50 protein-coding genes, 1 tRNA gene and 1 pseudogene (1 of these 52 cut by a window edge) are annotated in these 56,629 nt (G+C 68.6%); 24 read left to right on the top strand and 28 right to left on the bottom strand.

The window, feature by feature from the left end:
* Positions 1-219 carry the 5' end (the start) of a cytochrome c oxidase assembly protein gene (locus ABD022_RS09460; protein ID WP_414647396.1) on the bottom strand. It extends 639 nt beyond the left edge of the window, so 219 of the gene's 858 nt are visible here — the first part of the coding sequence; it begins with the start codon at positions 217-219; its stop codon lies beyond the left edge, outside the window.
* Positions 220-301: 82 nt separating this feature from the next.
* On the opposite strand from ABD022_RS09460, the gene ABD022_RS09455 reads away from it, so the two are divergent.
* From ABD022_RS09455 to ABD022_RS09420, 8 genes are all read left to right on the top strand, one after another.
* Positions 302-1,453 (top strand): Rossmann-fold NAD(P)-binding domain-containing protein, encoded by a 1,152-nt coding sequence (locus ABD022_RS09455; protein ID WP_325124075.1) that lies wholly within the window; start codon positions 302-304, stop codon positions 1,451-1,453.
* A 36-nt stretch (positions 1,454-1,489) separates the two neighbouring features.
* The gene (gene dusB, locus ABD022_RS09450) at positions 1,490-2,500 is read left to right on the top strand and encodes a tRNA dihydrouridine synthase DusB (RefSeq protein ID WP_325124076.1); all 1,011 of its coding nucleotides are present in this window, start codon (positions 1,490-1,492) and stop codon (positions 2,498-2,500) included.
* A gap of 18 nt (positions 2,501-2,518) precedes the next feature.
* Positions 2,519-2,758 carry a helix-turn-helix domain-containing protein gene (locus ABD022_RS09445; RefSeq protein ID WP_325124077.1) on the top strand — a complete coding sequence of 80 codons (240 nt, stop codon included), beginning with the start codon at positions 2,519-2,521 and terminating at the stop codon, positions 2,756-2,758.
* A 41-nt stretch (positions 2,759-2,799) separates the two neighbouring features.
* Positions 2,800-4,395 (top strand): bifunctional phosphoribosylaminoimidazolecarboxamide formyltransferase/IMP cyclohydrolase, encoded by a 1,596-nt coding sequence (purH, locus tag ABD022_RS09440; RefSeq protein WP_325124078.1) that lies wholly within the window; start codon positions 2,800-2,802, stop codon positions 4,393-4,395.
* Complete coding sequence (gene ruvC / locus ABD022_RS09435) at positions 4,395-4,943, top strand: crossover junction endodeoxyribonuclease RuvC (RefSeq protein WP_325124079.1); 549 nt, start codon at positions 4,395-4,397, stop codon at positions 4,941-4,943. The genes purH and ruvC overlap by 1 nt, the downstream gene beginning before the upstream one ends.
* 61 nt (positions 4,944-5,004) lie before the next feature.
* Positions 5,005-5,589 (top strand): Holliday junction branch migration protein RuvA, encoded by a 585-nt coding sequence (ruvA, locus tag ABD022_RS09430; RefSeq protein ID WP_343821093.1) that lies wholly within the window; start codon positions 5,005-5,007, stop codon positions 5,587-5,589.
* A gap of 13 nt (positions 5,590-5,602) precedes the next feature.
* Positions 5,603-7,522, top strand: coding sequence for a DNA helicase RecQ (recQ, locus tag ABD022_RS09425; RefSeq protein WP_343821092.1), 1,920 nt, complete (start codon positions 5,603-5,605; stop codon positions 7,520-7,522).
* 59 nt (positions 7,523-7,581) lie between these two features.
* Positions 7,582-8,760 carry an MFS transporter gene (locus ABD022_RS09420; RefSeq protein WP_325124082.1) on the top strand — a complete coding sequence of 393 codons (1,179 nt, stop codon included), beginning with the start codon at positions 7,582-7,584 and terminating at the stop codon, positions 8,758-8,760.
* A gap of 31 nt (positions 8,761-8,791) precedes the next feature.
* Here ABD022_RS09420 and ruvB read toward each other — a convergent pair whose 3' ends face one another.
* The 4 genes from ruvB to ABD022_RS09400 all read right to left on the bottom strand — a co-directional run bounded on the left by ruvB (position 8,792) and on the right by ABD022_RS09400 (position 14,083).
* Positions 8,792-9,853 carry a Holliday junction branch migration DNA helicase RuvB gene (ruvB, locus tag ABD022_RS09415; protein WP_325124083.1) on the bottom strand — a complete coding sequence of 354 codons (1,062 nt, stop codon included), beginning with the start codon at positions 9,851-9,853 and terminating at the stop codon, positions 8,792-8,794.
* 81 nt (positions 9,854-9,934) lie between these two features.
* Complete coding sequence (locus ABD022_RS09410) at positions 9,935-11,692, bottom strand: ClcB-like voltage-gated chloride channel protein (protein WP_343821091.1); 1,758 nt, start codon at positions 11,690-11,692, stop codon at positions 9,935-9,937.
* A 13-nt stretch (positions 11,693-11,705) separates the two neighbouring features.
* Complete coding sequence (locus tag ABD022_RS09405; protein ID WP_325124085.1) at positions 11,706-12,755, bottom strand: cytochrome d ubiquinol oxidase subunit II; 1,050 nt, start codon at positions 12,753-12,755, stop codon at positions 11,706-11,708.
* Positions 12,752-14,083, bottom strand: coding sequence for a cytochrome ubiquinol oxidase subunit I (locus tag ABD022_RS09400; protein ID WP_325124086.1), 1,332 nt, complete (start codon positions 14,081-14,083; stop codon positions 12,752-12,754). Before ABD022_RS09400 ends, ABD022_RS09405 begins: the two co-directional genes overlap by 4 nt.
* A 141-nt stretch (positions 14,084-14,224) precedes the next feature.
* On the opposite strand from ABD022_RS09400, the gene ABD022_RS09395 reads away from it, so the two are divergent.
* From ABD022_RS09395 to minE, 4 genes are all read left to right on the top strand, one after another.
* The gene (locus ABD022_RS09395; protein ID WP_325124087.1) at positions 14,225-15,976 is read left to right on the top strand and encodes a glutamine--tRNA ligase/YqeY domain fusion protein; all 1,752 of its coding nucleotides are present in this window, start codon (positions 14,225-14,227) and stop codon (positions 15,974-15,976) included.
* 33 nt (positions 15,977-16,009) lie between these two features.
* Positions 16,010-16,825, top strand: a complete 816-nt coding sequence (gene minC / locus ABD022_RS09390; RefSeq protein WP_325124088.1) for a septum site-determining protein MinC — start codon at positions 16,010-16,012, stop codon at positions 16,823-16,825.
* Between the two features lie 171 nt (positions 16,826-16,996).
* Positions 16,997-17,812, top strand: coding sequence for a septum site-determining protein MinD (gene minD / locus ABD022_RS09385; protein WP_325124089.1), 816 nt, complete (start codon positions 16,997-16,999; stop codon positions 17,810-17,812).
* Between the two features lie 2 nt (positions 17,813-17,814).
* Positions 17,815-18,081: a cell division topological specificity factor MinE gene (gene minE / locus ABD022_RS09380; RefSeq protein WP_269359288.1), complete on the top strand. Its 267-nt coding sequence runs from the start codon at positions 17,815-17,817 to the stop codon at positions 18,079-18,081.
* 87 nt (positions 18,082-18,168) lie between these two features.
* On the opposite strand, the gene ABD022_RS09375 is transcribed toward minE, so the two are convergent.
* From ABD022_RS09375 to ettA, 5 genes are all read right to left on the bottom strand, one after another.
* Positions 18,169-19,053, bottom strand: a complete 885-nt coding sequence (locus ABD022_RS09375; protein WP_325124090.1) for an AEC family transporter — start codon at positions 19,051-19,053, stop codon at positions 18,169-18,171.
* Between the two features lie 165 nt (positions 19,054-19,218).
* Positions 19,219-21,024 (bottom strand): acyl-CoA dehydrogenase C-terminal domain-containing protein, encoded by a 1,806-nt coding sequence (locus tag ABD022_RS09370; protein WP_343821086.1) that lies wholly within the window; start codon positions 21,022-21,024, stop codon positions 19,219-19,221.
* 242 nt (positions 21,025-21,266) lie between these two features.
* The gene (locus ABD022_RS09365) at positions 21,267-21,494 is read right to left on the bottom strand and encodes a glycine zipper 2TM domain-containing protein (protein WP_325124092.1); all 228 of its coding nucleotides are present in this window, start codon (positions 21,492-21,494) and stop codon (positions 21,267-21,269) included.
* A gap of 155 nt (positions 21,495-21,649) precedes the next feature.
* A complete protein-coding gene (locus tag ABD022_RS09360; protein WP_325124093.1) occupies positions 21,650-22,207 on the bottom strand; it encodes an isochorismatase family protein in 558 nt (185 codons plus the stop codon).
* Between the two features lie 22 nt (positions 22,208-22,229).
* Positions 22,230-23,903 carry an energy-dependent translational throttle protein EttA gene (gene ettA / locus ABD022_RS09355; protein ID WP_325124094.1) on the bottom strand — a complete coding sequence of 558 codons (1,674 nt, stop codon included), beginning with the start codon at positions 23,901-23,903 and terminating at the stop codon, positions 22,230-22,232.
* Positions 23,904-24,091: 188 nt separating this feature from the next.
* Here ettA and ABD022_RS09350 point away from each other — a divergent pair, with 188 nt between their 5' ends.
* The gene (locus ABD022_RS09350) at positions 24,092-24,571 is read left to right on the top strand and encodes a hypothetical protein (protein WP_325124095.1); all 480 of its coding nucleotides are present in this window, start codon (positions 24,092-24,094) and stop codon (positions 24,569-24,571) included.
* A gap of 49 nt (positions 24,572-24,620) precedes the next feature.
* Here ABD022_RS09350 and ABD022_RS09345 read toward each other — a convergent pair whose 3' ends face one another.
* From ABD022_RS09345 to ABD022_RS09335, 3 genes are all read right to left on the bottom strand, one after another.
* Positions 24,621-25,586 carry a glycosyltransferase family 2 protein gene (locus tag ABD022_RS09345; protein ID WP_325124096.1) on the bottom strand — a complete coding sequence of 322 codons (966 nt, stop codon included), beginning with the start codon at positions 25,584-25,586 and terminating at the stop codon, positions 24,621-24,623.
* Positions 25,587-25,712: 126 nt separating this feature from the next.
* Entirely contained in the window at positions 25,713-25,841 is a 129-nt protein-coding gene (locus tag ABD022_RS09340; protein WP_264129781.1) for a hypothetical protein, read from the bottom strand.
* Between the two features lie 104 nt (positions 25,842-25,945).
* Complete coding sequence (locus ABD022_RS09335; protein WP_325124097.1) at positions 25,946-26,506, bottom strand: YceI family protein; 561 nt, start codon at positions 26,504-26,506, stop codon at positions 25,946-25,948.
* 212 nt (positions 26,507-26,718) lie between these two features.
* Here ABD022_RS09335 and uvrA point away from each other — a divergent pair.
* The 3 genes and pseudogenes from uvrA to ABD022_RS09320 all read left to right on the top strand — a co-directional run.
* A pseudogene (uvrA, locus tag ABD022_RS09330) lies at positions 26,719-30,451 on the top strand (excinuclease ABC subunit UvrA); the annotation flags it as partial.
* Between the two features lie 1,987 nt (positions 30,452-32,438).
* Positions 32,439-33,587, top strand: coding sequence for an aminodeoxychorismate synthase component I (locus tag ABD022_RS09325; protein WP_343821083.1), 1,149 nt, complete (start codon positions 32,439-32,441; stop codon positions 33,585-33,587).
* Positions 33,551-34,285 (top strand): aminotransferase class IV, encoded by a 735-nt coding sequence (locus ABD022_RS09320; protein WP_343821081.1) that lies wholly within the window; start codon positions 33,551-33,553, stop codon positions 34,283-34,285. The genes ABD022_RS09325 and ABD022_RS09320 overlap by 37 nt, the downstream gene beginning before the upstream one ends.
* Here the strand turns inward: ABD022_RS09320 and ABD022_RS09315 are convergent.
* The gene (locus tag ABD022_RS09315; protein ID WP_325124101.1) at positions 34,282-35,142 is read right to left on the bottom strand and encodes a tRNA threonylcarbamoyladenosine dehydratase; all 861 of its coding nucleotides are present in this window, start codon (positions 35,140-35,142) and stop codon (positions 34,282-34,284) included. The genes ABD022_RS09320 and ABD022_RS09315 overlap by 4 nt on opposite strands.
* Positions 35,143-35,255: 113 nt before the next feature.
* Between ABD022_RS09315 and ABD022_RS09310 the strand changes: the two genes are divergently transcribed.
* The 4 genes from ABD022_RS09310 to purU all read left to right on the top strand — a co-directional run bounded on the left by ABD022_RS09310 (position 35,256) and on the right by purU (position 37,996).
* Complete coding sequence (locus ABD022_RS09310; RefSeq protein WP_343821080.1) at positions 35,256-35,894, top strand: gamma-glutamylcyclotransferase; 639 nt, start codon at positions 35,256-35,258, stop codon at positions 35,892-35,894.
* Between the two features lie 20 nt (positions 35,895-35,914).
* Positions 35,915-36,547 (top strand): pyridoxamine 5'-phosphate oxidase, encoded by a 633-nt coding sequence (gene pdxH, locus ABD022_RS09305; RefSeq protein ID WP_343821078.1) that lies wholly within the window; start codon positions 35,915-35,917, stop codon positions 36,545-36,547.
* A gap of 7 nt (positions 36,548-36,554) precedes the next feature.
* Positions 36,555-37,085: a flavin reductase family protein gene (locus ABD022_RS09300; protein WP_325124104.1), complete on the top strand. Its 531-nt coding sequence runs from the start codon at positions 36,555-36,557 to the stop codon at positions 37,083-37,085.
* A gap of 62 nt (positions 37,086-37,147) precedes the next feature.
* Positions 37,148-37,996 (top strand): formyltetrahydrofolate deformylase, encoded by an 849-nt coding sequence (gene purU / locus ABD022_RS09295; protein WP_325124105.1) that lies wholly within the window; start codon positions 37,148-37,150, stop codon positions 37,994-37,996.
* Between the two features lie 28 nt (positions 37,997-38,024).
* Here the strand turns inward: purU and ABD022_RS09290 are convergent, their stop codons facing one another.
* From ABD022_RS09290 to mog, 7 genes are all read right to left on the bottom strand, one after another.
* On the bottom strand, positions 38,025-38,474 hold the full coding sequence (locus ABD022_RS09290; RefSeq protein WP_325124106.1) for a MaoC family dehydratase: 450 nt from the start codon (positions 38,472-38,474) through the stop codon (positions 38,025-38,027).
* A 165-nt stretch (positions 38,475-38,639) separates the two neighbouring features.
* Positions 38,640-39,713, bottom strand: a complete 1,074-nt coding sequence (locus ABD022_RS09285; protein WP_325124107.1) for an L-threonylcarbamoyladenylate synthase — start codon at positions 39,711-39,713, stop codon at positions 38,640-38,642.
* A complete protein-coding gene (locus tag ABD022_RS09280) occupies positions 39,706-40,854 on the bottom strand; it encodes a 5-(carboxyamino)imidazole ribonucleotide synthase (protein WP_343821143.1) in 1,149 nt (382 codons plus the stop codon). The genes ABD022_RS09285 and ABD022_RS09280 overlap by 8 nt, the downstream gene beginning before the upstream one ends.
* Before the next feature lie 5 nt (positions 40,855-40,859).
* Positions 40,860-41,363 (bottom strand): 5-(carboxyamino)imidazole ribonucleotide mutase, encoded by a 504-nt coding sequence (purE, locus tag ABD022_RS09275; protein ID WP_325124109.1) that lies wholly within the window; start codon positions 41,361-41,363, stop codon positions 40,860-40,862.
* Entirely contained in the window at positions 41,360-42,247 is an 888-nt protein-coding gene (locus tag ABD022_RS09270) for a phosphoribosylaminoimidazolesuccinocarboxamide synthase (RefSeq protein ID WP_325124110.1), read from the bottom strand. Before ABD022_RS09270 ends, purE begins: the two co-directional genes overlap by 4 nt.
* 6 nt (positions 42,248-42,253) lie before the next feature.
* Entirely contained in the window at positions 42,254-43,318 is a 1,065-nt protein-coding gene (gene fba, locus ABD022_RS09265) for a class II fructose-bisphosphate aldolase (protein ID WP_325124111.1), read from the bottom strand.
* Between the two features lie 129 nt (positions 43,319-43,447).
* Entirely contained in the window at positions 43,448-44,077 is a 630-nt protein-coding gene (gene mog / locus ABD022_RS09260; protein ID WP_343821075.1) for a molybdopterin adenylyltransferase, read from the bottom strand.
* Between the two features lie 60 nt (positions 44,078-44,137).
* Between mog and ABD022_RS09255 the strand changes: the two genes are divergently transcribed.
* Positions 44,138-44,995 (top strand): NAD-dependent epimerase/dehydratase family protein, encoded by an 858-nt coding sequence (locus tag ABD022_RS09255; RefSeq protein ID WP_325124113.1) that lies wholly within the window; start codon positions 44,138-44,140, stop codon positions 44,993-44,995.
* Positions 44,992-45,921 (top strand): TOBE domain-containing protein, encoded by a 930-nt coding sequence (locus tag ABD022_RS09250; RefSeq protein ID WP_325124114.1) that lies wholly within the window; start codon positions 44,992-44,994, stop codon positions 45,919-45,921. Before ABD022_RS09255 ends, ABD022_RS09250 begins: the two co-directional genes overlap by 4 nt.
* A gap of 31 nt (positions 45,922-45,952) precedes the next feature.
* Here the strand turns inward: ABD022_RS09250 and ABD022_RS09245 are convergent, their stop codons facing one another.
* From ABD022_RS09245 to modA, 3 genes are read right to left on the bottom strand one after another with little or no spacing between them, the layout of a single operon-like run.
* Positions 45,953-46,642: an ABC transporter ATP-binding protein gene (locus ABD022_RS09245; RefSeq protein ID WP_325124115.1), complete on the bottom strand. Its 690-nt coding sequence runs from the start codon at positions 46,640-46,642 to the stop codon at positions 45,953-45,955.
* Positions 46,639-47,328: a molybdate ABC transporter permease subunit gene (gene modB / locus ABD022_RS09240; RefSeq protein WP_325124116.1), complete on the bottom strand. Its 690-nt coding sequence runs from the start codon at positions 47,326-47,328 to the stop codon at positions 46,639-46,641. Before modB ends, ABD022_RS09245 begins: the two co-directional genes overlap by 4 nt.
* 4 nt (positions 47,329-47,332) lie before the next feature.
* Positions 47,333-48,082: a molybdate ABC transporter substrate-binding protein gene (modA, locus tag ABD022_RS09235; protein WP_343821072.1), complete on the bottom strand. Its 750-nt coding sequence runs from the start codon at positions 48,080-48,082 to the stop codon at positions 47,333-47,335.
* A gap of 226 nt (positions 48,083-48,308) precedes the next feature.
* Between modA and xerD the strand changes: the two genes are divergently transcribed.
* Positions 48,309-49,238 (top strand): site-specific tyrosine recombinase XerD, encoded by a 930-nt coding sequence (gene xerD, locus ABD022_RS09230; protein WP_414647395.1) that lies wholly within the window; start codon positions 48,309-48,311, stop codon positions 49,236-49,238.
* Positions 49,239-49,264: 26 nt separating this feature from the next.
* Positions 49,265-49,756 (top strand): aminoacyl-tRNA deacylase, encoded by a 492-nt coding sequence (locus ABD022_RS09225; RefSeq protein WP_343821070.1) that lies wholly within the window; start codon positions 49,265-49,267, stop codon positions 49,754-49,756.
* Positions 49,757-49,781: 25 nt separating this feature from the next.
* Here ABD022_RS09225 and ABD022_RS09220 read toward each other — a convergent pair.
* The 4 genes from ABD022_RS09220 to ABD022_RS09205 all read right to left on the bottom strand — a co-directional run bounded on the left by ABD022_RS09220 (position 49,782) and on the right by ABD022_RS09205 (position 56,586).
* Positions 49,782-49,856, bottom strand: a tRNA-Arg gene (locus tag ABD022_RS09220).
* A 77-nt stretch (positions 49,857-49,933) separates the two neighbouring features.
* Positions 49,934-51,832 carry a LapD/MoxY N-terminal periplasmic domain-containing protein gene (locus ABD022_RS09215; RefSeq protein WP_325124118.1) on the bottom strand — a complete coding sequence of 633 codons (1,899 nt, stop codon included), beginning with the start codon at positions 51,830-51,832 and terminating at the stop codon, positions 49,934-49,936.
* Positions 51,833-51,850: 18 nt separating this feature from the next.
* Positions 51,851-52,534, bottom strand: coding sequence for a transglutaminase-like cysteine peptidase (locus ABD022_RS09210; RefSeq protein ID WP_343821068.1), 684 nt, complete (start codon positions 52,532-52,534; stop codon positions 51,851-51,853).
* 194 nt (positions 52,535-52,728) lie between these two features.
* Entirely contained in the window at positions 52,729-56,586 is a 3,858-nt protein-coding gene (locus ABD022_RS09205; protein ID WP_343821067.1) for a choice-of-anchor K domain-containing protein, read from the bottom strand.
* Positions 56,587-56,629: the final 43 nt, after the last annotated feature.

The raw sequence follows: 56,629 nt of genomic DNA, 5'->3' as shown, positions 1-56,629 counted from the left end.
CTGGAGACGGTGGATGAAGAACATCCGCTCGGCGTAGTAGTCCAGCTGCGTATGCATGGACAGGTACAGCATGACCCAGCCGATCCAGAACAGGGACTGGCGCAGGACGCCGACGCGATGCACCCGGCAGCCGCGCACGAACAGCCATGCCGACGCCACGAAAGCCAGCACCAGGGCAGGCGAGAATTCCCAAGGCTGCAGCCAGGCAAGCACGTCCATGACGGGCCGATTCATCCAGAATAACGCGATCCGGCTAGTTTAAAGCATTCTAAAATGGTCGTTTTTCGCCGCCCGAACAACCATGGCCATTCCGACCTACGACATCGCCATCCTGGGATCCGGCCCGGTCGGCTGCGCCCTGGCCCTGAGCCTGGCGGACGCGGCCCCGGATCCCGCGCGCATCGCCCTGATGGGCCCCGCGCCCGCGCCGCGCCCGGCGGGCCAGTCCATCGATCCGCGCGCCCTGGCCCTGAACCACGGCAGCCGCCGTTTCCTGGAAACGCTGGGCGCCTGGCCCGGGCACGCCGCCGACATCCTGACCGTGCATGTCTCCCAGGCCGGGCACCTGGGCCGCACCCTGATCGACCATGCCGAACTGGACGTCCCGCGGCTGGGCTGCGTGGTGGCCTACGACGAACTGCTCGAGACGCTGTACGCCGGCGTGCGCCGCGCCGGCGTGACCCTGCTGCCGGAACGGCCGCCGCGGCCACTGGCAGGCTCGCCCGTGCGCCTGATGCTGGCGGACGGGCCGCGCACCGCGCGACTGGCGCTGCTGTCCGACGGGGCCCGCCCGCAGGGCCTGCATCGGGAATACGGCCAGCATGCCGTGCTGGCAACCGTGCGGGCCGCCGCCCCGCTGCCGGGCCGCGCTTTCGAACGCTTCACCCGCACCGGTCCGCTGGCCCTGCTGCCGCACCCGGCCGGCGACGCGCTCTACAGCCTGGTCTGGTGCGTGCCGCCGGAACGCGCCCGGATCCTGACGGGCCTGCCGGACGCCGCGTTCGACGCGGCGCTGCAGGCCGCCTTCGGCCAGCGCCTCGGCCGCCTGCGGCGGATGGGCGAGGCCCACGCATTCCCCCTGTCGCTGCACGCGGGGCCCGGCCTGCTGGGGCGCGGCCTGGTGGCCGTGGGCAACGCCGCCCAGACCCTGCATCCGGTCGCCGGCCAGGGGCTGAACCTGGGCCTGCGGGACGTGGCCCAGCTGGCCCAGGTCCTGCGGCCCTGGCTGGCGGCGCCCGATGCGCCGCTCCAGCCCCTGCTCGAACGCCACGTCCGGCGCCGCCGCCCGGATCGCGCGCTGACCCTGGGCATCACCGATGCCCTGCCGCGCCTGTTCGCCACGGGCAATCCGCTGGTCCGCCACGCCTGCGGCCTGGGTCTGGCCGCCCTGGACCTGCTGCCGGCGCTGCGCAAGCCCCTGGCCCGCCACCTGCTGCAGGGCCAGCGGCTGTAGGGGCCGCCCGACCCCGAACGGCCTACAATGCCCGCCATGCGCATCGGATCCTGGACCCTGTCCCACCCCGTCTGTGTGGCCCCCATGGCGGGGGTCACCGACCGCCCCTACCGTCGCCTGTGCAAGGCCCTGGGGGCGGCCTACGCGGTCTCGGAAATGGCAGCCAGCAACCCGCGCCTCTGGGACAGCGTGAAGACATCGCGCCGCCTGAACCACGACGGCGAGCCCGACCCGGTGGCGGTGCAGATCGCCGGGGCCGATCCCGACATGCTGGCCGAGGCCGCCGTGTTCAACATCCGCAAGGGCGCTCGCATCATCGACATCAACATGGGCTGCCCGGCGAAAAAGGTCTGCAACGTCGCCTCCGGCTCGGCGCTGCTGCGCGACGAGGCCCTGGTGGCCCGCATCCTGGACCGCGTCGTGTCCGCCTGCGCCCCGCTGGGCGTGCCCGTCACCCTGAAGACCCGCACCGGCTGGGACCGCGACAGCCGCAACGCCGTGCGCATCGCCCGCCTGGCTGAAGACTGCGGCATTGCCGCCCTGACGCTGCACGGCCGCACCCGCTGCGACCTGTACGCAGGGCAAGCCGAATACGACACGCTCCGGGAAGTCCGCCGGGAAATCCGCATCCCGCTGATCGCCAACGGCGACATCGACTCGCCGGAGAAGGCCCGCCGCGTCCTGGATTACACTGGAGCCGACGCCATCATGGTCGGCCGCGCCGCCCAGGGACGGCCCTGGATCTTCCGCGAAATAGCCCACTACCTGGCGCACGGCACCCATCTGCCCCCGCCCACCTACGGCGAACTGCGCGAGCATCTGCTGGGCCACCTGGAAGATCACTACACTTTCTACGGTGAGCGCACCGGCGTGCGCAGCGCCCGCAAGCACATCGGCTGGTATCTGGCCGGACTGCCGGGCGCCGACACGCTGCTGCCGCGCATCATGGCGCTGGACAGCACCGCGCAGCAGTCCGACGCCCTGCGGCAGTGGTTCGACGAACAGCCTGCCGATGCCGTCCTGGAAACCGCGCCTTCCCTTCACTGATTCTCAGATCGATCCAACATGAGCACCACCACCCCCCTGGCACAAGCCGTCCGCGAACAGCTCGAGCGCTATTTCGAAGACCTGGGCGAGTCCACCCCGCACGACATGCTTTCCATGGTCGGCCTGTGCGTGGAACGCACCGTCCTGGAAGTCGCGATGGAACGCACCGGGGGCAACCAGACGCGCGCGGCCGACATGCTCGGGATCACGCGCGGCACCCTGCGCAAGAAGCTCCAGGCGCACCAGATCCAGGCCTAGGGCCGCTCATTCCGTTTTTCCCATCCTCCCCAGTTGCCGACATGACCATCCAGACCGCACTGATCTCCGTGTCCGATAAATCGGGCATCGTCGAATTCGCCCAGGCCCTCGCTCAACGCGGGGTCGCCATCCTGTCGACCGGCGGCACCGCCCGCCTGCTGTCCGAGGCCGGCCTGAAGGTCACCGAGGTCGCCGCCCACACCGGTTCGCCCGAAATCCTCGACGGCCGCGTCAAGACCCTGCATCCGCGCATCCACGGCGGCCTGCTGGCACGGCGCGACGACCCCGCGCACCTGCAGACGCTTAAAGAGCAGGACATCCCTCCCATCGACCTGCTGGTGGTCAACCTGTACCCGTTCCAGCAGACGGTCGCCAGGCCGGACTGCATCCTGGCCGACGCCATCGAGAACATCGACATCGGCGGGCCCGCCATGCTGCGCTCGGCGGCCAAGAATCACGGTTCGCCCAATGGCGGCGGCGTCACCGTGGTGATCGACCCCGCCGACTACCCGCGCGTGCTGGCCGACATGGACGGCCCGGCCCGCCAGCCGTCCTACGGCCTGCGGCTGGAGCTGGCCGCCAAGGTCTACGCCCATACCGCCGCCTACGACGGCGCCATCGCCGCCTACCTGAGCAGCCTGGCGGCGCGCGAGCCCGCCCCTTCCGAAGTCCCCGAACGCGAGACCTGGCCGCGCGTGCTGACCGTGCAGATGCGCCGCGAGCAATCCCTGCGCTACGGTGAAAACCCGCACCAGGGCGCTGCCTTCTATCGCGACGCCCAGGTGGGCGCGGGCCTGCTGGCCGGCTACCGCCAGATCCAGGGCAAGGAGCTGTCCTACAACAACATCGCCGACGCCGATGCCGCCTGGGAATGCGTGCGCAGCTTCCAGGCCGGCGCCTGCGTCATCGTCAAGCACGCCAACCCCTGCGGCGTGGCCCTGGGCGCGGACGCCCTGTCGGCCTACCGCCAGGCCTTCAAGACCGACCCGACCTCGGCCTTCGGCGGCATCATCGCCTTCAACACCCCGGTGGACGAAGAGACCGCGCGGGCGGTGAGCGAGCAGTTCCTGGAAGTCCTGATCGCCCCCGCCTACACCGGCGCCGCCCTGAGCCTGCTGGCCGCGAAGAAGAACGTGCGCGTCCTGGAAGTGCCCCTGGGTTCGGCCCACAACCCCTTCGACCTGAAGCGCGTCGGCGGCGGCTGGCTGGCCCAGGATCCCGACAACCTGCAGGCCACCGAGGCCGACGTGCGCGTGGTCACCCGCCTGGCGCCCACCGCCGAACAGATGCGAGACCTGCTGTTCGCCTGGAACGTGGCCCGCTTCGTCAAGTCCAACGCCATCGTATTCTGCGGCCAGGGCATGACGCTGGGCGTGGGCGCAGGCCAGATGAGCCGCGTCGACTCGGCCCGCATCGCCTCGATCAAGGCCGAGAAGGCGGGCCTGACGCTGCAAGGCTCGGCGGTCGCCTCGGATGCCTTCTTCCCGTTCCGCGACGGCCTGGACGTGGTGGCCGACGCCGGCGCGGCCTGCGTCATCCAGCCGGGCGGCAGCATCCGCGACGACGAGGTCATCGCGGCGGCCGACGAACGCGGCGTCGCCATGGTCTTCACCGGCGCCCGCCATTTCCGGCACTGATGATCATCCTCGGGGTCGATCCGGGCTTGCGGCGCACGGGCTTCGGCGTGATCGAGGCCCGGGGCGCGCGGCTGCGCTACGTGGCCAGCGGCACCATCGTGGTGCCGCCCGCCCTGCCCCTGCACGGACGCCTCAAGGTGATCCTGGACAACCTGCGCGAGGTCGCCCGCGATGTGCGGCCGGACCAGGCGGCGCTGGAAAAAGTCTTTCTCAATGCCAACCCGGCCTCGACGCTCCTGCTGGGCCAGGCGCGCGGCGCCGCATTGTGCGCCCTGGCAGACTGCGGCCTGGACGTCCAGGAATACACCGCCCTGCAGATCAAGAAGGCCGTGGTCGGCACCGGCCGGGCTTCCAAGGAACAGATCCAGGCCATGGTGCGTCATCTGCTGTCGCTGGATGGCGAGCCGGCGCCCGACGCCGCCGATGCGCTGGCCTGCGCCATCTGCCATGCCCACTGCGCGCCGCTGGCCGGACGGTTGCAGGCGCTGGCGCCCGAAACCCTGTCCACGGGCCGGCGGCGCCTGCGCACCGGACGCCTGGTGTCCTGATGGACACCGGATCCCCCATGCGGGCCGCGCCCCGCACCCACCCCGAACGACGGAGTCCGCCATGATCGGCCGCATCACCGGCACCCTGATCGAGCTGTCCCCCCCCACGATCTGCGTCCAGGCCGGGGGCCTGGGCTACGAGATCGACGTGCCCATGAGCACCCTCTACAAGCTGCCCCCCGTCGGCCAGTCCGTGACCCTGCTCACCCACCTGGCGATCCGCGAAGACGCCCATGTCCTGTACGGTTTCGCCACGCCGGCCGAACGCAGCGCCTTCCGGGCCCTGATCAAGGTCAGCGGGATCGGCGCGCGCACGGCCCTGGCCGTGCTCTCGGGTCTGAGCGTGGAAGACCTGGCCGACGCGGTCGAGCATCAGGAATCCGGCCGCCTGGTGAAGGTGCCCGGCATCGGCAAGAAGACCGCCGAGCGCCTGCTGCTGGAATTGCGCGACAAGCTCGGCGCCATCCCGGGGCAGGTCCGCCCGGACGGCGCGCCCGCCGCCACGGGCGGCAGCGACGTGCTCAATGCCCTGCAGGCCCTGGGCTATTCCGCCGCCGAGGCCCGCCGCGCCATGAGCACCCTGCCCGAAGGCCTGAGCGTGTCCGACAGCATCCGCCAGGCCCTGAAGGCCCTGGCGCGCGGCTGAGGCCGGAGCCGGCATGCACGAAGAAGCCCTGATGCCGTTCTGGGACGAGGACGGCCAGCCCCTGGACTTTCCGGACGGCGGCCGCCACGCGCCGCCGCCCGCGGCGCCGCGCTACGAAAGCGCGCTGGATGCCCTGCGCGAAGTCTTCGGCTACGAGGCCTTCCGGGGCGAGCAGCAGTCCGTCATCGACCACATCATCGGCGGCGGCGATGCCCTGGTGCTGATGCCCACGGGCGGGGGCAAGTCCCTGTGCTACCAGATCCCCGCCCTGGTGCGCCCGGGTACGGGCATCGTCATCTCGCCGCTGATCGCCCTGATGCAGGACCAGGTCGACGCCCTGCTGGAACTGGGCGTGCGGGCGGCCTTCCTGAATTCGTCGCAGACGCCCGGCCAGGCCCGGGAGGTCGAGCGCGCCTACCTGCGCGGCGAACTGGACCTGCTGTACGTGGCGCCCGAGCGCCTGCTGACCCCGCGCTGCCTGGAACTGCTCGACGGCGGCCGGATCGCCCTGTTCGCCATCGACGAGGCCCACTGCGTATCGCAGTGGGGCCACGATTTCCGGCCCGAATACCAGGAGCTCAAGCTGCTGGCCGAGCGCTGGCCCGGCGTGCCGCGCATCGCCCTGACCGCCACCGCCACCGCCGCCACGCGCGCCGATATCGTCGCCTGCCTGTCGCTGGACGACGCGCCGCAGTTCGTCGCCAGCTTCGACCGGCCCAACATCCGCTACAGCATCGTCGAGAAGCACGAGGTGCGGCGCCAGCTGCTGGATTTCATCCGCGCCGAACATGCCGGGGAATGCGGCATCGTCTACGCCCTGTCGCGCTCGCGTGTCGAGCAGACGGCGGAATTCCTGTCGCGCAACGGCATCGCCGCCCTGCCCTACCACGCCGGCCTGGACGCCCGGACCCGCGCCGAACACCAGGCCCGCTTCCTGCGCGAGGACGGCATCGTCATGGTCGCCACCATCGCCTTCGGCATGGGGGTCAACAAACCCGACGTGCGCTTCGTCGCCCACATCGACCTGCCCAAATCGATCGAAGGCTACTACCAGGAAACGGGGCGCGCCGGACGCGACGGGCTGCCCGCCGACGCCTGGCTGGCCTACGGCCTGCAGGATGTGGTGCAGCAGCGGCGCATGATCGACGATTCCGAGGGCGACGCCCTGCACCAGCGCCGCCAGATGCGCCAGCTGGATGCCATGCTGGCCCTGTGCGAGACCGTCACCTGCCGCCGCCAGGATCTCCTGGCCTATTTCGGCCAGGAGATCGAGCCCTGCGGCAACTGCGACACCTGCCTGGAGCCGCCCGCTGCCTGGGACGGCACGGTGGCGATGCAGAAACTGCTTTCGGCGGTCTACCGCCTGTGGCGCGAACGCGGCCAGCGCTTCGGCGGCGGCCACCTGATCGACATCCTGCGCGGCCAGGAGACCGACCGGGTGAAGCAGCACGGACACGACACGCTCAGCGTCTTCGGCGTGGGCGCCGACCTGTCGGCGGACGCCTGGCGCGGCATCCTGCGCCAGGCCCTGGCGCTGGGCCTGCTGACGGTGGACCTGGAAGGCTACGGCACCCTCGCGCTCACCGAGGCAAGCCGTGTCGTGCTGAAGGGCGAGCGTACCCTGATGCTGCGGCCCGTGGCCACGAAACGCGCCAGGCCCAGCCGGCAGCGCACCACCACGGCGGCGCAGCTGGATGCGTTGCCCCCCGATGCCCTGGCCCGTTTCGAGCACCTGCGCGCCTGGCGCGCGCGCACGGCCCGCGAACACAATGTGCCGGCCTACGTGATCTTCCACGACGCCACGCTGCGCGAGATCGCCCTGCGCAATCCCGACAGCCTGGATGCACTGGCCGGCGTCAGCGGCGTGGGAGCACGCAAGCTGGAAATCTACGGTCCCGACGTGGTCGCCTGCGTCGGGCAGATCCGCGACTAGCGGCCCGGACCGGCACGGCGCGCCATCGATCCCCGGTTCCCGACACCCCAGGACGCCCCATGACCTTCAGGACTCAGGCCTCCATCACCTGGCTGCTGTGCGCCTGCTGCTTCGCCAGCATCGCGTCGATGCGGGCCTGCGACACGCTGCTGCCCGCGATCGGCGCGGAATTCGCCGCCAGCACCGGCGAAGCCGCCCGGACCGTGTACACATTCGCCATCGCCTACGGCGTGTTCCAGCTGTGCTTCGGCCCCCTGGGCGACCGCTACGGCAAGCTGCGGATCATCGCGCTGTGCGCCCTGGCCTGTGTCATCGGCAACGGCCTCGCCTTCCTGGCCGCCGGCCTGGACCAGCTGGTGCTGGCCCGCATCCTGTCGGGCGCCTGCGCAGCCGGCATCTTTCCGCTGGCGATGGCATGGATCGGCGACAACGTGCCTTACGAAACCCGCCAGACCGTCCTGGCCCGGCTCGTGGGCGCCAGCGTGACCGGCGTGCTGGCCGGGCAATGGCTCAGCGGCCTGATTGCCCAATGGTCCGACTGGCGCCATACCTTCCTGGCGCTGGCGGCCGCGTTCCTGGGGGCCGGCGGACTGCTGCTGAAGGCCGCGCTGGATGGATCGCGGCAGCGCCACGCCGCCGCCCCCGCGCTGCCGGCGCGGCAGGCGCTGCGGGAAATCCTTGCATCGCCCACGGCCCGCTCGATCCTGACGGTCACTTCGATCGAGGGCGCACTGGCGTTCGGCGCCCTTGCCTTCATTCCCAGCGCGCTGCAGCGCCACCATGACGTGTCTTTATCCATGGCAGGCGGCATCGCCGCCTGCTACGGTATCGGCGGCTTCGTCTACGCGCGCCTGGCCGCTCGCCTGCTGCGCAGCCTGGGCGAGCCCGGGCTGGCGCTGCTGGGCGGGCTGATGCTGTGCGCCGGCTTCGTATCCCTGGCCTATGCCCCCACCCTGGCCCTGACCCCGCTGGCCTGCGCGCTGGCCGGCTTCGGCTTCTACGGCCTGCACAACACCCTGCAGACCCAGGCCACGCAGATGGCGCCCGCCGCGCGCGGCATGGCCATGTCCCTGTTCGCCTGCGTGCTGTTCCTGGGTCAGTCGGTGGGTGTCATGGCGGCGGCCTGGGTGGCCGACCATGGCCGGGACACCTGGGTCTTCGCCCTGGCCGGCGCCGGGCTGCTGGCACTGTCCCTGGAAGTTGCGCGGCGCACGCGGGCGCGGCAGCAGCACGCCTGAGCGGCACGCCCTGCCGGGCGGGCCCGGCAGGCTAGAACAATTCCGGTTCCGATCCGCCCGCCGGCGCCTTCAGCCCCAGGTGCTGCCAGCAGCGGCGCGTGGCCATGCGCCCGCGCGGCGTGCGCTGCAGGTAGCCGTGCTGGATCAGGTAGGGCTCGATGACGTCCTCGATGGTGTCGCGTTCTTCGCCGATGGCGGCAGCCAGGCTGTCCACCCCGACGGGGCCGCCATCGAACTTGTGCACGATGGCTTCCAGCAGCTTGCGGTCCATCAGGTCCAGGCCCTGGGGATCGACTTCCAGCATGGCGAGCGCTGCCTGGGCGGTTTCGGCGTCGATGCGGCCGCCCGCCCGCACATCGGCATAGTCGCGCACCCGGCGCAGCAGGCGGTTGGCGATGCGCGGCGTGCCGCGCGAGCGGCGGGCGATCTCGGCGGCGCCGTCGTCGGTGGTGTCCGCGCCCAGCAGGCCGGCGCTGCGCCGCACGATATGGGTGAGTTCGTCGGGTGTATAGAATTCCAGCCGCGACACGATGCCGAAGCGGTCGCGCAGCGGATTGGTCAGCATGCCGGCGCGCGTGGTCGCCCCCACCAGGGTGAAAGGCTGCAGGTCGATCTTGACGCTGCGGGCCGCGGGGCCTTCGCCGATCAGGATGTCGATCTGGAAGTCTTCCAGCGCCGGGTAGAGGATTTCCTCGACCACCGGGGACAGGCGGTGGATTTCGTCGATGAACAGGACGTCGTTGCGCTCGAGATTGGTCAGCATGGCGGCCAGGTCGCCCGGCCGCTCCAGCACCGGACCCGAGGTCTGGCGCAGCTGCACGCCCATTTCGTGGGCCACGATGTGCGCCAGGGTCGTCTTGCCCAGGCCCGGCGGACCGAACAGCAGCACGTGATCCAGCGATTCGCCGCGCTGGCGGGCCGCGGCGATGAAGATGTCCAGCTGCTCGCGCACCCGCTGCTGGCCGACGTAGTCCCCCAGCGACTTCGGCCGCAGGGCGCGTTCGATGGAGTCTTCGGCGCGCGAGGCCACGTCCGGGGTGACCAGGCGGGGTTCGGGCGGGCGGGCCGACAGGGAATCTGCTTGGATGACCATGAAAAGGCTGTTCCGATATCCAGTACCGGGATTATGCCATCACCGTGCCGCGGCGCGGTCGCGCAAGGCCGCCGCGCGCGTTCACGGACGCTCGCGGCGCGGCGGCAGCACGAAATCGGCCTCGCCGTCCAGCGCCCGTTTCAACTGCGAATAGCGCTCCAGCAGGTCGGACTTGTAGACCACGCCCAGCAGCCGGGCGGGCCGGTCGCGGCTGACCACCGGCAGCCTTTCTCCCTGGAAGGCGCTGAACTGGGCCTGGGCCTCGTCCAGGCTCAGGTCGGGATACAGGGGCTTGACGAAGTCCAGGCGCAGCACCTCGCCGCAGACCTTGGACTGCACGTCGGTCTCGGCCAGCATCATGCGGGTCAGGTCCTGCTGGGCGATCACCCCCTGCCAGGCGCCTTCGGCGTCGACCACGTACAGATACTTCACCGGATAGTCCAGGAACATCTCCTGCGCCCGGCGCACGGGCGCATCCGTGCGGATCACGGTTTCCGCCGGCCGCATCAGGCTGTCCAGCCGGGCATGGCGCAGGCGCTGGCGCAGCGCCTGGTTGTCCTCGTGATGCAGCGTGACCTGGTACATCACCGCCTGAGCCAGGCCGCGCGACACGAAATACGCCGCCACGCAGGCCAGCACCAGCGGCAGCACCATCTGGTAGCTGAGCGTCATCTCGAAGATCATCAGGATCGCCATGAAGGGCGCACTGGTCGCGGCCGCCAGGAAGGAGCCCATGCCCACCAGGGTCAGGACCGCGCCATGGCCCGACAGCGCGGGCCACACCTCCCCCAGCCCCTGGGCAAACAGCGAACCCAGTGCCGCGCCGACGAACAGGGTCGGGGTGAACACCCCGCCCACGGCACCCGAGCCCGCCGTCAGCGACGTCGCCAGCACCTTGCACAGCAGGATCCAGAGCACGGCCTGCCAGGCCTGGGGCTGATGCAGCAGGGATACGACCACGCTGTAGCCGTTGCCCGCCATCTGCGGCATGCCGACCAGCACGCCCCCGAGCAGCAGGCCGCCCAGGGCCAGGCGCAGGGGCAGCGGCAGGCCGGTGCGGCCGAAGAGCGACTTCACCCCGTGGATGCAGCGCAGGAACTGCGGCGCGCCCACCCCGGCCAGGACGCCCAGGGCCAGGCTGGGCAGCAGCAGGCCGGGCGGGACGGCTTCCAGCCCGGGCATGGCGTACAGCGCCTCGTAGTGGCCGCTCAGCCGCATGACCAGGTTGGACACGGCGGCGGCAACCAGCAACGGGCCGAAATTCTGGAAGGACATGGAGCCGAGGATGATTTCGCCCACGAACACGGCCCCCGCGATGGGCGCGCCGTAGGCCGCCGAGACCCCGGCCGCCGCGCCGCAGGCCACCAGCAGGCGCAGATGGGCCGTGCCAGAGCGCAACAGCCGCCCGATCACCGATCCGCACAGGGCGGCCAGGTGGACCATGGCACCCTCGCGGCCGATCGATCCGCCCGTCGCGACCGTGCACAGCGAGGACAACGAACGAAGCAGGCCCTGGCGGACCGACATCTTCCCGTCGCCGATGGCCACGGCTTCCATGTAGTCGGAATGCGCGTCGCGCGAAACGCGCCGTGCGGCCACCAGCAGCCACCCGGCGCACAGACCGCCCACGGCCGGCGCCAGCAGGCGCAGCCACCAGGGCAGGTCGCGCGTCACCCGGGTGATGGCCCCCGAATGCCCCGCGAACAGCCACTGGATTCCATGGATGCCGGCGTGGAAGGCGATCGTCACGAGAGCGCCGCCGACGCCGGCCAGCGCCGCCCAGCACAGCATGGCGACCGCACCGTCGGCACGCAGGTGCAGATCCGGCCCGCGCATCATGCAGCCCCTGCGGCTAAGGCCTGAAATCCGGCGGGCTGGGCGGCCGCGACCGGCCCAGCATGCGCCAGTACACCCGGAGATTGAAGATCAGCGCCACCGGCAGTGCGATCACCACGGCCGACAGGGCCAGGCGCAGGGTCGCCACGGGCGCGGCGGCATCCCACAGCGTGATTTCGTCGAGCACCAGGTAAGGGAAGAAACTATAGGCCAGGCCGCCCAGCACGATCAGCACGATCACCAGCACCAGGGCATAGGGCAGGGCCGAGGCGCGATAGCTGTGGCTGATCATGCGCTGCAGCGTCATTTCCGTCAGGACGAAGCACGCCAGCAGGGTGCTCCAGACCAGGCCGACCGCCAGCCAGTGCGAACCGTCGCCCCATTTCAGGAACACCCCCGCATTGGAGAAATCCAGCACCACCGACACACCCACGGCCCCCACGGCCCCCCAGCGCAGGGTCCGGCGCGCCCAGCCCACGGCGCGCACGCGCAGTTCGCCGGCCTCGCGCATCATCAGCCAGGCGGCGCCCAGCAGGCTGTAGACCGCCACGGCGCAGCCGCCCATCAGGATCGCGAAGCCGGTATTGCCCCCGCCCGGCTGGTAGGCCACCGCCACCCGCGCCAGGATGTAGCCGTGGGAAAACGCGACCAGCACGGCCCCCGCCCCGAAACCGAACTGCCAGCGCCCCTGGTGCTCGGCCGGCGCCCGCAGGCGCCATTCGAAGCACACCGAACGCAGCATCGTGCCCAGGGCAAGCAGCGACAGCGGCAGGTACAGGCGCCCCAGGGTCTGGGGCCAGGCGTAGGGAAACGCCACCGCGAACAAGCCGACGCCCAGGAACACCCAGAATTCGTTGGCATCGCGCCAGGGGCCCAGCAGCGACAGCATGCGAGGCCGCAGGGCGGGCGGCGCCACCAGGGACACGCAGCCCACGCCGATGTCGAAGCCGTCCAGGAGCACGCCCGCCGCGACGGTGGCGAAGAACACGGCCATCAGCGCCAGGGGGATCCAGAAGGCCGGGTCCTGGGCGCCCAGGCCCAGCAGAGCTGCCAGTGAATCGATCATGCGCGTCCCCGATGGCGGGCAACCGGCACCACGCCGTAGCGGGTGGCGTGCCGCAGCAACTGATGAAAACCCGCGGCCAGCGCGCCGTAGACGGCAAGCTGCAGGCACAGGACGAACCAGAGCGCGCCCTCGCCGGCGGTCGTGCCGATCTCGCGCAGCGACACCGTGCCCTGGATGGCGTAGGGCAGGCTGCCGATCAGCAGGTGCCCCCAGCCCGCCGCCTGCAACAGCGCTGCCAGCCAGGCCATGGCCCGCAGGCCGATGCGGCCGGCGCGCGACAGATGGTCGGGCTCATAACCCAGGCGACGCCCCCGCCACAGTGCCCATGCCGCCAGCGCGGCCAGCAGGCCCGTCAGCAGCACGGCCAGCCGCGCCGTCAGGTAGGTGGCGACCAGGGGCGGCCGGATGCCGGCCAGGTCGTTCAGCCCACGCAGCGGGCCATCGGCAGGCAGCCGCACCCAGGACGGCCATTCGGCGGGCCCCGGCAGCCGCCAGGCGTCCCTCCCCTGGGCCTCGTCGGGCCAGGCCGCCAGGGACAGGCGCTCGGGCGGGCCGCTGGTCCATTGCGGCACGACGGCCGCCACGCGGGCCGGCTGCAGCGGCAGCAGCTCGCGCCCCAGGGCCGCCACCAGCAGCGTCTGCAGCACCAAAGCCAGCAGCACCAGACGCAACGCCCCGGCGTATACGCTGCGGTCCCCCGCATCGCTGGGGCGGACTTCCGTGCGCCAGGCGGTCACGGCCAGCATCAGGGTGACCGCCAGCAGCAGGCCGCCGGCCAGCAGCACGCCGAACAGCACCGGCGCGATGCCGCCCAGCAGTTCGAGCCAGTCGGACACCTGGTAGCGGCCATCGGACAGGACCGCGCCGGTGGGCCACTGCAGCCAGGCCAGCAGCACGGAAATCCACCAGGCCGTCAGCGACGTGCCGACCGCCACCATGCCCACCACCAGCGTGTGGGCGCGGTCGGACAGGGACCGCTGCCCGTACAGCATGGCCCCCAGGAAGCAGGACTTGAAGATGAAGGACGTCAGCACGGCCATGCCCACCAGCGGACCCGCGACCTCGCCTGCCCGTTCCATGAAGCCCGGCCACAGCGTGCCGATCTGCAGCAGCAGCGGCACGCTGGCGGCGAAGCCGAGGATCAGGGACAAGGCGAACACGCGCGCCCAGAAGCGATAGGCGAGCAAGGCCGCCTGACTGTGCCGGGCGCGCAGCCGGAAGCCGAACAAGACCCAGGCCAGGCCCAGTTCCAGTGCCAGGAAGAACAGCACGAAGCCAAGGCTCAGGTAAAACTGGGACAGCGACAGAACCCATGCGGTTTGCGTCATAATGTGCGCTAGTTTATATGAACCCCCTTCGAGCCTGTACGCCTTTTGCGGCCCCGCCGGCCGCCCCCGCGCGAACATGGCAAAATGCCCGTTTCATTCTTTTGCCCCTTTCCGCCCCAGAGGCCAGTCCATCCCCGCACCATGACCACCGATTCAGCGCCTGCCTCGAATTTCCTGCGCACCATCATCGACAACGACCTCAAATCCGGTCGCTACCAGGACAGGCAATGGGCGCCGCCGCCCAGCCCGGCCGAGGTGCGCCGCGCCGGCGCGCCCGACCCGGCCCGCATCCGCACCCGCTTTCCTCCCGAGCCCAACGGCTACCTGCACATCGGCCATGCCAAGAGCATCTGCCTGAACTTCGGCCTGGCGCGCGACTACCAGGGCATCTGCCACCTGCGTTTCGATGACACCAACCCGGAAAAGGAAGAAGACGAATACGTCCACGCCATCATCGACATGGTGCGCTGGCTGGGTTTCGACTGGACGCAGAACGGCGTGGAGCACTGCTTCTACGCCAGCGACTACTTCGAGACCCTGTACCGCTTTGCCGAGGCCCTGGTCAGGGCCGGGCACGCCTACGTCGACGAGCAGTCGGCCGACGAGATGCGCGCCACCCGCGGCACGCTGACCGAGCCGGGCACGAACTCGCCCTGGCGCGACCGCCCCGCCGCCGAATCCCTGGCGCTGCTGCGCGACATGCGTGACGGCAAGTTCCCGGACGGCCGCATGGCCCTGCGCGCGCGCATCGACATGGCGTCGCCCAACATCAACCTGCGCGACCCGGTCCTCTACCGCATCCGCCACGCGACGCACCACCGCACCGGCGACACCTGGTGCATCTACCCCATGTACGCCTGGGCGCACCCGGTCGAGGACGCCCTGGAAGGCATCACGCACAGCATCTGCACGCTCGAGTTCGAGGACCAGCGCCCCTTCTACGACTGGATCCTGGAACGCCTGGCCGAACTCGGCGAGCTGGCGGGGCCGCTGCCGCGCCAGCACGAATTCGCGCGCCTGAACCTCAGCTACGTCGTCACCAGCAAGCGCAAGCTGCGCCAGCTGGTCCTGGAAAACCACGTCTCGGGCTGGGACGACCCCCGCCTGCCCACCCTGGCCGGCCTGCGCCGCCGGGGCTACACGCCGGGCTCCATCCGCCTGTTCTGCGAACGGCTCGGGGTATCCAAGGCCGATTCGCGTATCGACTACAGCATCCTGGAACAGGCCCTGCGCGACGACCTCGATCCCGTGGCGGCCCGTGCCGTGGCCGTGCTCGACCCGATCAAGCTGGTCATCACGAACTTCCCCGAGGACCACGCCGAGCCCTGCTCCGCCCCGCTCAACCCGCACGACCCCGAAGGCGCCCGCCGCTCCTTCCCGTTCACGCGCGAGCTCTGGATCGAGCGCGACGATTTCCGCGAGGATCCGCCGAAGAAATACTTCCGCCTGTTCCCGGGCAACCTGGTCCGGCTGAAATATGGCTACGTCGTGCGCTGCACCGGCTGCGTCAAGAACGAGCAGGGCGAAGTCACCGAGGTCCACGCCGAATACCTGCCCGACACGCGCAGCGGCACGCCGGGCGCGGATGCCGTCAAGGTCAAGGGCACCGTCACCTGGGTCAGCGCCGCCCACGCCGTGCCCGCCGAGATCCGCCTGTACGACCGGCTGTTCACCGAGCCGCATCCCGACAGCGGCGACCGCGATTTCCTGCAGGCGCTCAACCCCGATTCCTGCCGGATCGTCAACGCCTGGCTCGAGCCCGGCACGCACGCCGAACCCGGCGCCACCTGGCAGTTCGAGCGCCTGGGCTATTTCGTCGCGGACCGCGAGGAATCAACGCCCGAGCGCCCGGTGATCAACCGCGCCGTCACCCTGCGCGACACCTGGGTCTAGGGCCTGGTCACCCAATCAAGGAATCGCGAAGCCATGCCCAAGACCGCCGCCGCCCTGGACTTCAAGAGTGCATCCCTGCACGTCCTGCGGGCCGTGCTGCATACGGCCGACACCGCCGAGCTGACCCGGGCGCTGGACCAGCGCATGAAGGAAGCCGGCGCCTTCTACGAAAACGAGCCCGTGGTGCTCGACGCCCAGGGGCTGGACCAGGCGCCCGACTGGCTGGCGCTGGCCGACGCCATGCGCCGCCACCGCCTGCATCCGATCGGCGTGCGCGCACCCGACACCCTGCTGGACTCCGCCCGCAATGCGGGCCTGGCTCCCCTGGACATTTCCACGGGCCGGCCGGCAGGCCGCGCCGCCGCCCCGGCCAAGCCGTCCCAGGCGCCGCACGCGCCCGAGCCCCCCGATGTGCCCGCGCAGGCCCCGGCCGCACGCGCCCAGCCCGCCTCGGCCAGCCCGACACCCGGCGCCGCGGAGCCGGCGCCATCCGATGCCGACGCGCACGCCGAAACCCTGGTGATCCGCCACCCGCTGCGTTCGGGCCAGCGCATCTATGCCCGCGGCGGCGATCTGATCGTCATGGGCATGGTCAGCCAGGGCGCCGAGGTCATTGCCGACGGCCACATCCATGTCTACGGCCCGTTGCGCGGCAAGGCCATGGCCGGCGCGCGCGGCAACCCGCACGCCATGATCCTCACGACCCAGCTGGATCCGGAACTGCTGGCCATCGCGGGGGTCTACCGGGTCATCGAGACCCGCCTGCCCGACTCGCTGCACAACCGTGCCGCCCAGGTCGAGCTCGACGGCGACACACTGCGCATCCGGGCGCTGCAGGGCAGCCATTGAGCCGGCGGCGCCCGATGCGTGGCTGCTGCCGCGCCGGCCATGCGGATATGCAAACCGCACCCGGGCGCACGCGGTCACATCCGGACACGCTCCCTGGCCGGCAAGCAGGCCCGGCCGGGACTTTTTGCTTTACGATGTCATGAATTTTTCGAACAGGGGAACATAGTCACCATGGCGCGCATCGTTGTAGTCACCTCCGGCAAGGGGGGAGTGGGCAAAACCACCACCAGTGCGAGCTTCTCGGCCGGCCTGGCCATGCACGGCCACAAGACCGTCGTGATCGACTTCGACGTCGGCCTGCGCAACCTGGACCTGATCATGGGTTGCGAACGCCGCGTGGTCTACGATTTCGTCAATGTCATCCAGGGCGAGGCCACCCTGAACCAGGCGCTCATCCGCGACAAGCAACTGGAAAACCTGTACATCCTGCCGGCCTCCCAGACGCGCGACAAGGACGCCCTGACGCGCGACGGCGTGGAAAAGGTCCTGAACGACCTGGCCGCGATGGATTTCGAATACATCGTCTGCGATTCACCGGCCGGGATCGAGACCGGCGCGGTGATGGCGTCCTACTTCGCCGACGACGCGCTGGTGGTCACAAACCCGGAAGTCTCCTCGGTGCGCGACTCGGACCGCATCCTGGGCATCCTGTCGGCCAAGTCCCGCCGGGCCGAAAAAGGCGAGGAGCCGATCAAGGAACACCTGCTGCTGACCCGCTACAACCCCAAGCGCGTGGCCGACGGCGAAATGCTGTCGCTGGGCGACATCGAAGACATCCTGCGCATCCGCCTGATCGGCGTGATCCCGGAATCGGAAACCGTGCTGCAGGCGTCCAACCAGGGCATCCCCGCCATCCATATCCGCGACTCCGACGTTTCCCAGGCCTACCAGGACGTGGTGGCCCGCTACCTGGGCGAGGAAAAGCCGCTGCGCTTCGTGGACTACGAGAAACCCGGCCTATTCAAGCGTCTGTTCGGGGGTAAATAAGCATGTCGTTCCTGGATTTCCTGCGCGGACAGAAAAAGACCTCGGCCAGCATCGCCAAGGACCGCCTGCAGCTCATTCTGATCAACGAACGCGGCAGCGGCCGCAACGCCCCCGATTTCCTTCCGCAGATGCAGAAGGAACTGATCGCGGTCATCTCGAAATACGTCCAGATCAACCCCGAAGACATCAAGGTCAACCTGGATCGCCAGGATTCCCTGGAAGTGCTCGAGGTCAAGATCGAGATGCCGCAGGCCGAAGCGCGCAACTGAGCGCGCCGGCGCCAGGCAAAAAAACCCGGGCCCGCGGGCCGCTGCCAGGCAGCGGCACTACTGCGGGCCCTTCGCCATCATCCCCGCTCAGATCCAGGCCAGCGTCGCCCACACCACCAGCGGGATCGTCGCCACCGACAGCACATTGCCCAGCAGCACCACGCTGGCCACGATGCGGGGCTCCACACGATACTGCTCGCACAGAAGGTAATTCAGCACCGCCGGCGGCAGCATCACCGACAGCGCGATCATGCGCGACCATTCGGGCGTCAGGGGCAGCAGCCACAGCACGATGGGCAGCGTCAGCACGCCGGCCAGCAGGTACAGGACGTTGATGCGCAGCGCCAGGCCCAGGTTTTCGATCCGGTCCTGCGAAAGGCGCACCCCCAGCCCGAACAGCATCAGCGGAATCGCGATCTGGCCGGTCAGCTCGAGCGTGGTCGTCACGAATGGCGGGATCCAGTCACGGTGCGGCGCCAGGGTCACGCCCAGCAGGGCCGCCCAGATGTTCGGATTGCGCAGCCACATCCAGCGGTTGCCGCCGCGCGACAGCAGGCTCAGGCCCAGGGAAAAATGCAGCAGGTTCGACAGGACGAACAGCACCACGATATCGCCCAGCAGATCCTTGCCGTAGGCCAGCATCATCAGCGGGATGCCGATATTGCCCGTATTGCGGAACATCCCAGGCACCAGGAAGGCGGGGCGTGAGACTCCCGGGCGGCGCACCAGGGCCAGCAGCAGGCCCGGCACCACGATGATCAGAACCCCGGCTGCCACCAGCGGCCAGCCGCGCGTCAGGTCGACCGGATTGTCCAGCAGCGCGGAAAACACCAGCGCCGGGCAGAACACCATCACATTGGCATGGTTGATGAATGCCATGTCCGGCTTGCGCGCCTGGCGGCGGCCGAAGGCGTAACCCAGGGCCGCCACGGCGAAGACGGGCAGGACGATGTTCAGCAGAGTGAGCAGCATGGAAAATGGCGAAGGGATGGACCGGCGGAATGGCGGCGGGAAGCCCAGAGTGTACAGCGCCGGCCCCCATGCGAACGGGGCGGGCCTTCTCGCACGGAAGGCCCGCCCCGTCGATCGATCCGGCACACGCGGGAACGCATGCGCCCCCGGTGCAACGGCTCGGGATCAGTATCCCAGCGCGAAGTGCTCGGCCGGCAGATCCATCAGCACGTCCGGACCGGACTTGATGGCTTCCACGTGCGTGCGGGTGCGCGGCAGGATGCGGGCAAAGTAGAACCGCGCCGTCTGCAGCTTGGCCTGGTAGAAGGCTTTGTCGCCTTCACCCGCCGCCAGCTTTTCCGCGGCGACGCGCGCCATGTCGGCCCAGAAATAGGCCAGCGTCACGTAGCCCGAATACATCAGGTAGTCGACGGATGCAGCACCCACGGCCTCGCGATTGGTCATGGCCTTCATGCCGATCTTCAAGGTCAGGTCGCCCCATTCCTTGTTCAGCTCGGCCAGGGGCTTCACCAGATCGGAGATCGCGCGGTTGCCGCTATTGGCCTTGCAGAACTTGTGCACGACCTTGGTGAAGATGCGCAGCGATTCGCCCTGCGTCATCAGCACCTTGCGTCCCAGCAGGTCGAGCGCCTGGACACCGGTCGTGCCTTCGTACAGCATCGAGATGCGGCTGTCGCGCACATTCTGCTCCATGCCGTGCTCGGAAATGTAGCCATGGCCGCCGAAGACCTGCACGCCCAGGTTGGCCGCCTCGAAACCGGTCTCGGTCATGAAAGCCTTGGCGATCGGGGTCAGGAAGCCCAGCAGCTTGTCGGCCTGTTCGCGCGCATCAGCGTCCTGGCTGCGCTGCATGATGTCCACCTGCTGCGCGGCATAGTACAGCAGCGCGCGGTTGCCTTCGGCGAAGGACTTGATCGTCAGCAGCATGCGGCGCACATCGGGGTGCACGATGATGGGATCGGCCGACTGGTCGGGGAACTTCGGGCCGCTCAGGGCACGCATCTGCAGACGCTCGCGGGCATAGGCCGAAGCACCCTGGAAAGCGACCTCGGCATGCGCCAGGCCCTGGATCGCGGTGCCCAGGCGAGCCGTGTTCATGAAGGTGAACATGCAGTTCAGGCCCTTGTTGGCCGGCCCGATCAGGAAGCCCGTGGCGCCGTCGAAATTCATGACGCAGGTGGCGTTGCCGTGAATGCCCATCTTGTGCTCGATCGATCCGCAGGACACGCCGTTGCGCGCGCCCGGGCCGCCCTGGCCGTCAGGCAGGAACTTGGGCACGATGAACAGGGAGATCCCCTTGGTGCCGGCAGGCGCATCCGGCAGGCGGGCCAGGACGATGTGGACGATGTTCTCCGCCATGTCGTGTTCGCCGGCGGAAATGAAGATCTTGGTGCCGGTGACCTTGTAGCTGCCGTCGGCCTGCGGCTCGGCCCTGGTGCGCAGCATGCCCAGGTCGGTGCCGCAGTGCGGCTCGGTCAGGCACATGGTGCCTGTCCATTTGCCCGAAACCAGCGGCTCCAGGTAGAGCTTCTGCTGTTCGGGCGTACCGTGCGCCTGCAGGGTGTTCATCGCGCCATGCGACAGGCCGGGATACATGCCCCAGGCCCAGTTGGCCTCGCCCATCAGCTCGCTGATGGTCATGCCCAGGGATTCGGGCAGGCCCTGGCCGCCATGCGCCGTGTCGTGCGACAGTGCAGGCCAGCCTCCTTCGACGTACTGCGCATAGGCTTCCTTGAAGCCCGTCGGGGTCTTGACGCCTTCGGGCGACCAGACGCAGCCCTCGCGATCGCCCACGGCATTCAGCGGCGCGATGACCTGTTCGCAGAATTTCGCGCCCTCTTCCAGAATGGCGCCGACCATGTCCGGCGTGGCCTCTTCGCAGCCCGGCAGGGACTGGTAGTGGGCGGGGTAGTTCAGGACCTCGTCACGCACGAAACGGATGTCGCGCAGGGGGGCTTTGTAGTCGGGCATCTCCGGTCTCCAGGGGGATAGTCGAGGACGATCGAGGCAACAGCGAGCAGAAGCCGGACCATGCGCCGGCTGCCTTTTCGCATGCACCAAGCCGTCGAATTAAATTCAAACGATCGTTTGAATTTAAGAGAAAAGCCCGTTTGAAGTCAAGCACCCGAATTGCCCGGCGGCAAAAAAACGCGGGGCAGTCCGTCCGGACCGTCCCGCGCATGGCCCATCGAAGATGGGCACCCGAATGGGGATCAGTGGTTCTTGCCGACCTGGTCGCCGATGATGCCGCCGATGGCCGCACCGCCGACCGTGCCCAGGATCCCACCGTTGGTGATGACCGCACCGGCCACGCCGCCCAGGCCCGCGCCCGTGACTGCCGATTTCTGGCGGTGGCTCATGTTGTCCCAGGACGAGCAGCCCGCCATGGCCGCTGCCAGCGCCAGTGCCGCGCTGATTTTTCCGATTGTCCTGATCGTCATGATGATTCTCCTTTTCTGTGCTGCGTGATGTTCCGCGCCCCGGAATCCATGAAGCGGTTCCCGCGCCGGCGCCCTGGTTTCTTTATAAGCGCCAGCCCTGGAAAAAGCTGTGAGCCTAGATGTCGAACCTTGTAACTTGTAACAACGGGAATGCCCTATTTCACCAGCGCCAGCACGTCCCGGAAGGCGGGGTGCGACGGGGTCTCGAGCCATTCGTAGATCGCCATCTCGGACGTCACGATCTCCAGCCCGTGGTGGCGCCAGCGTTCGCAGGCCGCGGCCCAGTCCGACTCGCGGCGGGAACCGGCGCCATCGGCCACCAGGACGGGCTGGAAACCGGCCCGCGCCAGTCCGAGGCCGGTTTGTAACACGCAGATGTGCGCTTCGGTGCCTGTCAACAACACCCGCGTGCGGCCCGCGGGCCAGTCCGCCAGGAAACCGGCCTCGCGGCAGGCATCGAAATGCGTCTTGGACACCACCCGGTCGACATGCGCCAGCAGGTCGGGGTGGGTGGCGCCGATCTTGCCGGGCCAGTGCTCGGTCGCCCAGACCGGCACCGACAGCAGGCGCGCGGCCTGTGCCAGGCGCGCGACCCGGCCGCGCAGGGCGTCGGTGTCGCGGATCGCGGGCAGCAGCTTTTCCTGCATGTCCACCACCAGCAGCAGGCTGGTGCCGGCCGTCAGCAAGGACTGGTTCACATCCATGTATTTCATGATGCACTCCAGTTGTGGCACCTCATTTCAGGGCCTTGTAGCGCAGGCGTCGCGGCCGGGCGGCCTCTTCGCCCAGGCGGGCCTTCTTGTCGGCCTCGTATTCCTGGTAGTTGCCGTCGAAGAACACCACCTGTGAATCGCCCTCGAAAGCCAGGATGTGGGTGGCGATGCGGTCCAGGAACCAGCGATCGTGGCTGATCACCAGCACGCAGCCGGCAAATTCCAGCAGGGCGTCTTCCAGGGCGCGCAGGGTTTCGACGTCCAGGTCGTTGGAAGGCTCGTCGAGCAGCAGCACGTTGCCCCCCGCGATCAGCGTCTTGGCCAGATGCAGGCGACCGCGTTCGCCGCCGGAAAGATTGCCGACCTGCTTGTTCTGGTCAGCGCCCTTGAAGTTGAAGCGGCCCAGGTAGGCACGCGCGGGCATCTCGAAGCGGCCGACGGTCAGCAGGTCGGCACCGTCGGAGATGGCATCGAAGACGGTCTTGCCGTCCGGCAGGGACTCGCGCGACTGATCGACATAGGCCAGCTTCACGGTCTGCCCCAGGACCACCTCGCCACGGTCCGGTGTTTCCTGGCCTGCGATCATGCGGAACAGCGTGGACTTGCCCGCGCCGTTGGGACCGATGATGCCGACGATGGCGCCCGGGGGCACCTTGAAGCTGAGATCGTCGATCAGGACACGGTCCCCGAAGGACTTGGACACGTTGCGGAATTCGATGACCTCGTTGCCCAGGCGCTCGGCGACGGGGATGAAGATTTCCTGGGTCTCGTTGCGCTTCTGGTATTCATGCGAGGACAGTTCCTCGAAACGCGCCAGGCGCGCCTTGGCCTTGGCCTGGCGGCCCTTGGGGTTCTGCCGCACCCATTCCAGCTCTTTCTTGATGGTGCGCTGGCGGGCGGACTCGGCGGCTTCTTCCTGCTTGAGGCGGTTTTCCTTCTGCTCCAGCCAGGAGCTGTAGTTGCCCTTCCAGGGAATGCCGTGGCCCCGGTCCAGTTCCAGGATCCACTCGGCCGCATTGTCGAGGAAATAGCGGTCGTGGGTGACGGCGACGACCGTGCCGGGGAACTGGCGCAGGAAGACTTCCAGCCATTCGACCGATTCGGCGTCCAGGTGGTTGGTGGGCTCGTCGAGCAGCAGCATGTCGGGCTTGGAGAGCAGCAGGCGGCACAGGGCCACACGGCGCTTCTCGCCCCCCGACAGCTTGCCGACCACGGCGTCCCAGGGTGGCAGGCGCAAGGCGTCGGCAGCGATTTCCATCTGGGTTTCGATGTCGTCGCTGCCGCTGGTGGCGGCCGCCGCGATGACGGCTTCCAGTTCGGCCTGCTCGGCGGCCAGGGCATCGAAATCGGCATCGGGCTCCGCATAGGCGGCATAGACTTCGTCCAGCCGCTTGCGGGCCTCGAAGACTTCGCCCAGGCCGGCCTCGACGGCCTGGCGGACGGTATGGTCGGGATCGAGCTGCGGTTCCTGCGGCAGATAGCCGATCCGCAGGCCGGCCATCGGGACGGCTTCGCCTTCGATGTCCTTGTCCACCCCGGCCATGATCTTCAGCAAGGTGGATTTGCCCGAGCCGTTCAGGCCCAGGACCCCGATCTTGGCACCGGGGAAGAAAGACAGGGAGATATCCCGCAGGATCTGGCGCTTGGGCGGCACGATCTTGCCGACCCGGTTCATGGAATAGACGTACTGTGCCATGTCTCTACCGTGAAAGGGCGGGCCGACGGATTCGGCCACGCAAAGCCCCGATTGTAGGCCGGACGGGCAACCGGCGGGCCGGGGCGCACGGCCGTGGGCGCCTCGTGGCCGCTCCGGCGCCACGGATCGGGCCGGAAGGCCGCCCGGGCCGTACAATGCCGATCATCAGCCACCCATTCTTCCCCGCCATGACGCTACCCCTCGCATTCACTCCGGCCGAGGCCGACCTGCTGGGCCGCACGGCCGACGCGCTGTGCGCCTGGCTGGGCAGGCCCGTGATCGCCGAGATCGTGTCCGAACCCGACGCGGGCTATGAATGGGTGTTGTTCGCCCTGCCGCTCGGCCCCAAGGACGAGGACGAGGACCGTCCCCGTGTCCAGGCGGGCGGTCCTGGGGCGCGTTTCCTGGGCAACTGCGGCGGGCTGGACCTGAGCGACGGCCAGGCGGTGGATTGCGAATTCCTCTGGGCCGTCCAGCTGTCCGACCTGGAAGGCGTACGCTACATCAAGGTGGACGCCCAGGGCGAGGAAGTCGCATGGACGGACACGCTGACGGACCTGCTCCCCTTCGACCTGCGCGAGGCCGAAACGCCGCCGGACGACGAAGACGATGATGAAGACGAAGACGGCGATGCGGGCACCGAAGGCGGTTCGCCCCTGAACCACTGAACGGAAGCGATCGGGTCGGGCGCGGCCGCCGCCATTCGCACGGCCCGTCTCAGGTCGTCACCGGCCGCTTGGACCGCGCCGCCGCATCGCGCAGGCGGTCGCGCACATACAGCGCCGCGCCGACGGGCCACATGGCGGCCACCAGCAGCCGCGACGCCCAGCGGTTCAGGCATCGCCCCGCGGGACGGGCCACGCGCTGCGCGCGCATGTGCAGTCCGAAGCGGGTATAGCGGATCGCCGCGCCGAAGAAAGAGGCCGGCTGGTAGCGGAACCAGCCCAGGCAATATTCCACCGTATCGTGCGCCAGCAGCCACAGGCCCAGCGCATGGCGGCCGCTTTCGGTCTTGCGCCCCTCGCGCGACAGGCTGCTGCCATCGTCGTGATACACGCGGAACACCTGGTTGACGAAGCGGGTCAGGTAGCCGGCCCGTGCGATCGCGCGCCAGACCAGGCTTTCGGGGACGAAGCCGGGGATGTCCTCGGGAAAGGGAAACTGGCGCAGCACGTCCGTGCGCAGGCAGCCGAATTTCTCGCCCCGGACGTGATAGCGGAAGGTCATGTCCAGCGAGGACACGTCCATCACATCCCGGGGATACATGTCGCCCACGACACGGCCGTCGGGCCGTGCGCACAGGCCGGTGATCGCCACATAGCGCGCGCGCTGGGCGGGCGGGATCTGCTCCCAGACTCCGGCCATGTGGTAGAGGGCGTTGGAGTCGAGTTCATCGTCGCTGTCGATGGCCACCAGCCATTCGCCCTGCGCATGGCGCACGCCATTGTTGAAAGCTGTTTTCTTGTGTTGATTGGTTTGCCAGACGTAACGGATCGGGAAACTGGCTTCCTGCTGCCATCCCTGAACCAGCGTCCGGGTGGCGTCCGTCGAGCCGTCGTCCACGATGACCCATTCGAAGTCCTGGAAGGACTGCTCCCGAAGGGAGCGATACACGCGTCCGAGGGTGTGGGCGCGGTTGTAGGTGGGCGTGACGACAGAGAACAGATGACGCCAGCAAGCCATGCCGGAGGGCTCCTCCTAGTTCCGATCGGTCCATGATAGCCGTAAAAAAAACCACGGACCGCTGGGTCCGTGGTTTCCCTGATGCCGAATTGTATATAAACAATACGGCAGGCCGGCGCCGGTCGATCAGGCGCGCTTGACCTTTTCGAGCATCTTGAAGACGCCCTTGGGCGCGCGCACGAACAGGCGCTTGAAGGCCTTGCCGAGGCAACGGCGCTCGAGCGTGTTGCGCCGCGTGCGTTTGATTTCTGCCATGTGGATCTCCTGGTGTAAGGCGGGCTTGAAAGCAAAACACGCCATTTTAGCAAAGTTTCACCAACACCCCCGAAGCCATCGGCGGCGTGGTCCCTGCGGACAGATCACTGCCGCACGCCTTCGATCTCGATCTGCAGACGCACCGTGTCGGGAATGCCCGGCAGGCCGAAGCCCATGCCCCATTGGCTGCGCTGGATCTCGGCACGGAAATCCCCGCCGCAGACTTCGCGTTCCAGGCGCTTGTTCTGGTAGCAGTTGAAGCGGACGGCGTTCAGCTTGACCGGATGCGTCTGCCCCAGCAGGGTCAGATTGCCTTCGACGGCATGCACCAGGTCGCCCTCGAAGCGGAAGGCGGTGGATTCGAACAGCGCCTCGGGATGCTCGCCGGCCTGGAAGAAGTCCGCGCCCAGCAGGTGCTCGTCGAAGCCCCTGGAACCCGTGCTGATCGACTTCATGTCGACGCGGATCCGGGCCTGGCCCGTCTTTGCCTGGCGGTCGAAGGCGATGTCGCCATCGACCGTATCGAAGCGCCCGCGCACCGTGGACGTGCCGTTGTGCAGCACCTCGAAATAGACGAAGGTGTGGTCCGCATCCGTCTTGTATTCGGCCGCCTGGACCAGGGCGGGGACGGCGCACAGTAAGGGCAGAACGAGCAGGCGTTTCATGGCGATTCTCCGGTTTTCAGACCGGCCGGCGGGGGGAAATCCGGCCACGTTTCAGTCGATTGTAAGAACCGTGCGGCGCTGGCGGCCCCATGACCCGCCCCAATGTCTGACGCGGATCAAGCCGGGCAGCTTCCCCCTCCCGGAACAACCATGCCGTGCCGACCCCTCCGCGGGCACCGCAACGACGCCGTGCGCCGGATTATGATGGCGGAATGAACGCACCCATCCGCATCTTCGGCGCCCGCCAGAACAACCTGAAGAACCTGGATCTGACGATCCGCACCGGCGAACTCCTGGTGGTCACCGGCGTATCCGGATCCGGCAAGAGCTCGCTGGCCTTCGACACCCTGTATGCCGAAGGCCAGCGCCGCTACGTGGAAACCTTTTCTCCCTACGCGCGCCAGTTCCTGGACCGCATGGACAAGCCCCAGGTCGACCGCATCGAAGGCATCCTGCCCGCCATTGCCATCGACCAGGTCAATCCGGTGCGCAATTCGCGCAGCACCGTGGGCACCATGACGGAGCTGAACGATCACCTGAAACTGCTCTACGCGCGCGCCGGCCACCTGCACTGCCGCAACTGCGCCCGGCTGGTGACGCGGGACGACCCGTCCAGCATCCGGCGCCAGCTGGACGGCCTGTGCGCCGCCCGCGACCCCCGCCTGGTGATCACGTTTCCGGTATCCGTGCCCGCCAACTTCACCGAGGACGAAGTGCGTGGCTTCCTGGAACAGCAAGGCTACACGCGCATCCACCGCCAGGACGACCCGGCCCCCGCGCCCGAGGCCGGCGACAAGCCGTCGGGCACGCGGCGCAAGGCGGCAAATGCCGGCCGGCGCGTGCTGCATGTGGTGCAGGATCGCTTCCGTCTGGGCAATGCCGAGCCGGCGCGCGTGGACGAGGCGCTGGAAACCGCCCTGCGCCAGGGCAACGGCCGGCTCAGTGTCCATGCCCTGTTCGACGAAGGCGAAGAGGAATGGCGCTTCAGCGCCGGCCTGCACTGCGCGCAGTGCGACATCGACTACGGCACGCCGCTGCCCAGCACGTTTTCCTTCAACTCCCCGCTGGGCGCCTGCGAGCATTGCCGGGGCTTCGGCCGGGTCATGGGCATCGACTACGGACTGGTCGTGCCGGACGAGACACGCAGCCTGCGCGACGGGGCGATCAAGCCCTGGCAGACCGCAAGCTACAAGGAATGCCAGGTCGAAATGGAACGCTACGCCCCCAAGGCGGGCGTGCGCCTGGACGTGCCCTGGCGCGACCTCACGGACGAAGAACGCGGCTGGGTGATCGGCGGCGCACCCGACTGGAAGGGCGGGCCGTCCGCCTGGAAGCACCAATGGTATGGCGTGCAGCGCTTCTTCGACTGGCTCGAATCCCGCGCCTACAAGATGCACGTGCGGGTGCTGCTGTCCAAGTACCGCAGCTACACGCCCTGCCCGCATTGCAAGGGCGCGCGGCTCAAGCCCGATGCCACGCTGTGGCGCCTGGGACGTGACGGCAGCCCGATTCCCGGCGCACCCCGGTTCCTGCCGGTGCATGCGCGCTGGACGCCCGAGCAGCTGGCTGCCCTGCCCGGCCTGGGCCTGCACGACCTGATGCGCCTGCCCATCGAACGGGTGCGCGACTGGTTCGACCGCATCGAGCTGGGCCGTTCGCTGGACGACGCCCTGACCGAGCTGCTGGACGAAGTCCGCGCCCGCCTGCGCTTCCTGTGCGACGTCGGCCTGGGCTACCTGTCCCTGGACCGGCAAAGCCGCACTCTTTCGGGCGGTGAAGTCCAGCGCATCAATCTGACGACCGCGCTGGGCACATCCCTGGTGAACACGCTGTTCGTGCTGGACGAACCGTCCATCGGCCTGCATCCGCGCGACATCCACCGCATCGTCCAGGTCATGCACCGCCTGCGCGACCACGGCAATACCCTGGTCGTGGTGGAACACGACCCGCAGGTCATGATCGCCGCCGACCGTGTCCTGGACATCGGTCCGGGACCAGGCGAGCGTGGCGGGCACATCGTCTTCGACGGCACGCCGGCCGAACTGGCCGCCGCCGACACACTGACGGGCCGCTATTTCGGCGGCCGGATGCGCATCGAGGCACCCCGGCCCCTGCCGGTGCAGGCCGGCACGCCGCGCCTGCTGCTGCAGGGCGCGCGCGCCAACAATCTGCAGGGCATCGATTTTTCCCTGCCGCTGGGCCGGCTGGTGTGCCTGACCGGGGTATCCGGTTCGGGCAAGTCCACCCTGGTGCAGGACGTGCTCTACCCCGCCCTGCTGAAGCGCCTGGGCCGCGCCACCGAGGCGCCCGGGGAATACGCCGCCCTGCTGGGCGCGGAACGCATCGCCGACGTGGTGATGGTGGACCAGACGCCCATCGGCAAGACGGCCCGTTCCAACCCGGCCAGCTACGTCGGCGCCTTCGACGCCATCCGCAAGCTTTTCGCCGCCGCCCCGTTGTCGCAGGAACGCGGCTACACGGCCGGCACCTTCAGCTTCAACACCGGCGACGGCCGCTGCCCCGGCTGCGGCGGCACCGGCTTCGAGCACGTGGAAATGCAGTTCCTGTCGGACGTGTACCTGCGCTGCCCCGACTGCGACGGCCGCCGCTTCCGTCCCCAGGTCCTGGAAGTGCGCATCGAGCACCTGGGCCGCAGCGCCTCGATCGACGAGGTCCTGGACATGACCGTGAGCGAGGCGCTGGACTTCTTCAAAGGCCTGCGCGACGTGCAGTGGGGGCTGGCTCCCCTGGCCGACGTGGGCCTGGAATACGTGCGCCTGGGCCAGCCCGTCCCCACTCTGTCGGGCGGCGAGGCCCAGCGACTGAAACTGGCCGGCCACCTGGCCGAGGCCGCCCGCTCGCGGGCACCCCGGGGCGCGCTGAAAGGCAGCCTGCTGCTGTTCGACGAACCCACCACCGGCCTGCACTTCGACGACATCGCCCGCCTGATGCGGGCCTTCCGCAAGCTGCTGGCCGCAGGCCATTCGCTGCTGATCATCGAACACAACCTGGACGTGATCCGCGCCGCCGACTGGGTCGTGGACCTGGGGCCGGAAGGCGGCGACCAGGGCGGGCGCATCGTGGCGGAAGGCACGCCGGAAGACCTGATGCGCCATCCGGACTCCCACACCGGCAGGGCATTGGCCGACTACGCCCGGCAGGTCTCGGGCGAGCATCAGGCCGCCCCCGGCCTCCCCGATTCCCAAGGAGCTCGTGACGGACACGGCTCCGCCCTGGTCCTGCGCGAACCCGCCCCGCGCACCGCCACCTCGGCCAGCCCCGACATCCACATCCTGAACGCCCGCGAGCACAACCTGAAAGGCATCGACGTGCACATCCCGCGCGACGCCTTCACGGTGATCACCGGGGTATCCGGCTCGGGCAAATCCACCCTGGCATTCGACATCCTCTTCAACGAAGGCCAGCGGCGCTACCTGGAATCCCTGAACGCGTACGCGCGCGCCATCGTGCAGCCGGCCGGCAAGCCGGACGTGGACGCCATCTACGGGATCCCGCCCACCGTGGCCATCGAGCAGCGCACCAGCCGCGGCGGACGCAAGTCCACCGTCGCCACCATGACGGAAATCCACCACTTCCTGCGCCTGCTGTACGTGCGCCTGGGCACCCAGATGTGCCCGGACTGCGACGTCCCCGTGGCGCCGCAGACGCCGGAACAGATCGTGGCACAACTGCTGCGCGACCACGCGGGCGAGCACATCGGCCTGCTGGCGCCGCTGGTGGTGGCGCGCAAGGGCTACTACACCGACCTGGCGAAATGGGCAGCCTCGCACGGCCACACCCACCTGCGCGTGGACGGCGCCTTCATCCCGGTCAGCCCCTGGCCGCGCCTGGACCGCTACCAGGAACACACCATCGAACTGCCGGTAAGCGACCTGATCGTGGATGTGCGCGACGAGGCCGGCCTGCGCGACGCGGTACGCGCCGCCCTGGCCCTGGGCCACGGCACCTTCCGGGTGCTGGCCGGCCTGACCGCGCCCGGCCCGGCCACGATCGAAGCACGGCGCGCCGCCGGCCTGGCGCCCGACCCGCGCCTGCTGACTTTTTCCATCAAGCGCGCCTGCCCCAACTGCGGCACCAGCTTCCCGGAACCCGACCCGCGCCTGTTCTCCTACAACTCGCGCCACGGCTGGTGCCCGGGCTGCTACGGCACCGGCCTGCAGCTGACCGGCTTCACCGAAGACCAGACGGGCGAGGAATCCGTCTGGCTGGACGAGGCCACCGGCCTGCCCCAACCCTGCCCCCAATGCCAGGGCCAGCGGCTGAACCGCGTGGCGCGGGCCTTCCGCTGGCGCGGCCGCTCCATCGCCGAACTGGCCTCGATGCCGGTCAGCGACGCCCAGCGCTTCTTCCTGGGCCTGGGCGCCCAGGGCCGCGAGGCCGAGATCGCCCGCGACATCCTCACTGAAATCCGCGGCCGCCTGGACTTCATGATGGACGTGGGCCTGGGCTACCTGGCCCTGGACCGCGCCGCTCCCACTCTGTCGGGCGGCGAGGCCCAGCGCATCCGCCTGGCCGCCCAGCTGGGCTCGAACCTGCAGGGCGTCTGCTATGTGCTGGACGAGCCCACCATCGGCCTGCACCCGCGCGACAACCGCATCCTGCTGGATGCGCTGACCCGCCTCGAAGGCAACGGCAACACTCTGGTGGTGGTCGAGCACGACGAGGACACGATCCGCCGCGCCGGCCATGTGATCGACATCGGCCCGGGCGCCGGCGTACGGGGCGGTATGGTGGTCGCCCAGGGCACGGTCGAGGACATCGCCCGCAATCCGGCCTCGGTCACCGGCCGCTACCTGCGCGAACCCCTGGTCCACCCCATGAACGGCCGCCGCCGCGTCGACGCGGACACGCCCGTCCTGGAAATCGTGGACGCCGGCCTGCACAATCTGCGCCAGGCGAATGCACGCATCCCGCTGGGCCGGCTGAACGTCGTCACCGGAGTCTCGGGCTCGGGCAAATCCACCCTGGCGCGCGACGTGCTGCTGGACAACCTGGCTCGCCGGGTCGGCAGCCGGCTGACAGGCCCCTGGCAGGGCTGCCGGACGATCCGCGGCTGGGAAGCCATCGACCGGGTGCTCGAAGTCGACCAGACGCCCATCGGCAAGACACCCCGGTCCTGCCCGGCCACCTACGTGGGCTTCTGGGACGACATCCGCAAGCTCTACGCCGGCACGCGCGAGTCGCGGCTGCGCGGCTGGACGGGCTCGCGCTTTTCCTTCAACACCGGCGACGGCCGCTGCCCCGAATGCGAAGGCCAGGGCATGCGCACCATCGAGATGAGCTTCCTGCCGGACGTCAAGGTGCCGTGCGACGCCTGCCACGGCGCGCGCTTCAACCAGGAAACCCTGGGCGTGCAATGGAACGGCCGCAGCGCGGGCGACGTGCTGCGCATGGAAGTCGACGACGCCATCGGCCATTTCTCGGCGCACCGCCGCATCGCCCGCGCCCTGCAGCTGATGCAGGACGTGGGCCTGGGCTACCTGACGCTGGGCCAGCCCTCGCCCACGCTGTCCGGCGGCGAGGCCCAGCGCATCAAGCTGGTCACGGAACTCACCAAGGCGCACCTGGACGAAGGCGTGCTGCGCACCGGCCGCGCCTCGCGCGTCCCGCACACCCTGTACGTGCTCGATGAGCCCACCGTGGGCCTGTCCACGGCCGACGTGGAAAAGCTGATCCGCGTACTGCACCGGCTGGTGGACGCCGGCCATACCGTGGTGGTCATCGAGCACAATCTGGACGTCATCGCCGAAGCCGACTGGATCGTGGACCTGGGCCCCGAAGGCGGCGAACAAGGTGGCCACGTGGTCGCCCAGGGAAGCCCCGAGCAGCTGTGCGCGAGCGGCACCCATACCGGACGGATCCTGGCGGAATTCCTGGCGCCCGGGGAAGCACGCATCGCCGGGGGGAACCGGTGACCTGCCTGTTCGAGGACCGGCTGGCGGGCCGGTCGCTGCGCCTGCTCGACCCGGTCGGGCGCATCGCCGTCCACCGCCGCGATGCACTGCCCGCCGCCTGGGACTCCATCGAGGCCGCCCGGCGGGCCGGTCACTGGGTCGCCCTGCTGCTGGACTACGAACTGGGCGAATGGCTGGAGCCCGAGACTGCCCATCCGGTCGGCGCCGCGCACGATGCCCTGCCCCGCCTGACGGCGCTGATCCACGCGCGCGCCGAATGGAAGGACTGCGCGGGCCCGGCCGGCACGGGGTCGGCAGGCGGCCTCGCCGACGCCCACGGCCAGCCGTGGCGCCCGAATCCGCGGCCGGGAGTCTCCCGCGAACGCCACGCCCAGGCCATCGAGGCCGTCCGCGCAGGAATCGCCCGCGGCGACTACTATCAGATCAACTACACCCTGCCGCTGCAGCTGGACTGGCCGCCCGGCCTGGATCCCGCGCAGGCCTACGCCTACCTGGCCGAACGCCACCCAGTGGCCCATGCCGCCTGCGTGCGCGACGGCGGCCGCTGGGTGCTGTCGCTGTCGCCCGAGCTGTTCGTGGCCCGCGATGGTTCGCGCCTGCGTGTGCGGCCGATGAAGGGCACCGCGCCACGCCACGCCGATCCTGCCTGGGACCGGCAGGCCGCCGAGGCCCTGCAGCGCAGCGCCAAGAATCGCGCGGAGAACCTGATGATCGTGGATCTGCTGCGCAACGACCTGGGCCGCATCGCCGTGCCCGGCAGCGTGCGCGTGCCGGCCCTGTTCAGCCTGGAGGCCTATCCCTCGGTCTGGACGCTGACCTCCACCGTGGAGGCCGAGGCGCCGGACGTGCCGCTGGACAAAGTGCTGCATGCCCTGTTTCCGTGCGGCTCAGTGACGGGCGCGCCGAAGATCGCCGCCATGCGGGCCATCCGCGACCTGGAGGCGCGCCGCCGCGGCATCTACTGCGGCAGCGTGGGATGGCTGGCGCCGGATGGGGATTTTTCCCTCAACGTCGCCATCCGCACCATCGAGCTGCGCGACGGACAGGCCGGGTTCGGTGTGGGTGGCGGCATCGTGTACGATTCACAGGCCGCCGAGGAATGGGAGGAATGCCTGTGGAAAGCGCGCATCCTGAATCCGGACTGAGCCGCCGCAGCGCGGAACCGCCGGCATCCGCCGCCGAGATCCGGCGCATCGCCCCCAACCTGATCGAAACCATGCGCCTGGAACAAGGTCGCATCGCGCTCTGGCCCGGCCACCGGGCGCGCCTGCTGGCCTCGGCCCGGACCCTGGGCTATCCGCTCGATGCCGCCAAGCTGGATGGCTGGATGGCCGAACGGATCCGCCATTTCACCGAAGACACGCCGCGACGCCTGCGCCTGCTGCTGACGGCCGACGGCCAGCTGTCCCTGGAATCCGCGCCGCTGTCATCCACGCCCGAGCCCGTGCGCATCGCCCTGGCGGCCGAGACCCTGGGGCCGGAGGCGGCACTGGATGCCGATGCATTCTGGCTGAGGCACAAGACCACCCACCGCCCCTGGTTCGACGCCGCGCAGCGCTGGCTCCAGGGCCATCCCGGCCATTTCGACCTGGTATTCGGCAATGCGGCCGGAGACCTGTGCGAAGGCAGCCGTTGCACCATCTACATCCAGGATACGAGGGGCGCCTGGCTGACCCCGCCCCTGGCCAGCGGCCTGCTGCCCGGCGTGCGGCGCCGGGCCCTTCTGGACGAAGGCCTGGCACGCGAGGCCCGGCTGAGCCTTGCCGATCTGCGCCAGGCCCCGGCGCTGCGGGTGTCGAACGCCCTGCGCGGCTGGCTGGATGCCCGGCTGGACGAACCCTAGCGTCCCGCCGACAGGCCCTGGTGCACGGCCCAGTCGGCAGCCGCCAGGCCCATGGTGGCCGTGATCGCCACCGCGGAACCGTAGCCCGCGCAGGACAGGCCCTGGGGCGCTGCCGGTGCGGACGGGGATGCGGCGCCTTGCGCACCGGCGGCCGGCCGCGCCCAGGCGGCGGGCAGTACCACCGGCTGGTCGAACCACAGGCAATGCACTCCCATGCGCGGCACCCGGCGGCGCGGTTTGCCGCCTGCCGTTCCGCCTTTGGGGTAGCCGTGACGCTGGCGCAGTTCCTGGCGCACCCGGCCCAGCAGGGCATCGTGCGTGACGAGGGACAGGTCGCCGGCCCGCAGGGCCAGGGGATCCGTCTTGCCCCCCGCGCCGCCGCACACCAGCACCGGCCAGCCCGCCGCTCGGGCTCGCAATATCATGGCAACCTTGGCCGTCACCTGATCGGTGCAATCCAGCAGCACGCCGGCCTGCCCCGACAGGATGGCATCGGCATTGTCGGGGCCGATGAAATCGTCGACGCACTCGACGCGGCAGCTGGGGTTGATGTCGCGGATGCGGTCCGCCATCGCGGCGACCTTGGCCTGGCCCAGCGTGCTGCCCAGGGCATGGACCTGGCGGTTGATGTTGGATTCGGCCACATGGTCCAGGTCCACCAGCGTCAACGCCCCCACGCCCGAACGGGCCAGGGCCTCGGCGCACCAGGCGCCCACGCCGCCGACGCCGGCCACCACGGCGCGCAGCCCGGCCAGCGCCTGCCTGGCGCCATCGCCGTACAGGCGGTCCAGGCCGCCGAACCGGCGCGCGGCATCCGCATCGGCATCGTTGGAATCTGCAAGCGGCAAGTCGGGCATCTCGTGGGCGGCGGAAAAAAGATTCCCCATTTTAGCCGGGCATTGGCGCCGCCCCGGATGCGCAAGTCCTCTACAATACGGACTGTCCCTATTTCAACAGCCGCCCATCCCCAGTGAACACATCCGCCGCCCGCGCCAGCCAGCTTCCGCCCCCGCCGGAAGCCTTCCACCTGCGCGATGCGGCCTGGCACCAGGCGTCCATCGAACAGACCTTGCGGCACTGGGACGGCCGCTCCGACCTTTGGGTGTTCGGCTACGGGTCCCTGGTCTGGCGGCCGGAATTCGATCACCTGGAAGCCCGCCGGGCCCGCATCCACGGCTACCACCGCGCCCTGTGCCTGTGGTCGCGGATCAATCGCGGCACACCCGAACGCCCCGGCCTGGTGTTCGGCCTGGATCTGGGCGGTTCCTGCGATGGCGTCGCCTACCGCATCGCCGGATCCCGGGCACTGGATATCCTGGGTCCCCTGTGGCAGCGGGAAATGCCCAGCGCGTCCTACGTTCCGCGCTGGCTGAACTGCCATACGGAATCCGGCCCGGTTCCCGGCCTGGTCTTCACCATGGATCGCAAGGACGCGGGCTACGTGACGGGCCTTTCCATCGAACGGATCGTCTCCATCGTGCGCCAGGGGCACGGACGCTATGGCCGCTGCACCGACTACGTGCTGCAAACCGCCGACGCCCTGGAGACCGCCGGCATCACCGACCGCCGCCTGCGCGCCATCGCCCAGGCGCTGCGACACGCCTCCTGACACTCCCCCACCCAGACGCCATGTCCATCGCCGATATCCGCCAGACCTACCAGAAATTCGAGCTGCTCGAATCCTCCGCCGCCGCCGATCCCTACGTCCAGTTCGACCAATGGTTCCAGCAGGCCCTGCACAGCGAGGTCCGCGAACCGACGGCCATGACCCTGGCCACGACGGACACGGCCGGCCGCCCCTCGGCGCGCATCGTGCTGCTCAAGGGTTTCGACGCCCGGGGTTTCGTGTTCTACACCAACTATCAGTCCCGCAAGGGCCTGGAGCTGGCGGCCAACCCCCAGGCGGCGCTGCTGTTCTTCTGGCCCGAGCTGGAACGGCAGGTGCGCATCGAGGGCCCCGTCAGCCCCGTCTCGGCGGCCGAATCCGACGCCTACTACGCCAGCCGCCCCCTGGGATCCCGCATCGGCGCCTGGGCCTCGCCGCAGAGCCGGCCGATCACGCACGAAGCGCTGGCCGAACGCGTGGCCGAACTGAGCCGCACACTGGGCGATGATCCGGCTCGTCCGCCCCACTGGGGCGGCTACCGGCTGGAAGCCACCCGCATCGAATTCTGGCAGGGCCGCCCTTCCCGTCTGCACGACCGGCTGGTCTACGCGCGCGACGCCGAAGGCGACTGGGCGCTCGGCCGCATCGCGCCCTGATGTCTCCATGCGTTCCCAGCCCACTCCCGCCGATTTCCCGGCCCTGTTCTTCCGCTCGGCCCTGGGCCGGTTCCCCACCGGCGTCACCGTGATCACGGCGGAACACCCCGATACAGGCACCCCGCTGGGCCTCACGATCAGCTCGTTCAGCTCGGTCTCGCTGGACCCGCCAATGGTGCTGTGGACGCTGACGCACGCGGCGGCCTCGCTGGCATCCTTCAAGGCGCTGGACCGATACGTCATCCACGTGCTCTCGGCGGGCCAGGTGGACCTGGCCCGGCGGTTTGCCAAGGGACCGCAGGCCGAGCGCTTCGTCGGGCTGGAACTGGAACGCGCGCCCAACGGCACCCTGATGCTGGCCGACAACCGCTGCGCCGCCTGGTTCGAATGCCACAACACGCAGCGCCACGAAGCCGGAGACCACACGATCTTCGTCGGCCAGGTGGAGCACTGCCACCGCCAGCTGCTGTCGCCGCTGATCTACCACGCGGGCGACTTCGAACTGACCCCCGGCAGCGAACCTCTTTCCCGCAATTAGCCGGACGACACCACGCCATCTCCTTCCCGGCGGGCCGCCCCCGCGCCGCCCGCGACACCGCCATGCATGACTACATCCTGACCCTTTCCTGCCCCGACCGCATGGGCATCGTCCACACCGTCAGCGGCTGGCTGCTGAAACACCACGGCAACATCGTCCATGCCCAGCAGTTCGGCGACCCGGATTCGTCGCGTTTCTTCCTGCGCGTCCATTTCGCCCTGCCGGGCACCGAGCCGGTCGAATCCCTGGCGGACGACTTCTCCAGCATCGCCGAGCGCTTCGAGATGCAATGCCAGTTCCACGATGCGGCCCGCAAGGCCCGGCTGCTGGTGCTGGTCAGCCGCCAGGGCCACTGCCTGAACGACCTGCTGTTCCGGGTGAGCGGCGGGCAGATGCCCGCAGAAGTGGCCGCCGTGGTGTCGAACCACACGGACTTCCGCTCGCTGGCCGAATCCCACGGGCTGCCCTTCCACCACTTGCCCGTGACGGCCGACACGCGCGCCGGGCAGGAAGCCAGGATCCTGGAACTGGTCGAGCGCGAGCGCGTCGATCTGGTGGTGCTGGCGCGCTACATGCAGATTTTGTCGCCGCAACTGTGCCGCGCCCTGGAAGGCCGCGCCATCAACATCCACCACAGTTTCCTGCCCGGCTTCAAGGGCGCGCGGCCCTACTACCAGGCGCATGCGCGCGGAGTGAAGCTGATCGGTGCAACGGCGCACTACGTGACGGAGGATCTGGACGAGGGCCCCATCATCGAGCAGGACATCGAGCGCGTGGACCACGCCATGGGCCCCGGCGACCTGACGCGCATCGGCAGCGACATCGAATCGGTGGTGCTGTCGCGCGCCGTGCGCTGGCATGTCGAGCACCGCATCCTGCTGAACGACCGGCGTACGGTGGTGTTCCGCTGAATTCCGCCGGACGAGTCCGAGGACGAATTCAGGTCCTGGGCGGAACTTCCAGTTCGAACAGGCTGGTGGCCTCGACCTCGAGCACCTGGATGTCGTCCTGGTTGAACAGCCGCCAGGTCCAGCGGATGATGCCCAGGTCGTCGCGCGTGGACGACACGCGCTTGGAATCCACCGTGGCCTCCAGGCGCAGCTGGTCGCCGGGGCGCACCGGATGCATCCAGCGCAGGCGTTCCAGGCCCGGCGAACCGAACGATTCGGAACCCTGGAGCGCGGCCTCGACGGCCATGCGCATGGCCAGCCCGCAGGTCATCCAGCCGCTGGCGATCAGGCCTCCCCAGCGGCCGTTGCGGGCGCGCTCGGGGTCGACGTGGAACCACTGGGGATCGTAGGCACGCGAAAAGGCCAGCATCTCGGCCTCGTCCACGGTGACGGGGCCGTGATGAATCACCAGGCCGGGTTCGAATTCCTTGAATTTCATCAGTCCAACTCCGGAAAGCGTCGCCCGGCCTTGGGGGGCCGGGGCGGAATCACGGCCAGGGGCATGCCCTCCAGCTCGGCGACCGGACAGTGTAGCGTGGACCCCGCCCGGTTGGCGAACATCCCCCCGCCAGGCGCACGGAAACACCCGCCATCTGCCGGGGGATCAGCCGAACGCCGCCGCCGCCCGGGTGATCCTGTCATTGACGCCCTGCCAGGCCGGTCCTGCCGGCGGGCGCTGCAGCAGGATGCGGTCGTAGCCGGCCTCATCGAGATCGCGCAGCAAGGCGTACAAGCGACGTGCGTAGGCCGCCGGATCGGCCGGCAGCACGATCCATTCCACACCACCGGGCGCGGGGCCCGGCGGCGCATCCAGGACGACCGCGGCCACCCGCCCCGGCGGCACACCCCGGCCCCGGATCCAGTCATCCAGGACCTGCGCGCTTACCAGGGACACCGGCGTGCGCGGCGCATAGTGCGCCTTGAGCGAACCCGACACCCGGGGCGCCGCCGCATCGGGCAGCGCCGGCGGCACGCCCAGCACTTCGGCAATCTGAAGCGCCGTCACATGGCCGGGCCTGAGCAGCACGGGGCCGACGCCTTGCTCGAGCCGGGACAGGTCGAGGATCGTGGACTCGATCCCCACTTCCGAGTCGCCGCCTTCCAGGATCATCAGCGCCTGCTCGTCCAGGTGCGGGAATTCGCTGCGCACGTGCGCGGCACGCGTGGGCGAGACCTGGCCGAACTGGTTGGCCGACGGCGCGGCCACCCCGCCGCAGCCATGCGGCTTGAGGACGGAAAAGGCGTGCAACAGCCGCTGCGCCACCGGATGCGAGGGGCAGCGCAGGCCGATGCTGTCCTGGCCGCCGCTGACCGCGTCCGGAATGCGGGCCGCGCGCGGCAGGATCAGGGTCAGCGGCCCCGGCCAGAAGGCCGCCATCAGCAGCCTTGCCTGGGACGGGATCGAGGCCGCCCAATAGCCCGGATCCGTATCCGGCGCCAGGTGGACGATGACGGGATGGTTGGCCGGCCGCCGCTTGGCGTCGTAGATGCGGGCAACGGCTGCGGGATTTTCCGCATCGGCGCCCAGGCCATAGACAGTTTCGGTCGGGAAAGCCACCAGCCGGCCCTGGGCCAGCCGCTGGGCGGCTTCCAGGATCTGGCCGGGACCAGCCTCGGCCTGCCCGGCTTGCGCCTCCGGCGAAGCCGCGCCTTCCGAATCCGCGCGCGGGTCAGGCATGGGGCAGTCCCAGCACGGCCGAAACCCGGGCGATGCGTTCGCGCAGCTGCGCCGCATCCGCACCGAGGATATTGACGTGCCCCATCTTGCGGCCGCGGCGCGCCTCGGACTTGGCATACAGATGCAGGCGGGTACCGGGTACGTCGAGCACGCCCGCCCAGTCCGGCTCGCGCTGCCGCCCCTGCGCATCGAACCACAGGTCTCCCAGCAGGTTGAGCATGGCGGCCGGCCGCAGCATGGCCGTTTCGCCCAGCGGCAGCCCGGCCATGATGCGTGCCTGCTGCTCGAACTGGCTGACCAGGCAGCCGTCCTGGGTGTAATGCCCGCTGTTGTGGGGGCGCGGCGCCATCTCGTTGGCCAGCACGCGGCCGTCGCGCAGCACGAAGAATTCAACGCACAGCACGCCGTGGTAATCCAGATGATCGGCCAGGGACAGGGCATGGCCCCGCGCCAGGTTCGCGATCCCTTCAGGCACCGAACCGTCGGCGACCGACAGCGCCAGGATGCCGTCCCGATGGGTATTGCGCGAGGGTGCGTAGCTGACGGCGCGGCCGCGCAGGTCGCGCGCCACCACGACCGAGATCTCGTAATCCAGGGGCTGCAGGGCTTCCAGGATGCACGGCACGCCGCGCAACGCCTCGAAGGCCTGCCGGGCCTCGTCGCGCGAAGCCACACGGACCTGGCCCTTGCCATCGTAGCCGAAGCGGACGGTCTTGAGGATGCCCGGGAACAGTTCGCCGGGACACGCCTGCACGTCGGCAGCGGAACGGATGGCGGCGTGAGGTGCGACGGGCACGCCTGCCGCCTGGATGTAGTTCTTTTCTGCGAGCCTGTCCTGGGCCACCGCCACGGCGTTGCCCGAAGGCGTCGCTGTCCGTGTCCGTGCCAGGCGATGCAGGCTGTCGGCCGGGACGTTCTCGAATTCCGTGGTCACGGCGGCGCAGCGCTGCGCCAGGCGGTCGAGGCCGTCCGCATCGTCGTAGGCGGCGCGGATGTGTTCGTCGGCCACCATGCCCGCCGGACAGGATTCGGCCGGGTCCAGCACGGCCACCCGGTAGCCCAAAGCCTGGGCCGCCTGGCAGAACATGCGGCCCAGCTGGCCGCCGCCCAGCACGCCCAGCCAGGCGCCGGGAGGCAGCATCGCGCTCATGACGCCTCCGGCGGCACGACCATGGCGCGCGCGGCTTCGGTCTGGCGGGCGCGGTAATCCTGCAGTTTCTGCAGCAGCGCGGCATCCGTCATGGCCAGGTTGGCGACCACGTGCAGGGCGGCGTTGGCGGCGCCGGCATCACCGATGGCGAAGGTGCCGACCGGCACCCCACGCGGCATCTGCACGATGGACAGCAGGGAATCCTCGCCGCGCAGGTGGCGCGAAGGCACGGGCACGCCGAATACCGGCACCGGCGTCAGCGCCGCCATCATGCCGGGCAGGTGGGCCGCGCCGCCCGCCCCCGCGACGATGGCGCGCAGGCCGCGTTCCACGGCCCGGGCGCCGTATTCGACCATGTCCAGCGGCATGCGGTGCGCGGACACGACGCGGGTTTCACAGGCGATGCCGAATTCGTCGAACACCGCCGCCGCATGGCGCATCACGTCCCAGTCGCTGGACGAGCCCATGACCACGCCGACCACCGGGGCCGGCGCGATCATGCCGCGCCCCGCGTGAGGCGATCCAGCGCCTCGCGATACTTGGCGGCCGTGCGTTCCAGCACGTCGGCGGGCAGGCGCGGAGCGGGTGCGGTCTTGTCCCAGTCCTGGGTTTCCAGCCAGTCGCGCACGAACTGCTTGTCGAAGGAAGGCGGGCTGATGCCCACGGCGTAGCCGTCCGCCGGCCAGAAGCGCGAGGAATCCGGCGTCAGGACTTCGTCCATCAGGTGCAGCGTGCCGCGTGCATCCAGGCCGAACTCGAACTTGGTGTCGGCGATCAGGATGCCCTGGCCGCGCGCGTATTCGGCGGCCTCGGCGTACAGGGCCAGCGTGACGCGGCGCAGTTCGGCGGCCAGATCGGCGCCCACCTGGGCCACGACATAGTTGAAATCGACGTTCTCGTCGTGCTGGCCGAACTCGGCCTTGGCCGCGGGGGTGAAGATCGGCTCCGGCAGGCGCTCGGCCTGGCGCAGCCCCGGCGGCAGGGCGATGCCGCAGACGGCGCCGGTGGCCTGGTAGTCCTTCCAGCCCGAGCCGATCAGGTAGCCGCGCGCAACCGCCTCGACCAGGATGGGCTCGAGGCGCTTGACCACCATGGCGCGCCCGGCCACCTGATCCCGCTCGTCCGGGGCGACCACGTCTTCGGGGGCGATGCCGGTGGCATGCGTGGGAATCAGGTGCCCCAGACGCCCCAGCCAGAATTCGGTCAGGGCCGTCAGGACCTGGCCTTTGCCCGGAATGGGGTCGGCCAGGATCACGTCGAAGGCCGAGATCCGGTCGGTCGCGACGATGAGCAGCTTGTCTTCGCCCACGGCATACATGTCGCGGACCTTGCCGCGCCCCAGCAGTGGCAGCGACTCGATGGAGGATTGGAGCAGGGCCTTCATGCGGATTTATTTCACCAGTTGCTTGAGTTCACCGGCAGCGTAGCGCGCGGCCATGTCGGACAGCGGGATCGCCTTGATCTTGGACGCGTGGCCGGCCGTGCCGAACTGCTCATAGCGGGCCAGGCAGATTTTCTTCGCGGCCTCGCGGGCGGGCTTCAGGTATTCGCGCGGATCGAACTTGCCGGGGTTTTCCGCCAGGAAGCGGCGGATCGCGCCGGTCATGGCCAGGCGGATGTCTGTGTCGATGTTGACCTTGCGCACGCCGAACTTGATGGCTTCCTGGAGTTCCTCGACCGGCACGCCATAGGTTTCCTTCATGTCGCCGCCGAACTGGCGGATTTCGGCCAGCAATTCCTGGGGCACGCTGGAGCTGCCATGCATCACCAGGTGCGTGTTCGGCAGGCGAGCATGGATTTCCTTGATCCGCTGCACGGACAGGATGTCGCCGGTGGGCTTGCGCGTGAACTTGTAGGCGCCGTGGCTGGTGCCCACCGCGATGGCCAGGGCGTCCAGCTGGGTCTGCTGCACGAAATCGGCCGCCTGCTCGGGGTCGGTCAGCAGTTGCTCGCGGGTCATGGTGCCCTCGGCGCCGTGGCCGTCTTCCTTGTCGCCCTTCATGGTTTCCAGGGAACCCAGGCAGCCCAGCTCGCCTTCCACGGTGACGCCCAGCTTGTGCGCCATGTCGACCACCTGACGGGTGACGTCCAGGTTGTACTCATAGGAAGAAATCGTCTTGCCGTCCGACATCAGGGAGCCGTCCATCATGACGCTGGAGAAGCCCAGCTCGATGGCGCCCCGGCACACGTCGGGGGACTGGCCGTGATCCTGGTGCATGACCACGGGAATGTGCGGGTAGGATTCGACCGCGGCCTGGATCAGGTATTTCAGGAAGCCTTCGCCGGCGTATTTGCGGGCGCCGGCCGATGCCTGCATGATCACCGGGCTGTCGGTCTGGGCAGCGGCCTCCATGATGGCCTGGACCTGCTCGAGGTTGTTGACGTTGAAGGCGGGGATCCCGTAACCGTGCTCGGCCGCGTGATCGAGAAGCTGACGCATGGAAACCAGGGCCATGGCTGGACCTCCAGATAAGAGTGGAATGGTGGAAAAAGCGGATTCCGGGATTTTAAGGCGGAACGGGAATCGCTGCTGGCGGGCCGGGCCAGCCGTGACCGCAGCCCGGCCCGGCGGACCGGGTCAGGGTCAGGACGCCGGACGCCGGGCGGACTTGGGCCGGAACGCCCGCACCACTTCGTCCCGCGTTTCGACGTAGGGCCCGCCGATCAGGTCCAGGCAATAGGGCACGGCCGCGAAGATGCCGGGCACCAGGATCGCGCCGTCCTCTGCGCGCAGGCCTTCCAGCGTTTCCCGGATGGCCTTGGGCTGGCCGGGCAGATTGATGATCAAGGCGGCATGATCCGGCAATTCGCGGATCACCGCCACCTGGCGGGACAGGATGGCGGTGGGCACGAACTTCAGGCTGACCTGGCGCATCTGCTCGCCGAATCCCGGCATCTCGCGGGTGGCCACGTCGAGCGTGGCCTCCGGGGTCACGTCGCGCCGCGCGGGCCCGGTTCCGCCCGTGGTCAGCACCAGGTCGCAGCACGCCTCGTCCACCAGTTCGCGCAGGACGGCTGCAATGCCCGCCCGCTCGTCGGGAATCAGCCGGGCAACCACCTGCGGCGGCCGCGTCAGCGCGGATTCCAGCCATTCCCGCAAGGCGGGGATGCCCTGATCCTGGTACACGCCGGACGAGGCCCGGTCGGACACGGACACCAGCCCCACGATCAACTGGTCGGGATGGCTGCGGCGCAAGGGAAAGGAATCGCTCATGGGATCGGGGATAGACTGTCGGTCATGGAAACACGGACATTCTATTAGGTCGTGAGCCGGATGAAGACGAATACACTCCTGCTGGTCGGCGGCGACCTGTGTGCGCGCACCGCCACCGCCCTGGACCCGCAAGCCTGGGCCTGCATCGGCCTGAGGCGCCGGGCCATGGGCGCCTCGCCCGGAGCCCGGATCCGCTGGCTGCAGGCCGACCTCGGCGCCCCGGATACGCTGGCCCCGGCGCTGGCGGCCTTCTCCACCATCACCCACATCCTCTATGCGCCTGCGCCCGACGCCCGTACCCCGGAAGCCTATGCGCGCGCCTACCCCCTGGGCCTGCGGGCCCTGCTGGGCGCCCTGCCCGATCCCGGCCGGGTGCAGCGCTGCGTGCTGGTCGACTCCTCGGCGGTCTGGGGCCCGGACACGGCCGGCAGCCTGGTCGACGAAGACACGCCGCCCGCTCCGGCCGACTTCCGCGGGGCCGCGATGCTCGAGGCGGAAACCCTGCTGCACGCCCGGCTTCCCGGCCGCGGCACCGCCCTGCGCCTGTCCGGCCTGTACGGTCCGGGGCGGCTGCGCCTGCCGGAAGGTTTGCGCGCGGGGAAGATCACGGCACCGGACGGCACCGGACACTGGGCCAACCGGATCCACATCGACGACGCGGCCCGCGCCTGCGCGCACCTGCTCGGCCTGGCCGACCCCTTGCCCTGCTATATCGGCACCGACGACCGCCCGATGCCCACGGCTGCCCTGTACGACGCACTGGCCCGCATGGCGGGCGGGCCGCCGCCCGCCCGCACAAGCCGTCCGCCAAGCGGCAAGCGCCTGTCGAACGCTCGGCTGCGTGCCAGCGGCTGGACGCCCGCCTGGCCGGACATGCTCGACGGCTACGAAGCCTGCCTAGTATCCTCCCTGCCATGATCTCTCCACGCCGCTCGCCCTCCCCCGCCCCGCCGCCCGCAAGCGGCCCGGATTCGACAGGCACGAACCAGTCGGCAAGGACCGACCTGCGACCGGCCTCATCCCTGAGCCTGCGCAGCGGCGACCACATCTGGGGCACCGAACGGCGCATGGCGCTGCTGGCCGCCATCGGCACCGAAGGCTCGATCAGCGCGGCGGCACGCAAGGTCGGGCTGAGCTACAAAGCCGCCTGGGATGCGGTGGACATGATGAACAGCCTGTCCGGCGACCTGCTGGTCGAGCGGACCACCGGCGGCAAGCGGGGCGGCGGCGCCCACCTGACCGAGCGGGCGCGCGCGCTGGTCGCCTGGTACCAGGCGGCGCAGGCGGAACACCAGCGCTTCATGCAGGCACTGGCGCGCTTCGGTCCGGACGGCACACGCCACCTGGACCTGCTGCACAGCATGACGCTGCAGACCTCCGCCCGCAACCGCTACGAAGGCATCGTCGGCGCCATCGAACCCGGCCGCATCAACGACCGCATCCGGCTGGACCTGGACGAGCATGCATCCCTGGTCGCCACCCTGACCCACGCCAGCACCGAGCGCCTGGGCCTCCAGGAAGGCCGGCGCGCACTGGCCTTCCTGAAGGCCCAGGCGGTCCGCATCCGGCCGTTCGATCCCGCAAGCCCCCAGGCCGGCAACAGGCATGACGCCGACGCAATGCCTCCGCCTGACGCCCCGGGTGCCGGCTCGAACCGCTGGATCGGCTGCGTCGTTCATTGCGCGGACGACGGCACCCTGGCGGAAATCAGCCTGGACATCGGCCCGAGGATCCGCATCACGGGGCTGGCCGATCCGGAAGCCCCGGGCGGCGGGCTTGCTCCCGGCGACCGGGCCGAAGCCTGGTTCCAGGCGGCCGACGTCCTGATCGGCACGGTGGACTGACCGGGCGCATCCCGCCCGCCGACACAGGCGTTCAGGCCCGCCGGACCGGCTCGGCCTGGCCCCGGATTTCTCCATGGGCGATGTGAAAGACCTCGTCGGCCAGGGCCTGGACGTCGGCCTGATCATGCGTGATCAGCACCGTCGGAATGTCGATGTCGCGCTGCAGCTGTGCGAGTTCCTCGCGCATGCGCGCCCGCAGGCCGGCATCCAGGGCCGACAGCGGTTCGTCCAGCAGCAGCAGCCCCGGGCCGGTCGACAGCGCCCGGGCCAGGGCCACGCGCTGGCGCTGGCCGCCGGACAGCTGGACGGGATAACGATCCATCAGCGCATCCAGGCCGAAGGCCCGCACCCAGCGCCGCGCCTGCTCCGGCAGGGCGCGGCGGCCATGCGGATTGAACCACCCCCGCCGCAGGCCGAAACCGATGTTCTGGCGCACCGTCAGATGGGGAAACAGCGCATAGTCCTGGAACAGATAGGCCAGCCGCCGCTCGCGCGGCGGAACGTCCACCCCCGCCTCGGCATCGAACAGGACGCGCCCGGAGACCTCGATGCGGCCCCGGTCGGGACGCAACAGCCCCGCGATGGCCTGCATGGTCAGGCTCTTGCCCGAGCCCGACGGCCCGAACAGCGCCACGCGCCGCGCATCGGTGTGCCAGCGCGGCCGCAGCAGGAAGCCGTCGCTGCCGCCGACCCGGCATTCGATATCGACCGACAGGCTCATGACACGCTCCGCCGTCCGGCCTGCCGGCCGCGCCCGCCGGGCACCAGCCAGGACGCCAGGCACAGGATGGCGATGCAGGCAGCCGACGTGACCAGCACCAGGATATTTGCCATGTCGTCGTTGCCGGCCTGAACTGCCTCGTAGATGGCGATCGACAAGGTCTGCGTGCGGCCCGGAATATTGCCGGCCACCATCAGCGTGGCGCCGAATTCCCCCAGCGCGCGTGCAAACGCAAGCAAGACCCCTGCCAGGATGCCGCGCATCGCCAACGGCAGGCTGACGCGGAAGAACACACCCGCTGGCGGCACGCCCAGCACCGCCGCGGCCTGCTCCAGCCGGTGGTCCACGTCCAGGAAGGCGGCCCGGGCAGCCTTCAGCACCATCGGGAACGCCACCACGGCCGCCGCCACCACCGCACCCTGCCAAGTAAAGACCAGTTCGATCCCGTGCGACTGCAGCCATGCGCCCAGCCAGCCCCGCCGGCCGAACAACACCAGCAGGTAATAGCCGGTCACCGTGGGCGGCAGCACCATGGGCAAGGTCAGGAATGCATCGACCACGTCGCACCAGCGCGAGGACCAGCGCGACAATCCCCAGGCGACGGCGATCCCGCCGACCGTCGCCAGCACGGTCGCCCAACCCGCGACCTTGAGCGACAGCAGCAGCGGGACCCAGATGCCGTTCATCGGATCAGGGCCGGGCGAACCCATGGCGCGCCAGCACGGCCTGGCCGTCGGCCGACAGCACGAACGCCAGGAAATCGGCAGCCTCCGGAGCCCGGCCGGGGCGCTGCACCAGGGCGATCGGATAGACCACCGGAACCGGCGTCTCGATCACCTGGACGACCTTGACCTTGGCCTTCATGATCGCGGCATCGGTGGCAAAGACGAAACCGGCATCGACTTCGCCGCGTTCCACGTAGCTGAGCACCTGGCGCACGTTCCCGCCCAGGATCGCGTGCGCTTCCACCGTGCGCCAGGCGCCGGCCTTTTCCAGGGCCGCCCGGGTGTAGCGGCCCACCGGAACCGAGCCCGGATTGCCCAGCGCAATGCGCGTCACGCCCGGCTTCCCCAGGTCGGCCAGCGAACGGATCCCATGACGATCGTCGGCCGGCACGATCAGCACGACCTCGTTGCGCACGAAATCCGCCCGGCTGGCGGGATCCACGGCATTGGCGGCCACGGCCTTGTCCATGGCCTTCTGGTCGGCCGAGGCAAACACATCGGCCGGAGCGCCTTCGACGATCTGGCGCAGCACCACGTCCGAAGCGCCGAAGGTCGTCAGCACCTTCGTGCCCGGATGGGCAGTTTCATATTGCGCCGCCAGATCCCTGAACGCATTGGTCAGGCTGGCGGCCGCCGCCACCAGGACTTCGCCTGCGGCCGCCGGCATGGCGGCGCAGGCCAGGACACATGCGGCTGCCCGGATACAGAACTTCATGCGGAATTTCTCGCGCTCGATGGAGTTTTCACACTGCATGCCGGCCGAAGCCGGTGAGGACCCGATCCCATGGCACAGCGGATCGAGCAGGATATGATGCAGTCACATCGTAATATATATAGGTATATTCCGCTATTCTGCCCGCGTGATGTCCGATATCGGTCGGATGAAAGGCGGAACGCCCGCTTCGGCGAGCGCGCCGGGCGCTGGCGAGTAAAATCCAGGCATGCCCACGACGGACGCCCCAGCGGACATGGCGCAGCCCTCACCCTTCCCGACGATCGACGCATTCCTGGATGCCCTGTGGCTGGAAGACGGCCTGGCGGACAATACCCTGGCCGCCTACCGGCGCGATCTGTGCGCCTTTGGCGGCTGGCTGCGCGCCGAGCATGGCCGCGCGCCCGAATCCGCACTGCGCGAAGACATCCAGGCCTGGCTGGCCGCACAGCATCGGCAGACCAAGGCCAGCACCGCCAACCGCCGCCTGGCCGCCCTGCGGCGCTTCTACCTGTGGGCGCTGCGGCGGGGCCTGTGCGCCGAGGATCCCTGCCTGGGCCTGCGCAGCGCCCGCCAGCCCGCCCGCTTTCCCAAGACCCTGTCCGAATCCCAGGTCGAGGCCCTGCTGGCCGCGCCGGACATCGGCACCACCCTCGGGTTGCGCGACCGCGCCATGCTGGAAACCCTGTACGCCACCGGCCTGCGGGTGAGCGAACTGGTCGGCCTGAACGTCCAGGACCTGAGCCTGAGCGACGGCGTGGTGCGCGTCGTCATGGGCAAGGGCGGCAAGGACCGCCTGGTCCCCCTGGGCGCGGAAGCCCTGCACTGGATCGAACGCCACCTGCGCGAGAGCCGCCCCGACATCCTGGGCGCGCGCGCCTGCGACGCCCTGTTCGTGACCACCCGCGGGGCGGCCATGACGCGCCAGGCCTTCTGGCTGCTGATCCGCAAATATGCCCTGCAGGCCGACATCCGCGTCCCATTGTCTCCCCACGTCCTGCGCCACGCCTTCGCCACCCACCTGCTGAACCACGGCGCAGACCTGCGCGTGGTGCAGATGCTGCTGGGCCACGCGGACATCTCCACCACCCAGATCTACACCCACGTCGCCCGCGAACGGCTCAAGACCCTGCACGCGCAGCATCACCCACGCGCGTGAAAGGCTCACGCCACCAGGCCCACGCCATGTCCAAGACCAAGCACACATCCGAAACCCCCGCCACCCACTGGCTGCGGCAGCAGAAGATTCCCTTCGGCGAACACCCCTACGACTACGTCGACCATGGCGGCGCGCGCGAGGCCGCGCGCCAGCTGGGCGTGCCCCTGCATCAGGTCGCCAAGACCCTGATCATGGAAGACGAGCAGGCCCGGCCGCTGATCGTGCTGATGCACGGCGACTGCGAAGTCTCCACCAAGAACCTGGCCCGCCAGACCGGCGCCAAGAAGATTGCGCCCTGCGCTCCCGAAACGGCGCAACGCCATTCGGGCTACCAGGTGGGCGGCACCTCGCCATTCGCCACGCGCAAGCGCATGCCCGTCTGGGTCGAATCCGGACTGCTGGACTACGATACGGTGTACCTGAACGGCGGACGGCGGGGCTATCTGATCAGCGTGGCGTCGAGCGTGCTGACGGGGGCGCTGGGCGCCAGGCCCGTGACGGTAGCGCTGGGAGAATAGTGCCCCCACGCTGCGCCGGCATTTCTGGCGCCTCCGGCAGGAATCGAACCTGCAATCTTCCCTTAGGAGGGGAAAGTTATATCCATTTAACTACAGAGGCGCGGCTCGGAAGGAGCGCGTCGGGAACGGCTGCCCGGGAAACGGGCAGCCGCGCCGATGCAAGCTGGCGATTATAGTCTACGACCCTGCAGCCAGGTCCACCACCGCGCCGATCTCGCGGGCGGTTTCCTGGACCGCGGCCAGGAGGCGGCGGGCACCCGGGCTATCGGCCTGGGCGGCCAGCAGGTTGCCCGACACGCGGATGTATTCGGGCCGGATCTCATGCAGGTACAGAAGCGCCTCGGGCTGCTCCGCGAAGCGCCGCAGGCCAAGCCGCACGCCGTGCTCGCGCAGCATCGAGGCGAACGCCACCACCTGCACGCGATGCGCAACCAGGCCATAGGAATCCAGGTCGATCAGCAGGCGGGCGCTCTGGTCGGGCGCCTCGGCCAGCAGGCTGGCGACTTCGCCGCGAAACTCCTCGTTCAGGATCGAAGCCAGCGACACGCGCAGCACCAGATCCCCCCGGTGCGCGCGCAACCAGCCCAGCCCCAGGCTGATGGCCTGGACATCGCAGGACGCGGACAGGCCCAGGCGCACCGCCGGCGGCATGAACAGGTAGCCGGACAGCGGTTCCGAAGCGCCCGGCTCGTGCAGGGTCAGCAACCCCTGGGCGCGCTCTTCCGTGTCGGCCGACGGATCGCGCTGGGTTGCCAGTGCGAACCAGCCCTCGTCCAGCGCATTGCGCAACAGGGCGCGCCAGGCCTGCTCGCCGCCGCCCCGCCCCCCCGTGATGCTGCGGAGGTCTTCGCCCGGCAGGTATTCCACGTCCGTGTGGCCGGCGCTTTCGGCGCGCATCAGGGCCTCGTCCAGGCGCGACAGCACGTCGCTCAGCCCCTCGCCCGGCTCGAAATCCGTCAGCACCATGCGCCAGCGGCACAGCCCCGCCTGGCCCAGCTGGATGCGCTGGGCCTGCAGGATCTCGCCCACGGCCTGCGCCACGCGCACCGCCACGGGACCGGGCATCATCGGCAGAATGAAGGCGAAGTCCGACCCATTCAGCCGCGCCAGCCAGGCCTGGGGTCCCAGTCGTTCGCGCAACACCTCGAGCACCAGCTGACCCATGTTGCGCAGCCACTGATCCACGACCTGGCGGCTCATCGTCTGGTTGATCGATTGCAGGTCGCACTGGCGGAACAGCATCACATGCCCGGCCTCGCCCTGGCCCGGCTCGGACTGCTCCAGCAACCGGCGCAGTTCATTGATGAAATATTTCCGGTTGGCCAGCCCCGTGACCGCGTCCTGGTTCAGTTCGAGTTCCAGCGATTCGATGCGCGACTGGTGTTCGGCCGCCGTCGCCCGGACCCGCTCATGCGTGTGCGAGATGATCTGGGCGACTTCGCGCAGTTCCACCATGGCCGGATGGCGCACCGGCGGCAGGTCTTCGCCTTCCGAAGCCCGCGCCATCGCCTGGACCCGCGCCGTCACGTCGTCCTGCAGCGCCCGGCGCAGCCAGCGCATCAGCATCACCACGAACAGGCCCCACAGGATGCCGGCCCCCACCGTCAGCGTCACGATCCGCGCGGTGCTGGCCCACAGGGCATTGCGCGCATAGGCATCGTTGGCCTGCAGCCGCACCACGCCCAGCTGGTTCCAGCCATTGGTCACCTGGCGCTGGGCCTCGTGCCGTTCCAGGGGCAGCAGATGGCTGAACCAGTCCGGCGCCGTGACGCGATCGTCATGGCCGTCCTCGATCTCGCGGCGGATCAGGATCCGGCCCGTGGGGTCCAGGAATTCCACCACCCGGAACTGGCCGCTGTCGAACAGCACGGAAATCAGCAGTTCACGCACCGTGGGATCCTGGTTGGACGGCTGCGACAGGGTGAGCGCCAGGGATGTCGCGGTGGAATCGCTCTGACCCTGGAGCTGTGCGTCCAGGTACTGGCGCGCCGAACCGATACTGAAAATGGTCGCCCCGGCCAGGATCACCAGGATCGCCAGGGTCACGCTCAACAGCAATTGTCTCAACAGGGACATGACATTCCTTTCATTCCATCACGGCTGAAAACCTTCGGCCCGCATCCGGGCGAGCAGATCGCGCCAGCGCCCGATGCCGTCGACCGACGACCGCTTGCCGCCCGGGATATACACCCCCTGGGCATTGAAGCTGAACACCGGCGTCAGGTCCGGCCGGTTGTGCGCCGGCTGGATCCGGTCGATCAGGCTGTCGAGCACCAGGGGTTCGGCCTGGGGCTGCGGATAATAGCCCAGCACCATGTGGGCGATGCTCTGGCTGCCGATCTGGGCGCGCACATAGACGAAACGCAGCTTCTCGGGCGCCACCCCCAGGTACAACAGGGAAAAATACTTGCCGATCACGTAGTCTTCGCAATCCCCTGCGCCCTTGGCCAGGGACTGCAGCGGCGTGGCCCAGTAATCCACCTGGCCCCAGATGGAAATGTCTTCCCCGCCGATCAGGGCGTTGTTCCAGAAACCGTTGACCATGCGGAGCTTTTCCTGTTCTTCCAGGCCGGAGGCCTGGGTGAGCATGGCCAGCCAGGACTCCACCGCGCGCCCCGCCTTGGCCCCGTAATGCTGCCGTGCATAGGATGCCAGCACCCCAGGCTCGAACGTGACTGCTGGCGCGGGCCCCCAGGCCAGCGCCAGGCACAGGACCAGCGTCGTCAGCCCCCGCAACAGGGCCCGGACCCTGGCAGCGGTCGGCTGGCAATAGGGCATGCACGGATTTTGATACAAATGGAGACGCCGGGAAAGGGGTGGCGCAACAATTCCATGATTGTCTCAGGGATACTACCGGCGGCACGCCGGCCTTGCCATTGGCGTCTAAGACAATGGGCGGCGCCGGATGACCAAAGGAAAACGCCCGCGCGCCAGGCAAGGCTGGAGCGCGGGCGAAGGGTCGCGGAAGCGGCCTAGCTGTGATCGACCTTCAGCTTGCCATCGTTGATCAGGCTCTGGATCAACGACGCCTGATCGCCGCCATGGCCAGCCGTCAGGTCGACGTTGTCGATCACGATCTGCTGGTCGTGGCCGCCTGCAATGTTCCCCGTCGAGCTGACGTCGATGATGGTCTTGCCCGCATCCGCGCCAGTGCCGCCACTGATATGGAGGTACTGGGTGAGGTCGTTGGCATCCGTATGGCCGCTCAGCAGGTCGCTCAGGTCAAGCACATCCTTGCCCAGCGAACCGCCGCTGGTCACGCCGAAATCCGTGACGTGATCCACGGCAGGCGTCGCCGTGGAGCCCTGGTCGCCCAGCTTCCATACGAACACGTCGTCGCCCGCACCACCGGTCAGGAAGTCGCTGCCGGCGCCGCCATGCAGGTGGTCATTGCCAGCGCCACCCACCAGGGTATCGCCGCCCTGGCCACCGAACAGCGCATCGTTGCCGTCCGTACCGTGCAGGCTGTTGGACGTGCCCGACGAATTGTCGATCGATACATCGAAGTTGGTCGAGGCCTTGTCCCCGGTGCCGTCCGTGACGGTCGCACCCAGATGCAGGGTCAGGCTGTCCTGGTCGACGACATGGGTGACGTCATGGGCGTCGGTATGCCATTTCACGGAAATCCGCTCGTCCACCGAGAATTGGCTGGAGGTATCACCGGCACCGATGACGATGTGGTCGATACTCCGGCCGCCCGATGCCTGGATGGTGACGTCCTGAGAGCCGGAGTCGCCGTTTGAACCATCCCACCAGGACTGCCATGCCGCCGTCACATTGACATCCTCGTGCGAACCATCGGTGTAGAACACAGTGATGTGGGCCGTGTCCTCGTTACCCCTGGACTGGCTGGTTCTCCCATCTGCTTGTCGATCCCCGAACTGGTTCAGGGTCAGGGCCACCTCGGTGATGTGCCGGCCATCGGCCGCATTGGCGCTGAAATCCAGCACCAGCTTCTCGCCGAAGCTGCCATCTGACCGGCTGTTGTTGTTACCCGGACCATAGGTATTGTTCTGGATATACCGGTCATCCGAGCTGGAACTGTTCCAGCTCGTATTGTCGACGCTGATGCCCCGGTTCGAACTGTCGCTCACCACGACGTTCGCGGCCGAATCGCTGCCGTCCTTGACGCCATTGATGCCGCCCTTATCGAGGAAGGCCGATAGCGTCAGCCTGACGCCACCTTCGGTGCCAGTGATGCTCGTCCGGCTGCTGAAGTCGTCGAAATCGAACTGCGCCGTCCCGCTCGATCCCGGCACTGTCGTGGTATACGACACGACGGGATCCAGCGTCCCGATCATGTGCATCGAATAGGTGCCGTCCGCCGCCGAGCCGGAGACCTCGAACACCGGATGCCACGTGCCACCCGACTGGTACCCGGCCGACAGCGTGCCATCAGGATTGACCTTGTAGCTCAGGGCATGCCCGTCCGAAGTCAGCGTGACCGTCTGCGGAGCACCGTCGATCTGGACACTGGCCGTGACGGGCTGGCCATTCAGGTTGCTCTTGTCTGCGCCGGTGATGGCAATCGCAGCGCCGGACACATCCTTGCCCACCTCGATGCCGTTGTCCGCCGTCGTCACCAGGCCGGCTTCATTGGCCAGCGTGGTGTTGTCGGCTTCATGATCGACCATCGGAACCGCCGGAATGTTCTTGTACCCGCTCAGGTCGATCGTGATGTGCCCGACCTGGGTATCACCATCGGCATCCGTGACCGTGTAGTTGTAGGTCAGGGTCTTGTCGCCTATCTGGAAGTTGTCCCGCGCAGCGCGGCTCATCTCGAATACATAATGCCCATCAGCCGCCACCGTCAGCGTGCCGTACTGATTCGTGATGACCGTCGACCCAGCACTTCCGGGAACCCCGTTTTCCCAGGCCACCGACCCGGCGCCATCGGCGCCGTACTGCCATGTCGTGATGCCCGATTCCGGATCGAACAGATCGCCTTCGACCCTAGGCAGGGCGTCGGTAGACGAAATCGTGGCATACAGGTCGAACGAATTCGACTTGTTTTCCCATGTATAGATCGTGGAAACCAGATTCCCGTTCGCATCCAGGAAACCCTTGATGTCCAGCTCATAGGTCCGATCGCCTACCGTGAACGTCTGCGTGGCCGTAGAGTTCGTGATCTCGACAATATCGCGGCTTTGCGTATTATTGCCATCACCGGTGTTATCGGTCTCCGTATGCTTCAGCTTGATCGTGTGCTGGACGACGTGCTCGACGCCGTCGATCGTCACATGGATGGATACCTGCAGGTCGACTGAGGTCAGCGAACTCCCCGAAACCGGGAAGTTATTGTGGGTGAACGTCCCCAGCTTGAACGTCGTATCCAGAAGGTTGGAATCCGCTCCGCGAAGCCCCTCGTTGTCCACGAACGCATAGCCGGAGCCTTGACTGGAACTCCCCCAGACGATCCGATCGATCCCGGGATCGCTATCATTGTTGATCGTCTGAGTCAGAGACCCGTTATTTTCGAGTTTCCAGTTCGCAAAACCAGACTCCAGGCCGCCTACACTGATGATGCTGACTGGGATACCCAGATCGCTATCGGCGCTGGGATTGTTGGCTGGCGCATCGTCCTGAATATGAACCGTCAGGTTCGACGTGCCAGATGAACCATGGGAATCCGTGACTTTGACCTTGACGTCGAAGGACTCCACATCGTTCTGCTGGTTATGGCCCGGATGCTCGATGGGCGCAAGCAGCTGGACCGTGTAATTTCCATCGTCGTCGATGGTCACCACAATCACATCCCTGCCCTCGGTATGCCCCGTGTCCTTCGTGCTCCCCGTCAAGGTATGGCCGTCTTCGGAAATTTCCCAATGCACTGGGCGGCCATCGGACTTGAAGGCACCAGTGGGGGGCGCCAGCAGGCTGACGTGATGAGAACTCGTATCACCAGGATCGGCAATTGTCAGCGCACCAGCCATCAGGGTATTCAAGCGGGCTTCGGAAACCAGCAGCTCGGCGCCGGTAATGCTGGGCGGTGCGTTGTCCGTGCCCTCGGAGGTCACGACAAACGACGTTGCCGTGGCATCGCCATCGCCATCCGTGCCGGAAACATTGACCACGAACGACAGGTCGTCGGCCGGAACGCTCTCCGTGTAGGTTAGTGTCGAGAAAGAGACATTGACGCCACCCGAAGCCGTCAGGGTGACGGTATCGAAGCTTGTGAATGGCGCGCCAGCCGCCACCAGATCGGCGGGAGAAATCTCGATGGCCGAGGTACCGCTCGTGACGGGAACATGGATCAGGACGCTCTGGCTGCCGCTCTGGACCAGTACATCGATCGTTCCGGCCGTCTTGAACGTTGAAATGTTCAAAGTGAAATTCGACAGGGCCTGGTCAAATACCATGCGGAAGCTTTCGCTGCCATCGAACTGCGGATTGCCCATGCCGAATTCGTGATTGCTGGTACCGCCTATGGTGTTGGCATTGAATCTGCCCCCATTCAGGGCGGTCAGCGTGGCAAAGCCGAAGTCGTAGGTCGTGATGGGCGAATTATCGATATTGGCCGCCACATCGAATGTGTCCGTCGTCCCCGGACGTTCAGCCAATTGCTTGACCGTATACGTCGCATTGTCGGCATTCAGCGTGACTTCGAAGATCGGCGTGCCGTTGGTATCCTTGATCACGCCAACTTCCGTACCGAGACCGCTCACCGCCCAGCCCGGCGGCAAACCGTCAATGCTGGTAATGACGTGGGAAGCCCCGACAGCATCGGCACCGGTATCGAATACAAGATCGCCTGTTGCCGTGCCAACTTCATTGGACATCGTCGTGTCGGTGTGCACGCCGAAGGTCGGCACATCATCGACGATGTCCACCTTCACCTGCACATCGAAGGTGTTGCCATGCACATCCTTGACC

Origin of the sequence: Castellaniella daejeonensis (assembly GCF_039523555.1) — a bacterium.
Lineage (GTDB): Bacteria > Pseudomonadota > Gammaproteobacteria > Burkholderiales > Burkholderiaceae_B > Castellaniella > Castellaniella daejeonensis.
The sequence above is the reverse complement of the archived record's forward strand: the minus strand, read 5'-3'. Positions and strand labels throughout refer to the sequence as shown.

Excerpts from the sequence above, each read along its gene's own strand:
- ABD022_RS09455 (WP_325124075.1), top strand. The coding sequence starts at position 302 with ATGGCCATTCCGACCTACGACATCGCCATCCTGGGATCCGGCCCGGTC.
- dusB (WP_325124076.1), top strand. The coding sequence starts at position 1,490 with ATGCGCATCGGATCCTGGACCCTGTCCCACCCCGTCTGTGTGGCCCCC.
- ABD022_RS09445 (WP_325124077.1), top strand. The coding sequence starts at position 2,519 with ATGAGCACCACCACCCCCCTGGCACAAGCCGTCCGCGAACAGCTCGAG.
- purH (WP_325124078.1), top strand. The coding sequence starts at position 2,800 with ATGACCATCCAGACCGCACTGATCTCCGTGTCCGATAAATCGGGCATC.
- ruvC (WP_325124079.1), top strand. The coding sequence starts at position 4,395 with ATGATCATCCTCGGGGTCGATCCGGGCTTGCGGCGCACGGGCTTCGGC.
- ruvA (WP_343821093.1), top strand. The coding sequence starts at position 5,005 with ATGATCGGCCGCATCACCGGCACCCTGATCGAGCTGTCCCCCCCCACG.
- recQ (WP_343821092.1), top strand. The coding sequence starts at position 5,603 with ATGCACGAAGAAGCCCTGATGCCGTTCTGGGACGAGGACGGCCAGCCC.
- ABD022_RS09420 (WP_325124082.1), top strand. The coding sequence starts at position 7,582 with ATGACCTTCAGGACTCAGGCCTCCATCACCTGGCTGCTGTGCGCCTGC.
- ruvB (WP_325124083.1), bottom strand. The coding sequence starts at position 9,853 with ATGGTCATCCAAGCAGATTCCCTGTCGGCCCGCCCGCCCGAACCCCGC.
- ABD022_RS09410 (WP_343821091.1), bottom strand. The coding sequence starts at position 11,692 with ATGATGCGCGGGCCGGATCTGCACCTGCGTGCCGACGGTGCGGTCGCC.
- ABD022_RS09405 (WP_325124085.1), bottom strand. The coding sequence starts at position 12,755 with ATGATCGATTCACTGGCAGCTCTGCTGGGCCTGGGCGCCCAGGACCCG.
- ABD022_RS09400 (WP_325124086.1), bottom strand. The coding sequence starts at position 14,083 with ATGACGCAAACCGCATGGGTTCTGTCGCTGTCCCAGTTTTACCTGAGC.
- ABD022_RS09395 (WP_325124087.1), top strand. The coding sequence starts at position 14,225 with ATGACCACCGATTCAGCGCCTGCCTCGAATTTCCTGCGCACCATCATC.
- minC (WP_325124088.1), top strand. The coding sequence starts at position 16,010 with ATGCCCAAGACCGCCGCCGCCCTGGACTTCAAGAGTGCATCCCTGCAC.
- minD (WP_325124089.1), top strand. The coding sequence starts at position 16,997 with ATGGCGCGCATCGTTGTAGTCACCTCCGGCAAGGGGGGAGTGGGCAAA.
- minE (WP_269359288.1), top strand. The coding sequence starts at position 17,815 with ATGTCGTTCCTGGATTTCCTGCGCGGACAGAAAAAGACCTCGGCCAGC.
- ABD022_RS09375 (WP_325124090.1), bottom strand. The coding sequence starts at position 19,053 with ATGCTGCTCACTCTGCTGAACATCGTCCTGCCCGTCTTCGCCGTGGCG.
- ABD022_RS09370 (WP_343821086.1), bottom strand. The coding sequence starts at position 21,024 with ATGCCCGACTACAAAGCCCCCCTGCGCGACATCCGTTTCGTGCGTGAC.
- ABD022_RS09365 (WP_325124092.1), bottom strand. The coding sequence starts at position 21,494 with ATGACGATCAGGACAATCGGAAAAATCAGCGCGGCACTGGCGCTGGCA.
- ABD022_RS09360 (WP_325124093.1), bottom strand. The coding sequence starts at position 22,207 with ATGAAATACATGGATGTGAACCAGTCCTTGCTGACGGCCGGCACCAGC.
- ettA (WP_325124094.1), bottom strand. The coding sequence starts at position 23,903 with ATGGCACAGTACGTCTATTCCATGAACCGGGTCGGCAAGATCGTGCCG.
- ABD022_RS09350 (WP_325124095.1), top strand. The coding sequence starts at position 24,092 with ATGACGCTACCCCTCGCATTCACTCCGGCCGAGGCCGACCTGCTGGGC.
- ABD022_RS09345 (WP_325124096.1), bottom strand. The coding sequence starts at position 25,586 with ATGGCTTGCTGGCGTCATCTGTTCTCTGTCGTCACGCCCACCTACAAC.
- ABD022_RS09340 (WP_264129781.1), bottom strand. The coding sequence starts at position 25,841 with ATGGCAGAAATCAAACGCACGCGGCGCAACACGCTCGAGCGCCGTTGC.
- ABD022_RS09335 (WP_325124097.1), bottom strand. The coding sequence starts at position 26,506 with ATGAAACGCCTGCTCGTTCTGCCCTTACTGTGCGCCGTCCCCGCCCTG.
- ABD022_RS09320 (WP_343821081.1), top strand. The coding sequence starts at position 33,551 with ATGCCTGTGGAAAGCGCGCATCCTGAATCCGGACTGAGCCGCCGCAGC.
- ABD022_RS09315 (WP_325124101.1), bottom strand. The coding sequence starts at position 35,142 with ATGCCCGACTTGCCGCTTGCAGATTCCAACGATGCCGATGCGGATGCC.
- pdxH (WP_343821078.1), top strand. The coding sequence starts at position 35,915 with ATGTCCATCGCCGATATCCGCCAGACCTACCAGAAATTCGAGCTGCTC.
- ABD022_RS09300 (WP_325124104.1), top strand. The coding sequence starts at position 36,555 with ATGCGTTCCCAGCCCACTCCCGCCGATTTCCCGGCCCTGTTCTTCCGC.
- purU (WP_325124105.1), top strand. The coding sequence starts at position 37,148 with ATGCATGACTACATCCTGACCCTTTCCTGCCCCGACCGCATGGGCATC.
- ABD022_RS09290 (WP_325124106.1), bottom strand. The coding sequence starts at position 38,474 with ATGAAATTCAAGGAATTCGAACCCGGCCTGGTGATTCATCACGGCCCC.
- ABD022_RS09285 (WP_325124107.1), bottom strand. The coding sequence starts at position 39,713 with ATGCCTGACCCGCGCGCGGATTCGGAAGGCGCGGCTTCGCCGGAGGCG.
- ABD022_RS09280 (WP_343821143.1), bottom strand. The coding sequence starts at position 40,854 with ATGCTGCCTCCCGGCGCCTGGCTGGGCGTGCTGGGCGGCGGCCAGCTG.
- purE (WP_325124109.1), bottom strand. The coding sequence starts at position 41,363 with ATGATCGCGCCGGCCCCGGTGGTCGGCGTGGTCATGGGCTCGTCCAGC.
- ABD022_RS09270 (WP_325124110.1), bottom strand. The coding sequence starts at position 42,247 with ATGAAGGCCCTGCTCCAATCCTCCATCGAGTCGCTGCCACTGCTGGGG.
- fba (WP_325124111.1), bottom strand. The coding sequence starts at position 43,318 with ATGGCCCTGGTTTCCATGCGTCAGCTTCTCGATCACGCGGCCGAGCAC.
- mog (WP_343821075.1), bottom strand. The coding sequence starts at position 44,077 with ATGAGCGATTCCTTTCCCTTGCGCCGCAGCCATCCCGACCAGTTGATC.
- ABD022_RS09255 (WP_325124113.1), top strand. The coding sequence starts at position 44,138 with ATGAAGACGAATACACTCCTGCTGGTCGGCGGCGACCTGTGTGCGCGC.
- ABD022_RS09250 (WP_325124114.1), top strand. The coding sequence starts at position 44,992 with ATGATCTCTCCACGCCGCTCGCCCTCCCCCGCCCCGCCGCCCGCAAGC.
- ABD022_RS09245 (WP_325124115.1), bottom strand. The coding sequence starts at position 46,642 with ATGAGCCTGTCGGTCGATATCGAATGCCGGGTCGGCGGCAGCGACGGC.
- modB (WP_325124116.1), bottom strand. The coding sequence starts at position 47,328 with ATGAACGGCATCTGGGTCCCGCTGCTGCTGTCGCTCAAGGTCGCGGGT.
- modA (WP_343821072.1), bottom strand. The coding sequence starts at position 48,082 with ATGAAGTTCTGTATCCGGGCAGCCGCATGTGTCCTGGCCTGCGCCGCC.
- xerD (WP_414647395.1), top strand. The coding sequence starts at position 48,309 with ATGCCCACGACGGACGCCCCAGCGGACATGGCGCAGCCCTCACCCTTC.
- ABD022_RS09225 (WP_343821070.1), top strand. The coding sequence starts at position 49,265 with ATGTCCAAGACCAAGCACACATCCGAAACCCCCGCCACCCACTGGCTG.
- ABD022_RS09215 (WP_325124118.1), bottom strand. The coding sequence starts at position 51,832 with ATGTCCCTGTTGAGACAATTGCTGTTGAGCGTGACCCTGGCGATCCTG.
- ABD022_RS09210 (WP_343821068.1), bottom strand. The coding sequence starts at position 52,534 with ATGCCCTATTGCCAGCCGACCGCTGCCAGGGTCCGGGCCCTGTTGCGG.